A 56,471-nucleotide genomic window follows, 5' to 3' on the forward strand; every position below is an offset into this window, starting at 1 on the left:
CCCTCCCAAGGCCCTGATCCCATGTCCCCTCATCCCGCCTCCGAAAATAGCGGCATCTGGAAACTGATCTTCGGTCGGCTCGACTGGAGCGCGATCCCGTTCCACGAACCGATCCTGATCGGCACCTTCCTCGCGGTCGTCGTCGGCGGGGTCGCCGTGCTGGGCCTCATCACCAAATATCGCCTTTGGGGCATGTTGTGGCGCGACTGGTTCACGACCGTGGACCACAAGCGTATCGGCATCATGTACATGATCCTGGGCCTCATCATGTTCCTGCGCGGCTTCGCCGACGCCGTCATGATGCGCATACAGCAGGCATGGGCGTTCAACGGGTCGGAAGGCTATCTGAACGCGCATCACTATGACCAGATCTTCACGGCGCACGGCGTCATCATGATCTTCTTCGTGGCGATGCCGATGATCACCGGCATCATGAACTACATGATCCCCTTGCAGATCGGCGCGCGCGACGTCAGCTTCCCTTTCCTCAATAATTTCAGCTTCTGGATGACGACGGCAGGCGCGGTCATCACCATGATGTCGCTGTTCGTGGGCGAATTCGCGCGGACGGGCTGGCTCGCCTATCCCCCGCTGTCGGGCATCGCCTACTCACCGGGCGTCGGGGTCGACTATTATATCTGGGGCCTGCAGGTGGCGGGCGTGGGGACCCTCTTGTCAGGCATCAACCTGATCGCGACCATCGTGAAAATGCGCGCGCCCGGCATGACGATGATGAAACTGCCCATCTTCGTATGGACATCGCTCCTCTCAAACGTCCTCATCGTGGCCGCCTTCCCGGTCCTGACCGCCGTCCTGGCCCTTCTGAGCCTCGACCGCTACGTCGGCACGGCGTTCTTCACGAACGACTTTGGCGGCAACCCGATGATGTACGTAAACCTCATCTGGATCTGGGGCCACCCGGAAGTCTACATCCTCATCCTGCCCCTGTTCGGCGTCTTCAGCGAAGTCACCTCGACTTTCTCGTCGAAACGGCTCTTCGGCTATTCGTCGATGGTCTATGCGACGGTCGTCATCGCGATCCTGAGCTACCTCGTCTGGCTGCACCATTTCTTCACCATGGGATCGGGCGCCAGCGTCAACAGCTTCTTCGGCATAACGACGATGGTCATTTCCATTCCGACAGGCGCAAAACTCTTCAACTGGCTCTTCACAATGTATCGCGGCCGCATCCGCTTCGAATTGCCGATGATGTGGACTGTCGCCTTCATGCTGACGTTCGTACTTGGCGGAATGACCGGCGTGCTGCTCGCCGTGCCACCCGCCGACTTCGTGCTGCATAACTCGCTGTTCCTGATTGCCCACTTCCACAATGTGATCATCGGCGGCGTGCTGTTCGGCCTGTTCGCGGCGATCAACTATTGGTGGCCAAAGGCGTTCGGGTTCAAACTGGACAAGACCTGGGGTGTACGCAGTTTCTGGCTGTGGGTCGTCGGCTTCTGGGTTGCCTTCATGCCGCTCTATATATTGGGTCTCATGGGCGTCACGCGCCGCATGCGAGTATTCGACGACCCTTCCCTGCAGATCTGGTTCCAGATCGCGGCACTGGGCGCACTCATGATCGCCGGTGGCATCGCGTGCATGTTCATCCAGTTCGCGGTGAGCATCATCAACCGCGACAAACTGCGCGATACGACCGGAGACCCCTGGGATGGCCGTACGCTCGAATGGTCGACCAGTTCACCGCCGCCCGACTACAATTTCGCCTTCACGCCGGTAATTCATGATGGCGACGCATGGGCCGACATGAAAAAGCGCGGCTATCAGCGCCCTGCCAGTGGCTACCGCCCGATCCATATGCCCAGCAATACCGGCACTGGCGTGATCCTTGGAGGGCTTTCGGTAGCCTTCGCCGTCGGGATGATCTGGTATATATGGTGGCTCGCAGGCCTCAGCTTCATAGGTATCCTGTCGGTCACGATCGGTCATACTTTCAACTATAAGCGCGACTTCCATATCCCGGAGGATGTGGTTGAGCGCACCGAGAACGAGCGCACCCGCCAACTCGCGATGCAGGGCTGAACAAATATGGCAAGCGCAGCTACCGTCGACGCCGCATTCCTGGACAATGATGGCCGCCCCCTCTTCCATCTGGCCGAAGAACCTCATCATCCAGAAGGCTCCAGCACCATGCTGGGCTTCTGGATGTACCTGATGAGCGATTGCCTCATCTTCGCCTGCCTGTTCGCAACCTACGCAGTGCTGGGCGGCAATTATGCTGCGGGGCCTGGTCCCCAGGACCTGTTCGATCTGCCGCTGGTGGCACTGAACACCGCAATGCTGCTATTTTCATCGATCACTTATGGCTTTGCCATGCTGGCGATGGAAAAGAACCGGGTGGCAGCAACGCAGGGCTGGTTGGCCATCACCGGCCTGTTCGGCCTCGCCTTCCTCAGCATCGAAATGTACGAGTTCGCACACCTCATCCATGAAGGCGCAACCCCGATGCGATCGGGCTTCCTGTCGGCATTCTTCGCGCTGGTGGGCACCCATGGGCTGCACGTCACTTTTGGTATCATCTGGCTGGTGACGCTGATGACTCAGGTAGCGAAAAAGGGTCTTATCCCCGCAAATCAGCGCCGATTAATGTGCCTCAGCATGTTTTGGCACTTCCTCGACGTTGTCTGGATTGGTGTTTTCACCTTTGTTTATCTTATGGGAATGCTGCGATGAACGCGCACGATCACGACGTCCACGGCAATCACGACGCGGGGCATGGTCATGGCAGCTTTGGCAGCTACATGATCGGCTTTGGCCTGTCGGTGATCCTGACGGCCATCCCCTTCTGGCTGGTAATGACCGGCTATTTCGCTAATCCGCAGACCACCGCGTTCGTCATCATGGCGTTCGCAGTGGTGCAAATCATCGTTCACATGATCTACTTCCTGCACATGAATACCCGCTCGGAAAGCGGCTGGACGATGATGGCCTTGATCTTCACGATCGTTCTGGTCGTCATCACCCTGTCAGGATCCATGTGGGTCATGTACCATCTGAACACCAATATGATGCCCCAGATGCAGGGCATGTCACCGCATGACATGAGCCAGATGCCGTGAATACAAAGCGGCGGTCGGTGGCGGCTCTGATCAGCCTGTCAGTCGCCGCCGCACTCCTGTTCACCGGCCTGGTGAGCCTGGGCCTCTGGCAAGTCCATCGGCTGCAGTGGAAACGCGCGCTGATCCATCAGGTCGAAATGCGCATCCACGACCGCCTTGGCCCGGCCCCACCTCAGGCCCGACCAGACGATATGTACCGACGGATCACGGCGCGCGGACGCTTTCTGCATGATCGGACTACGCTGGTGCAGGCATCTACCGTCCATGGCCTGGGATATTGGGTGCTGACACCGCTGCTCACCGATCGTGGCTTCATCATAATCGTCAATCGCGGCTTCGTACCGCCAGACCGTCGCTCCGGCTATGGTAAGCCTACCGGAACGGTGCGGATTGTCGGCCTGCTGCGTAAAACGGAGCCGGACGGCGGATTTTTACGCAGCAACGATCCCAAGGCTGATCGATGGTATTCACGCGATGTGTCGGCAATCAGCCGTGCCCGCAATCTGCGCGCGCCCGTCGCGAACTATTTCCTGGACCAAGAATATAGCGGCGCTTCCACCACGCTGCCTATCGGCGGGCTAACCATCGTCAATTTTCCGAACAATCATTTGACCTACGCAATCACATGGTTCGCGCTGGCGGCGATGGTCGCGGGCGCCTACATAGTGGTTATGCGTCACGAATGGAAAGCATGCCGGGCGTGAGGCTTATTCGGCCTCTCAGTGGCCGCTGGCTGCCCGGCCAGTGGCCGGCCGATGCGGCTGGACGCAAAAATATGGCGCTGCTGGTGCAGTTGCGCTGGATAGCTATCGCTGGACAGGTTGCGACGATTTTGTTCGTACACCATGTTATGGGCATTAGCCTGCCCGTCGACGCCATGCTGCTGGTTGCCAGTATCGCTGCCGTCGTGAACGTGGGCTCCTATGCTGCGCTCCGCCGCCGCACCGACGTAGCCAGCGCGGAGTTGTTCGTGGCGCTGCTGTTCGACGTATTGATGCTTACCGCACAGCTATATCTGAGCGGCGGGGCCACCAACCCTTTCATCTCCCTGTATCTCTTGCAGGTAGCTTTGGGCGCGGTTCTACTCGACCGTTGGAGCATATGGGGGATAGTCCTCATGTCGGCAGTCTGCGCGGCAATGCTTTCCATCGTGCATCAACCGCTTGGCCTTTCGGATGCAATGGAAGGGCGCCTGTTCGACCTGCACATCATCGGGACCTGGATCTGCCTTACCATGATCGCGGTATTGCTGGTGCTGTTCGTGATGCCCGTCGCCCGCAACCTGCAGTTACGCGACACCTATCTGGCGCGTTTGCGGCAACAGGCGGTGGAAGAGGAACATATCGTACGCATGGGCTTGCTTGCATCGGGCGCGGCGCATGAATTGGGGACCCCCCTATCGCAGCTCGCCGTTGTGCTGGGCGATTGGCAGCACATGCCAGAGATCAGCCAGAACCGTCCGCTGATGGAAGAAGTAGAAGAAATGCAGATGGCAGTGCAGCGCTGCAAGGCGATCCTGACCGGTATTCTTCTGTCGGCCGGAGAAGCGCGGGGGGAAGCTCCCGAAATCACAAACGTGCGGGACTTCATCGAAGGTATTGCGAGGGATTGGCGCGCAGCAAACGCTGGCATGCCGCTGCGCTGCGATTATGGCCCGCACGACTATCCACGCATCGTCGCTGACCCAGTGATCCGGCAGGCGATCGGAAATCTTCTGGACAATGCACGGGAAGCCGGGGCAAGCCATATCGATCTGCTCGTGGGCCGCGACAATCTTTCCCTTAACATCGCTGTGCGGGATGACGGCTCCGGTTTTACCGATGCGATGCTAACAGACTTTGGTAAGCCTTATCGCTCCAGCAAGGGCAAACAAGGCAGTGGGCTGGGCCTGTTTCTTGTGGTCAATGTCGTGCGGAAGCTAGGTGGTAACGTCAGCGCCACCAACGGGGCTGACGGCGGCGCACTCGTGCTGATGCGAGTGCCCCTGGGGACCGTGGCGCTGGAGGAACAGGCAAATGGATGACACAGCGCCAAGACTGCTCGTGCTGGTGGAAGATGACGCGGCCTTTGCCCGCACTCTCAAACGATCTTTCGAGCGGCGGGGATACAGCGTGCTGACGGCGGATAGCCAGACAGCGCTGCAATCTATCCTGGAAGTTCATGATCCCAGCTATGCGGTCGTCGATCTTAAGTTGGGAACCGAATCTGGCCTGGTTTGCGTCCAGACACTTCATGCTCATGACCCCCAAATGCTCATCGTAGTTCTGACCGGTTTCGCCAGCATCGCGACCGCGGTGGAAGCGATCAAGCTCGGCGCATCCCATTACTTGGCCAAGCCGTCTAATACCGACGACATCGAAGCCGCGTTCGCGCGGCGGTCGGCGGGTGATACAACAACTCCGCTGGCGCCCCGTCCGACATCGATCAAAACGCTGGAGTGGGAACATATCCATGAGGTGTTGAAAGACAGCGACTTCAACATTTCGGAAACCGCCCGACGCTTGGGCATGCATCGCCGAACATTGGCTCGCAAGCTCGCAAAACGTCAGGTCGGATAGTCGAGCGGCAGAAGAGAAATGAGGTCTCGACTGATCTCGATCAGCAAGTCGCCGGGAACGCGATCTTTCCATCAGCGGTTCTATCTCAGCGTCACCCCGGCGCTCGAGAGGATCTCAGAAAATGGCTAATCAGAACCAAGATAATCAGCAGGGCGGACAGGCCCAAAATCCCGGACAGCAAAATCAGGAGGATGGTGGCCGCACCCAGCAAGGCGGACAGCCCGGACAGGGCGGCGGGCAGCAAAATCAGCAGAGCGATGAACAGCGTCGTCAGCAAGGTGGCGGTCAAGGGGAGCGCCGGGACGATCAGGGTGGCCAGCAGCGCTGACGCTTTGAACTGTAGCAAAAATGAAGGGCCGCCCATTGGAGCGGCCCTTTTCAATAGAACTGTTACAGTGGAGCGGGTGAAGGGAATCGAACCCTCGTCGTAAGCTTGGGAAGCTTCTGCTCTGCCATTGAGCTACACCCGCAAAGCGACATCCGCCTAGCCGCTGTGCCGAAGCACGTCAACGCCGGTCAAGGTGCAAGGCAATACATGGAACCCAAAGAAAACAAATAGGGATTTTTTTCCAACAGGCTAGGGCTGGATGGGAACGAAGCCGATTCTCCAAAGGAACGAACATCCGCCCGGCAGGTTTGGATGTCTCAATAAGATATATGATTTTTACGGGGGCATTATGAGCACGGCGGCGCCGGACATCTCTGGAAACCGCTTTGAATTGCTCGTCCAGAGCGTGACCGATTATGCGATCTATATGCTCGACCCCTCCGGGGCTATCGTCAGCTGGAATGCGGGTGCGCGCAGATTCAAGAGGTATGAAGCTGACGAGATTATCGGGCAGCATTTTTCCGCATTCTATACAGCCGAAGACCGGGCGGCAGGCGTTCCAGCCCGAGCGCTCGCAACTGCGGAGCGGGAAGGCCGGTTTGAGGCTGAAGGGTGGCGCGTGCGCAAGGATGGCACCCACTTCTGGGCCAACGTCGTCATCGACCCCATCCGTAACCCAACCGGTACGATCATTGGGTTTGCCAAGGTTACTCGTGACCTCACCGAACGGCGCACCACGGAAGCGGCACTGAAGGAAAGCGAGGAACGGTTCCGGCTGCTGGTGCAGAGCGTTACCGACTATGCAATTTATATGCTGGACCCGGTCGGCACGATCACCAGCTGGAACGCCGGGGCTCAGCGGTTCAAAGGATATACAGCCGACGAAATTCTGGGCCAGAATTTTTCGCGCTTTTACTCGGACGAGGACCGGTTGGCGGGTGTGCCGACACGCGCGCTGGAGACTTCGGCGCGCGAAGGCCGGTTCGAGGCAGAAGGCTGGCGCATCCGCAAGGATGGCTCCCGATTTTGGGCCAATGTCGTCATTGATCCGGTCCGCAACCCCATGGGGAAATTGATCGGCTTTGCGAAGGTGACCCGCGATCTTACCGAACGGCGCGAAACACAGATGGCACTGGAACAGGCGCGTGAGGCCATTTTCCAGTCTCAGAAAATGGATGCCATCGGCAAATTGACCGGAGGCGTGGCTCACGACTTCAATAATCTGCTTGCTGTAATCGTGGGTAGTCTGGACCTGGCAAGGCAGCGGCTAGCGATCGGCGCGGACATTTCGCGTTATATCGAGAATGCGATCATCGCTGCTGAACGTGGCGCTACTTTGACCCAGCGTATGCTGGCCTTCGCTCGCAAACAGGAATTGCGACTGGAGAGCGTGGATTGTGTGAACCTCGTACGGAATATGGCTGGTCTTCTGGACTCGACGCTTGGGTCGACCGTATCCATTGAGACACGTTTTCCGATTTCGCTTAGCTGCGCTCATGCCGATCCGGGCCAACTGGAATTGGCGCTGCTCAACTTGGCGGTAAACGCACGCGATGCCATGCCGGACGGCGGCCGACTAATCATAGAAGGCGTGGAACTGGATCTGCATGCCGACCAGCACCCCGATCTGGCATCGGGCAGATATGTCCGATTGTCGGTGATTGACGAAGGCGAGGGCATGGATGAAGCGACCCTCAACCAAGCGCGCGAACCTTTTTTCACGACCAAGGGGATTGGAAAAGGCACAGGCCTCGGTTTGTCGATGGTTCACGGCTTCGCAGAACAGTGCGGGGGTTCGTTGACGATCTCCAGCGGTCTTGGACAGGGAACAAACGTATCCCTGTGGTTGCCCGTCGCTTCGTCCGAAAACTCATTGACGGAAGCTGCCCCCGAAACGCTTGACGCTGTCGTCGGCCAGGATGACCAGCCGCTCGTCATCCTGGCGGTGGATGATGACGAACTGGTCCTTACCAACACCGCTGGCATGCTGGGGGAACTGGGCCACACCGTATTTCAAGCAATGTCAGGAGCTGACGCGCTGCGTATACTGGAGCAGGGCCATATCGACATGGTCATCACCGACCACGCCATGCCGAACATGACAGGGGCCCAATTGGCCGATGTCCTGGAGGAAATCCGTCCGGGTTTGCCGATTGTCATCATCACCGGTTTTGCAGAATTGCCACCCCAGGCAACGAGGCGGCTGAGGCTGGACAAGCCATTCAAGCAAGCCGAACTGGCACGAATGGTGGCGGTCGCACGGCAAGGATATGCCGCCGCTCGCTTTTCTGAAATGCCCGGCGTGCAGAACTAGGTCCGATCACAAAAACCCGCCTCATTTCCCGATTTGGCACGATCGACCGAAGCTAGTCCCCGCGTCAGCGATCCACCCTGCAAAAAACCTGCTACATTTCATCTGTTGGGTCAGTACATCGCTTGCCAGCCTCGTGGAGTTGGTTGAAGGAAGATGAGTATAAAGCCGCTCTCCGACTTCGGCATATGGAACCACATGACTGCATCCCCTCTGCCCTGCCCTAGTTCACATTTCTACACGTCCCTTAGGACCAGGCTACATTATGTCGATTGGGGCAATCGGTCCGCACCGACGATCATCCTCCTGCATGGGGCACTGGATCACGCGCGTAGCTGGGACTGGACCGCAAGCGTTTTGGCGCGGGACTATCATGTCATCGCTCCCGATCTGCGAGGGCACGGCGACAGCGCTTGGTCGAGGCAGGGTTCTTATTTGACCGCAGACTTCGTCTATGACCTGGCCCAATTGGTGGACCAGATCGGTCGCGACAAGGTGACGCTGGTCGGTCATTCGTTGGGCGGAGCGGTCGTCCTGCGCTATGCCGGGTTGTTTCCTGGCCGCGTTGAGCGGGTGGTGGCCATCGAAGGCCTGGGACTGTCGCCCGACCGGCTGAAAGAAAAAGCCGCCCTTTCCGCGCCGGATCAGTGGGGCGAGTGGATCGCGAAGCGGCAGATCAGCGCTCGACGCCTACCCCGACACTATGCCACGATCGAGGCGGCGGTAGGGCGGATGCGGGAGCGGAATGATCATTTGTCTGCTGAGCGGGCGCTGCATTTGACTTCACATGGCGTGAACCGAAACGAAGATGGCAGCTACGGCTGGAAGTTCGATCCTGATTTGCGGATTCAGCCGCCGGAAAATGCGTCGGAAGTAGAGCTTCCGCAATTCTGGGCGCGGATTACCTGCCCTGTCCTTTTATGCCTGGGACTCGACAGTTGGGCGTCGAACCCGGTGGAGGATGGGAGGATCGATCATTTCAAGGATGCCAGGCTGGTGGAGTTCGCGGATGCCGGGCATTGGTTGCATCATGATCAGTTTGACAGGTTTATTTCGGAGCTGGGAAACTTCCTAAACTATGAAGGTTCCACCCAAATTGCGCAGCCTTTGCGATAGACGCGGGTAATCGCGATCGATGTAACGCTGTTACTCGGCTGGTGAACAACTGCCGCTATTTACCTTCCACGCTCTGATACTCAGAAAATCGACGATCTTCCCTATGGGTATCAAGGGGGTTCCGGGCTCCCGAAGCCGATGGGTAGCCCGAGCGCATCGACCAGTGCATAAATCCTGGTTGTCAGGCCGCCGCGCCGCGCGAGCGACCCAAGCAACGGGATCGACCATCTTTTTTGGGCGTTGGCAGCCTGCTGGTGGACGCGGATCGACGAAGAGTCGATCATCTGGACGTCACCTTGGCAAGCTGCTGACACAGATCATGCAACCTCGAATTCTTCGGCAAGGCCGGCAGCTTCGGCGGAAGGCGCGACCCACAGCTTGAACTTTCCGGTTTCGACGACGGGCTTCAGATCTACACCAAGGAAGGCGAGATCAGCCGCGGCCAGGTCAAATGTGACCTGCTGTGATCGTTTCGGCGGCAGATCGACATGCTTATATGCCTTCAACTGGCGGACAGGTTGGGTGACGCTCGCAACGACGTCCTGGACATATAGCTGCACCAGTTCCTTCGCAGCGTATTTCCCCTCATTCTTGATCGTCACCGTCACGCGCAAGCTGCCGTCCTTCGGCATCTGCTTGGAGGACATGACAAGATCGGCATAGCTGATTTCCCCGTAGGTCAGGCCATGACCAAACGGGAAGCGAGCGTCATATTTAGATGTGATATATCGCGCGCTGGCCGGGCGCCCTGGCCGACGATGCGCGTAATAATAAGGCACCTGTCCTGCTGAAATCGGGAAGCTGACTGGAAGGCGCCCCGAAGGCCCTTTCGCGCCGAACAGGATGTCGGCGACGGCATTGCCCATTTCCGAACCCAGGAACCAGGTGACGAGGATCGCCGGTGCATCAAGGATCGCGCCTTCCAGCGCGAGTGCGCGGCCGTTTCGCAAAGCGACGATCATCGGCTTTCCGACAGCGGCTACCGCCTCTGCCAGGGCCTGTTGCGGGGCGGGGACCACGACCAGGTCCCGCGAGGCCGCCTCGCCCGACATCGCTTCGCGTTCGCCCACGGCAAGGATAACGATATCCGCTGCTCGCGCGGCTGCCACGGCTGCATCGATGCCGCCGTCGATCGGCGCTGTAATCTCGCTACCTTTGACCACGCTGATCAGCGAAGCGTCGCTAACCGCCGATCGCATGCCGCTGGCAAGATCGACCGCTTCCTTGTTGTCGGCGAACAGCGTCCAAGGTCCGTGCAGATTGCTGGGACCTTCCGCAAAGGGGCCGATGATGGCGATGCGTTTACCCTCGCGCGGCAAAGGCAAAAGATTGCCGTCATTCTTCAGCATGACGATAGAACGTTGGGCCGCCTCGCGTGCGAGTGAGAGCGCGGGCTTGGTGCGCATGCGCGCCTTTTGCCGCTTCAGGTCCATGCGGCGGAAAGGATCCTCAAACAGACCGAGCCTTTCCTTGAGCGCGAGGACGCGGCCGACCGCCTCATCCACCCGTTCCATCGGTACTTCGCCCGCCTGCACCAGCGAAGGCAGATGGTCGCGGTAGATGCCGCTGGCCATGCTCATGTCGAGCCCTGCCATGATGGCGATCCGCGCAGCGTCGCGGGCGTCGGCCGCAAGGCCGCGCGCGACGATTTCAACATCGCCATTATAGTCGCCGACGACCAGCCCGTCGAAGCCCATCTCGCCGCGCAATATGTCGGTCAGAAATTCACGCCCGCCATGGACGGGACGGCCTGCAATATCCTCGAACGCGGCCATGACGGTGGCGCAACCTGCATCCACTGCGGCCTGGAACGGCGGAAGATAAACTTCGCGCAGAGTGCGTTCGGAAATGTCCGCCGTGTTATAGTCCAGCCCGCTTTCCGCGGCCCCATAGGCCACGAAATGCTTCATGCAGGCGGCAACGGAAGCGTCATCGGCAAGAGACCGGCCCTGGAATCCGCGTGTCCGCGCACGAGCCATGTCGCTTGACAGCAGCACATCCTCGCCCGCGCCCTCGACCGTTCGACCCCAGCGCGCGTCCCGGCCTATGTCCACCATCGGCGCGAAGACCCAGTCGAAACCGGTTGCCGCCATTTCCGCCGCCGCCGCACGGGCGGTGCGTTCGGCGAGGTCGGGGTCAAAGCTTGCCGCTTCCCCCAGCGGCACCGGGAAAACCGTGCGATAACCGTGGATCACATCGCCCGCGAAGATCATGGGAATGCCAAGGCGCCCCTTCACGGCGGCTGTCTGAAGCTTGCGATGCGCCTCGACCCCAAAACCGTTGAACACGCCGCCCAGCCGCCCGGCCTGTGCATCGCCTGTCAAATTCTCGATGTTGCGCAGGACCGCTTCCGGATTGATCTTGGCTGCTGCCGCCGAAGTCCATGGCGTGGGCATCAGCGTCAGCTGCCCCGCTTTTTCTTCGATTGTCATCTGAGCGATCAGCGACTGGACCCGGCTGGAAAGCGGACGGCGGACAGCGGCCATCGCAGCGGGGATGCCCGAAGCCTGCCAAGCGAAAAGGCAGGCGGAGCTGATCAGGACAGACCGGCGGCTGACATTGGGATGGCGCAACATTTTCAGGCAACTCCAGTAAAAAGAGAGGAGGTCTTCGGACCGCTGATTATGAGGTTATTTCTTTGCCGTTGGCGCAACCCGGCCCTTGCAGCCCGGCGGCCCAGCTGATCGCTCCAGCGATCATTTCACGATGCTGCGGTTCCTGATAGGTGGAGGCCGCGTGTCCCAGCGCGGAATAGAATGCGCGTCCATCCTTCACGCAATGCGTCCAAACCATCGGATGATCGGCACCCATGCGGATGTTCTTCGGCTTGGTGAATGGTAGCAGTTTTTCTTCGGGACGGTAAGTCCCCTCATCGATCGTCACGAGAATGCGGTAGCCCTTGTCGCGAGGGTTCGTCGCGAAGGAATACCATTCGTCCGTCCGGCGCCATGTCGGGCCCAGATGACGGGTAGCGGGATGGCTCCGATCCTCGACATTGAGCGTAGCCATTTGGAACTGCGGGTCCATGATATGACCAATGAACTGGGACCCGATCAGGTCATCGACATACCAGCGCCAGGCATATTGCGGATCGCCGCCGGCACCGTGCAGCCCGACAAAGCCACCGCCCTTCTCCATCCAATTGCGGAACGCATCACGTTGCCCCGACGTCAGAACGTCGCCGCTCACGCTGTTCCATATTACAGCCTTGAAGCGGGCAAGCTGGTCCGGGTTGAATATGGCGGCATTCTCGGTCGTGTAGCTGCCCCAGCCACGCTGACGGGCAATCTCCTCCAGCGCACGGTTCGCCGCAACGATCTGCGCGTCGTCGCGAAAGCCATTGGTCTTGGAAAAAATGAGAATAGCAGGGTCAGCAAGCTTAGCGGAGATTTGCGGCGGCGTCTTGTCATAGCTGGTGCCAATGCCCAGGACCAACCGACCAAAATTACCCGGCCCTACGGCGGTCATGAACATCAATGACAGGCCCACCAGAACGAGGACCAAAATCGCGGCGAGCACGCCAAGGACCCGGAACACCTTCCGCTTCGCGATCGCCTTCATCACCTCACCTCTATTCAACATTGTTCAGCAACGGGCAAGGCATAGCGCTATATCACGGGAGAAGTAAACAGGCTCGTTGCATTAAACCAACATCCTGCTAGATAGTTTGCCACTCATTGATGGAGAGAGAAAAATGAAGAAATTGATCTTGGCCGCCGCGGTGTTCGCGATGGCGCCCCTGCCCGCTTTTGCTCAGGCAGCTTATTCAAGCTCGACGACGGAAATTGGCGCCCTGCTTGACGATCCGGCTGCAAAGGCTGTCTTGGAAAAGCACGTCCCCGGCATGACCACCAATGATCAGGTGGATATGGCTCGTTCGATGACGCTGAAGGATATTCAGCAATATTCGCCGGATCAGATCACGGACAAGGTACTTGCCGATGTCGACGCAGACCTCGCCAAACTGAAGGCTAAGTAAGCCTCACGCGGCTGGCCGGCTGTCATATGCTCCGGCCAGTCGTGTCAGGCAGGCGAATATTTTACCAACTGTCCCTACCACGCAACAGCACGTCCACCGCCTGAGACGCAAATTCCGCCGCTTCTTCAGTGCTAATCTCGCGCACTGTTTCCTCGGTCCTGCGCCACCCCTGGATCATACTCAACAACTGCAACGCTACGCGCCTGGGCTCCTTAGGAGGCACAGCATCATCCTGAGTCCCTCTGATGATTTCGTTCGTCAGGAAGCCGAGTTCGTAATTGTAGCCGAGATTGTAAAAAGTTTCAGCAATCTCAGGGAAGCGATGGGCCGTCGTCAAGATCAGCCGATCAAATTGCCGAACTTCAGGGTTGGCAAGCATGTGGACAAAGGTCTGGGCGTGCCGCTTCAGGCTTTCGGGAAATGTTTCCGGCACCTCACTGTTCCGGGCGCTTGCTTCGTTGGACCAGGTGCGGACGCGATCTTCCACTACAGACTTTATCAACGCTTCCTTGGTCGAATGACGGATGTACAATGTTCGTTTGGAGACACCGGCCGCCTGCGCCACCGCTTCCATCGAGGTTGCTTCATAGCCGAGCGACAGGAACAATTCCTTCGCCGCTGACAGAATAGCTTCCTCTATCTCGCCCGCTTTCTTGGTTGGCGGCCGCCCCATGCGCCTAACCCGCGTGGCTTGAGGTTTAAGCTTTGCGTCAACCGGCGAACCGCGCTTCTTGGATTCCTTCACCCAAATGTCCCGTCTTCGTTAGGCAGTCTCACTTATGAAGTTATCGCCTGCACCACAAGACGCCCACAAAAGCGAATTTAGGCGCCAATTCATTCAGACATTTCAACCAATGCGACGCCTTCAGGCGGCAGGTCCAGCGTCAAGACGCCCTCCTTATCCAGGCGGCGCGTTTCCGGTGGCGCGAGTTCGGCAGCCCGGCGGATCTGATCGATCTGATCCTTTCTGGGATATTGCGGCGACCCCAATTCCCGCCATTTCGGGAGAGGCGAACCCCGCTCCTGATCGACATAGCTGACGCGCACGCTCTTTCCTGGAGCAGCGCCCTTCAGCTTGACCTTAATCTTCTTGCGTTCGCCCGTGACGATACGCTCGTTGCTCATGCCCGGTATCCCGGAAGGCTGCTTCACTTCGGCCAGATTCCATATCAGTGCAGCTGCGCCGTTCCTGGTCTTGCTCGCAAGAGCCGGTCCGGTGGTCGCCAGCCTGCGCTGACCCAGCCGGTGCAACAGCTTATAGGTGTTGAAGGCCGGGCGCGGGATGCCGCGCTGGGCGATCATGCCCCAGCCGCCGTCGCCTTCCTTCAGGATGAAATTCGGGAAGTTGATCTCTTCGAACACATTGCTGATGCACCATTGCGACATGGCGTGGCAGTAGGGCAGGCAATTGCTGATGACATGGGCGATCATCGCGGGACTGTCGGACGACCATTCCGATAGCCACAGTTCCGCGCCTTTGTATCGCGTCGCGTCGATCTGGCTCCGTACCTTGGCCATGGCTGCGGGGATCACATCCTTGTGAGGAATTTTATTCGCCTCGCCAAACAGTTCCTTCTGGTCATCGCCCGCATAGATATGCGTCGAAACGAAATCGACGGGCAGATTTTCCTGAGCGCAAAAGCCGAGAAACTCCGGCATCCATTGTGCGGCCGCGGTGGAGGGTCCGCCCACCCGCAACTTGGGGTCTACCGCCTTGATCGCGCGCGCCGCGGCCTTGTACATAGCGAAATAGTCGGCCTGCGTACCGCTGAAGAACCAGCTTAAGTTGGGCTCGTTCCAAACCTCGAAATACCACTGGCGTACTGTGCTGAGACCATAGCGATCGATCAGGTGGCGCACGAAAACGCCGATAAAATCGCCCCATGCCTGCGGCGACGCTGGCGGAGTGATATTGGCGTTGTAGGTGAAGTTCAGCTTTGTGTTCCCGCTGGCGAGCTTCTTGGGCATGAAGCTCAATTCAACGAAAGGCTGCACTCCCCTCGCCAGCACGCCGTCATAGACTTCATCGACATTCTGGAAATTTGGATCCTTGCCGTTCATCCCACCGGGCCAGACGCCGAGATCATCGTTGAATATGCCGTGAAACCGCACACGTTCCAGGCCCGTCTCGACCCTGAACCGCTCCAGATCATGCCGCCAACTTTCCCGCATCGTGGCGGAGGCCCGATCCGATCCTGCGCAACGCGACCAGATATGATCCAGCGCGCCCATCTCGCGGCGCAGATCGATCTCCACGTGCTCGGTGCCTGTCTGGCCAAAAGACGGCTTCGTAAGAGCAGAAGAAGCCAATACTGCTGCTCCGGCACCAATTATTTCGCGGCGATCCCACATCATCTTCACTCCTGTGCGCGGTCGGCGCGCGCCACCTTTGCTAATGTCGCTGGTCAGGCAACCGTAAGCTTCACCGACTTCAGATCGACCGAGTTCGGACCGGCATGAATCGTGAAAGTGCCTGGTTCCACGACATAGTTCATGTCGATGTTCCAGAATGCCAGGCTGTCGGGATCAAGGCGAAACTGCACAGTGCGCTTCTCACCTGGCTTCAAGGTCACCCGTTCAAATCCGCGCAACTCCAGTACGGGTCGCGGCACGGAACTTACATCGTCGCGGACATAGAGCTGGACCACTTCATCGCCTGGCCTTTGTCCGGTATTTGTGACGTCCACCTCCACGATTGCTGTCTCGCCAACCGCGATGGTGGCCTTCGCGAGGCGCGGCGCGGTCATTTCGAACGTCGTGTAACTCAGGCCATAGCCGAACGGAAAAAGCGGCGTCGGCTTCGCCTCTACATAGCGCTGGCCAATCCTGGCTGAAGAATGCTTGTTGTAGAACACTGGCAGGTCGCCAACCGACCGGGGGAAAGTGATCGGCAGTTTGCCACCCGGATTGACCTTGCCGAAAAGCATATCGGCAAAGGCGTTCCCGCCCTCCTGGCCGAGATACCAGCCCTCCACCAGAGCATTGGCCTTTTCGGCCAGGCGACTGACCGTGAGCGGACGCCCGTTGATCAGCAAGGCAACAATCGGCTTGCCTGTCGCGATCATCGCATCCACCAGCGCGTCCTGATCGCCGAACAGGTTCAGGCTGTTACGATCGCCCGGCGCCCCAGCATGGATCGCCTCGCGGGTGATTTCCGGCACGTCGCCGACGACCAACAGGATGACATCTGACCGTTTCGCGACCTCCACAGCCTGGGCTATGCGCGTCGCATTCTCCGCCGGATCGGCGTAGCGCGCGGCGCGGGCGGGCAGATGCTGACCCGTGGGGTCGGGTTTGACGATCTGGACGCCTTCGGCATGCTCGATGGAGATCGCTCGCCCGGCAGCCGCTTTCACGCCCGCCAATATCCCCACGGCCTGCGCGTTCACGGATGAATAGCCGCCAAACAATGGCTCAACCGCGTTCGGTCCAATGACTGCGATCTTGCGCGGCTTGGCCGGATCGATCGGCAGCAAACCGTCATTTTTTAGCAGCACCAGAGACTTCTGCGCGACCTTGCGTGCAATCGCCTTGCTGGCGGGCGCATTGACCTGACGCAGGGCGAGGGACTTGTTCAGATAGGGATTCTCGAACAAACCAGCCTCGAACTTGAGCGCCAAAATGCGGGATACCGCGGCGTCGATGCTGGCTTCGGGAATGCGGCCAGCGCGCACCAGCTCGGGCAACCGGGCATAGGCCTGACCGTCCGGCATTTCGGCATCGATGCCTGCATGAACCGCCAGCACGGCGGCATCATCGTCATGCGCCGCCATGTGATGATGCGTGATCAAATTGGTGACGCCGCCATAATCGCTGAAATACGCCCCGCGAAAGCCAAGCCGCTCGCGTCCGGTACGTTGGAGAAGCTCATAATTGGCGTGGGAGGGAACGCCCCCAACCTCGTTGTATGAAGGCATGATCACGGCGGGGTCGGCGTTTTTGATGACCTGCGCGAAGGGTACGAGGAAATTCTCGCGCAGCGTCCGCTCGCTCATGTCGGCTGGACCGATATTGAGTCCGCTCTCGGGCGCGCCGTGAATGAAGTGTTTGAGCGTTACGAACACCTTGTCCGCCGCCAAGGGGCGCGGCCCCTGCTGCCCACGCACTGAGGCGATGCCCATCTGGCTGACCAGATAGGGATCTTCGCTGAAGAACTCCTCGACCCGGCCGAAGCGCGGATCGCGGGCAAGGTCCAGAACCGGACTGAGCGCGACGGTAGCGCCCCGCAAGCGGGCTTCACGCCCCGCCACCTCGTAAGCCTTCTGAACCAGCGCGGGGTCCCAGGTGCTGCCGAGACCGAGCGGGATCGGAAAGATCGTTCCGTCCCGCGCCTTAAGGCCGTGGGCCGTTTCCTCGTGAAACAATGCGGGAATACCCAGGCGGGTATTTTCAACCAGATGCCGCTGTATGGCGTTCACAAGGTCTATTGTCTCCCCGACGCCACGATAGGCGTCTTTGGCAGAACGGGCCGTACCATTGGTGTCGCTCGGATTGCCGATTTGCCCAATCCCGTTGACAAAAACCTGCTTTGCCTTTTCTGGCGAAAAATTATCGCCATCCAGGAAGGTCGATTTGGTGTACGCCATCGACCGCATCTGTGCGGCCTTTTCCTCAAGCGTCATCCGGCCCAGCAGATCGCGGACGCGATCTTCAATCCGCGCCTTGGGATCGCGATATACCGCCTTGCCTGTTACGTCAGCCATTGCGGCTACCGGCATCGCCAGAGCAGTTGAAGCGATGAACATGCGCCGCGTAACGGCTATCCGATCAGCCAAGAAGTCCTCCGTCAAATATGTCGCCGATCCATCGCCATATAGCTGCGGATCGCTATCCTTACGTCTTTACCACATCACAAAACAATAAGTAAACGGGTTCGTTACATTATAACCTGCCAGTCCTTCGCCAGCTGATCAAAAAATAAACTGCCAAGGGTCTTTTTTCTGACGCGGGCCTGGGGCTTAAGCTTCGCGATTACGGCGAAGGAGCAGGTCTCTCGTTAAAGGTATCGGTCCGCGCGGCGTTGAATGAAATGGCCACTGCAAAGCTTTGACCGGGGGCCAGCCATTTCATGCTGGATGGTACGGAATTGAGCGCGTTGGTAGGATGACTGACCGGCTCGACACAGAAAAAATTCTGGTCGCCGGGCGTATATATGACCGTGTGCGGAAGCGCCTCTACGGGACTGATCTCAAGTGACAAATTGCGCGACGGCCAGAAGATCGAGAGCGGCCCTTCACGATCGGTATAGACGGTATCGACCTCACGCATTGATACATCGCCGCCCTGCCACCAATCGACCGCACAATCCCTGACATCATGTATGCGTGGAAGGCAGTCGTCATCATTCTGCCACTCCCCCCGATGCAAGCCATGGTAGACAGCGTCAGCGCTCGGCAAATAGGGATGAAGTCCCAGCCCGGTCGGCATCAAACCGTCGCTCAGGTTGGTCACCGACAGGGTAACGGTAAGCCCATCCTCAGCCAGCTCGAACTTCTGTTCGGCATGATAGCTCCATGGCCAGTCTTCGGCGGAACGGAGATGTTCGATGATCGCGACGTTGGCGTCATATGACTGGATTGTCCAAGGTGACAGCCAGCCAAACCCATGCAGCGTATGAGGATGATCGGACCCTGGAAAATTGGGAGCGAGCTGCACGTCCTGCCCATTCGCTCGAAAGCGGCCAAAGGCTATCCTATTCGAAAAGGGCACGAGCGGAAAGCAAGCGACATCCAATATGGACGGGCCGCAGACAGGGCGAAACAACGCTTCGCCCTGCCAATCAAACGCCATGATCGAACCACCTCGCTCCGGCGCCAGCAGCAGCCGATATTCGCCTGCAGCCAGTTCCATCAGAAGCGATTCACCATATTCTCCAGCCACTCCTGGCGGCCGGAGCGCGGCTGAGGCACAAGGTCGCGCTCAATCGCGATGTCCGCGATTGAATTCAGGGTTCCCTCGCTCGACCGGATATGCTGGCCGAGTTCGCCCTGCCATCCCGCATAGCGCTCAGTACGGAATGCATCGACGCGTCCATCCTCGATGATTGCCGCTGCCTTTACGAGAGCATGCGCAACCGTGTCGATCCCGCCGATATGACCATGGAACAGATCGATCGCATCTACGCTCTGCCGCCGGACCTTCGCGTCGAAATTAAAGCCGCCGTCACTGAAGCCGCCTGCCCGGATGATTTCCAGCATGGCCAGCGTCAACTCCTCGACCGAGTTGGGGAACTGGTCGGTATCCCAACCATTCTGATGATCGCCGCGGTTAGCATCGATCGATCCAAATATGCCCAGCGCCCTCGCCATGGCGATCTCATGCTCGAACGTGTGGCCCGACAGAGTGGCGTGGTTCGCCTCGATGTTTACGCGCACCTCGTTTTCCAGGCCGAAACGCTTCAGGAAGCCGTAAACAGTCTGGGTATCGAAGTCATATTGGTGCTTGGTTGGCTCATGCGGCTTCGGCTCGATCAGGATCGTTCCGGTAAACCCGATACGATGCTTGTGATCGACGACGAGGTTGAGGAAGCGGCCGAAATTCTCCTGCTCGATTCCAATTTCAGTGTTGAGGATCGTGTCATAGCCTTCGCGACCGCCCCACAGCACATAATTTGCCCCGCCCAGCCGGTGCGTCGCGTCAAGGGCATCACGAACCTGACTCGCAGCCCACGCATAGACTTCCGGATCGGGATTGGTTGCAGCGCCCGCCATGTAGCGCGGATGGCTGAACAGGTTGGCCGTCCCCCACAGCAGCTTGCGGCCATGCCTGTCCTGCAACTCCTCCAGATGATCAACCGCCTCGGCAAAGCTCTTGCGGAACGCACCGATGGTGTCGGCATCGGCCATGACGTCGACGTCGTGGAAGCAGTAGAAGGGCACGTCCAGCTTCTCGACGAAGGACAGCGCAGCCTCCCGCTTGGCACGCGCCGCCGCCGCATCGTTTGCGCCTGCATGCCAGGGGCGACGGAAGGTGCCGGCGCCGAACACATCGCTGCCCGGCCAGCAGAAGCTATGCCAGAAGCAGACCGCAAAGCGCAGATGCTCTTCCATGCGCTTGCCCAAGATGACCTTGTCCTTGTCGTACCAGCGATAGGCGAGGTCGTTATTACTTTCCGGCCCTTCGTAGGCGATGGTCGGGAATTCAGCGAAATAGCTGGCGGTCACGGATTTCTCCTTAAAGTGATTGAACGGCGGAATAGGCGGCCCGAAAACGGGCGAGCCGCGGCGCAAGGCGATCGGCTAGCGCGGCGTCGGGCTCTATGATGTGAGAAATGGGGGGCCGGACACAGGCTTCAGCCGCGCTGGCTCCAGTCACAGCCATGAGGGCGAGCTTCGCAGCGCCGAGTGCGGGGCCCACCTCCCCACCCTCCAGGTAAGCAAGGCGCACATTCAGTGCAGCGGCGATGATCGTGCCCCAATATCGGGATCGCGCGCCCCCGCCGATCACCGAAAGCTGTTGGATTTCAGTACCGGCGTCGCGCAGCACGGCGATGCCATCCGCATGAGCGAATGCGACGCCTTCCAGGACAGCCGCTGCGATACGTCCTCTGTCCGTTTCGTTGTCGATACCCAGCACAGCGGCACGCACATGCGGATCATTATGTGGCGTGCGCTCGCCGGAAAGGTAGGGAAGGAATATCTCAGGTCCCACTCCCGCGCCTGCCGCTTCGGCAAGGGCAAAGAATCCGGCCGGGTCATCCGCTCCGGTTGCCTTGACCCCCCAGTCGATGCAGGAGGCCGCAGACAGATGCACGCTCATCTGGTGCCACATATCGGGAAGGCAGTGGCAAAAGGCGTGCACCGCACGTTCAGGGTTAGGGCGAAAAGCCCGCGTCGCCACAAAAATCACGCCAGACGTGCCGAGCGACAGCAGCGCATCGCCTTCGTTGACGACACCGATGCCGACAGCGCCCGCAGCATTATCACCGCCGCCAGCAGCCACCGGCACCCTCGCCATGCCCCACTGCGCCGCGACCTCGTGCCGCAACACGCCCGTAACGGCATTGCCCTCGAACAGCGGAGGCATGTGATTTCTCGAAAGACCGGTGGCTCCAAGCATGACCTCGCTCCAGTCTCGCGCCGCCACATCCAGCCACAATGTTCCGGCGCTATCGGACAGGTCAGACGCCATGTCGCCGGTCATGCAAAGGCGCACATAATCCTTGGGCAACAAAATTTTATCGACGCGTTCGAAGATCTCAGGTTCATGCTCCGTCACCCACAGCAATTTGGGTGCGGTGAACCCAGGCATGGCAAGGTTGCCTGTGATGGAGCGCGATTCAGGAACCCGTTGCTCAAGTTGGCGGCATGCGTCTGAACTACGACCATCATTCCAGAGAATGGCTGGCCTCAGCGGACGATGATCTGCGCCTAGCAGGGTGGCGCCGTGCATCTGCCCAGCAAGGCCCACCCCTTGCACCCGCGCCCGGAGATCTTCGGGAAGCGCGAGAACAGCGTCCTCGGTCGCCTGCCACCAATGATCGGGATCCTGCTCTGACCAACCCGGAAAGGGGCGGGAAACGCCTAACGGGGCGGTTCCGGCAGCCATGACTGCTCCGCTCTCCGCAACGATGACCGCCTTAACCCCTGACGTTCCGATATCTATGCCGAGAAACATCCAGCTCCATCCTCCCGCCTTTAGGTAGCGCTACCATGACGCGTTGCGCAAGAGGCTTGCTCAACCTTCTCTGGCCGAATAGTCGGTAAGACCAAGGGGAACAGACCATGGCCGCTAGAAAAAATTTGCGCAGGAGAACCGAAGGGCCGACCGTTGCCGATGTGGCGCGGGTTGCTGAAGTGTCCCCGATGACGGTTTCCCGCGTTATCAACCGCGATCAGCGCGTGAGGGAAACGACCCGCAAAAAGGTCGAAGAAACGATATCAGCCATCGGCTATGTGCCAAACGCAGCAGCCCGCTCCCTTGCTGGTGGGAAGCAATGCCGCATCGTCCTGCTCTACCGCAATCCCAGCGCGGCCTATTTAAGCGAATTTCTCCTCGGTAGCCTCCATTCAGCACGGGAGAATGAAGCAGAACTGATCGTCGATGAGCATGATCCAGAGGAACCGCCCACGAATCTTGCTGCCCGGCTGGCTGCCCAGCGCGTCGACGCGGTCCTGTTGCCGCCACCTCTTTGCAATGACAGCGAATTGCTGAGCGCCCTCAAGAAAAGCGGCCTCGCCGTGGCCCAAGTGGCCTCAGGACAACCCGCGCCTTCCTCTCACGCCGTCCTGATAGATGATGAGGAAGCTGCTTTCGCTATGACACAGCATATTCTTGCCCGCGGTCACCGCCGGATAGGCTTTGCTGCAGGCGACCCCAACCAGACCGCCAGCCACCTGCGACGGAAGGGCTATGAACGCGCCTTGCTTCTGGCGGGTATCGCGCCGGAAGAGGAACTGATCGCACAAGGCAATTTTACCTATCGCGGCGGCCTGATAGCCGCGTCATCCCTGCTCGACCAGCCATCACCGCCCAGCGCGATTTTCGCTGCGAATGACGATATGGCGGCTGGTCTCATCAGCGCCGCGCATCAACGCGGATTGGACGTACCGCGCGACCTCACGGTTTGCGGGTTTGACGATACAGCAATCGCCACGACCATTTGGCCCGAATTAACCACGGTGCGGCAACCCATTTCGGCGATGGCGAGCCTCGCCATCGACCTGCTTGCTCGCGCTGTCCGGTCCAAGCAGCCTCTCGCAAGCGCTCAGCCAGAGCATGTCAGACTGGATTTCGAGCTTGTCATACGAGGATCGGACGCAGCGCTACAGGGAGAGACTTGACGGCACCGCCAAGTTCGCCATGGTAGCGCTCACAATTAGGAGGGGTTCAGCTATGCATGGGGCTGCGCAAGAGCGCGTCAATCTGGCGTTGATCGGTCGAATAGTCGCCGTAGCGACGATCGGCGGATTCATGTTCGGATATGATTCGGGGGCCATCAACGGCACGCAGGAAGGGCTTCGGCACACATTCGGTCTCAACGAGGCCCAACTGGGGCTGACCGTCAGCGCCCTGCTTCCAGGGTGCGCTTTGGGCGCTTTCCTCGCCGGTCGTTTCGCCGATATTTGGGGGCGCCGCTCCGTCATGATCGTGGCGGCGATCCTTTTCATCATCAGCGCGGCTGCGTCCGGGGGCGCATTCAGCGCAACGGTCCTGGGAATTGCCCGGTTTTTCGCCGGAATGGCGGTCGGCGCGGCGAGTGTCCTTTCACCCGCCTATATCAGTGAGGTGACTCCCGCACATATTCGTGGAAGGCTTTCGAGCATCCAGCAAGTGATGATCATATCGGGGCTGACGGGCGCATTTCTCGCCAACTACTATCTCGCAGACATAGCTGGATCGTCACTAGGCACCGCATGGGCCGGACAGCCAGCATGGCGATGGATGTTCTGGGTTCAGGCGCTCCCCGCCCTTTTGTTCCTGGTCGCCTTGTTCGGCATCCCGGAAAGTCCGCGCTTCCTGATTGCCAAGGGACGGCTGCAACAAGCAAGGCTGGTGCTTGATCGCCTTATCGGCCCCCAAGCGGCGGCTGCCAAGATGGATGAGATCGGCGCATCGCTTTCCCATGACCACCAACCGAGTCTTGCAGATATCCGTAAGCCCGGCGGCGGTTGGCGGAAAATTGTCTGGGTTGGCATTGGCCTTGCCGTGTTCCAGCAACTCGTCGGCATCAACGTCGTCTTCTACTATGGCGCGGTGCTGTGGCAGGCGGTGGGCTTTACAGAGAGCGACGCGCTGAAGATCAACATCCTTTCAGGCGCCGTATCGATCTTGGCCTGCCTGATCTCGATCCTGCTCATCGACCGGATCGGGCGTCGGCCGCTGCTTCTGATCGGCTCTGCGGGCATGACGGTGACGCTTGGAACATTGGCATGGTGCTTCAGTAATGCGACGATTATCGACGGGGTGCTCCGGCTGCCTGAGGGGCTGGGCCTTGTCGCCCTCCTCGCCGCCAACATCTATGTCATATTCTTCAACCTCAGCTGGGGCCCCGTAATGTGGGTCATGCTCGGGGAAATGTTCCCGAACCAGATGCGAGGTTCTGCGCTTGCGGTGGCAGGTGCGGCACAGTGGCTCGCAAACTTCCTCGTAAGTTCAAGCTTCCCCTGGCTGGCGAAGAATATCGGCTTGCCCGTCACCTATGGCGCCTACACTGCCTTTGCCCTGCTGTCGCTGCTGTTCGTTGTGATGACGGTTCGGGAAACGAAGGGGCTGGAACTCGAAGCTATGCAGGGTTAGCGGTTTTTCCAAGGCCTGCGGGTGGCGCCCCTATTGATGACGGGCGCCACCACCACAACTCATCACACGATCTGCTGACAAATATGCTCGACTGTAGATTTACACTTCGGTCGCGGGCCTGGCGCGACGACCGTTGGCAATACGCCCTGGGCCGCCGTGCAGCTCGACCCAGGGCGCAGCACCGACGCAGCGAGAGAGTCTCGTTCTGTCTTTGATCTGTATGACCTACCGGCTGCTCAGTTGGGCGTTGCCAGGGACCGCGCAGCGCGCCGTCCAGAGAAGATACAATCGGCAACGGACAAGCCGCTCACATAGATGTTGGAGCATATGCCGACTGCATTCCGGCCGGCTGCGTAAAGTCCGCGAATGGGCTCACCCTCTTGGTCCAGGACCGCACCGCTTTCCTCCTGCACTTGCAGGCCTCCGAGCGTCAGGACAGGCAGGAATCCCAATTTCGCGTCGATAGACATGTTGATGGCGTGGAAAGGCGCTTTCACGATCGGGGCGATGTCCTCCGATGCCTTGCCGAATGGATCGCCGGCGCCATTGTCCGCAAGCTGATTATAATCCGCCACCGCCGCCTCAAGTCCGTCCGGCGCGATCCCGCACTTTTCGGCGAGGCTTTTGACCGAGCCCGCCTTTTTCGATCCCAAAAGCATGGCGGCCAGCGCAGGGTAACGTTGAAAGGGTAAGATTGCCTTGCTTTTCGACTGGAGCTTCGCCCGCCGATAGCCTTCATCGTCAAGGATGATCCAGCACACGCCCTGATGATCCTCGACCATCGGCATGCCGATCGATGCGCCATAGAGCATCTCATTGACATATCGTCGGCCTTGTCGGTTGACGATCATGCCTTGCGCCCACGCCATGGGCGGATTGATGAAACGCCAAGCACTGACATGGTTCAGGCGGGAGACAACGCCCCCCGCGCTTTGACCCAAGCGAATACCGCTGCCATCATCCCCTGGCGTACCAAGCGGCATGCCTTTCAAATATTTGGGCGCATAATGCGCGACCATCTGCCGGTTGAAAATGAAGCCGCCCGCCGCGAGGCATACGCCCCGCCGTGCGCGGATCATGCGCGTCGCGCCCGCCTGCCGCTCCACTTCCTGGGCCTTGCTGAACAGGCGTGAAGCCAGGCGAGCGATGATCGCAGCCCCAGGCATGGACGGCGGCAAGCGAAGCACCATCGCGGTTGCGCGGCGCATCAAGGCGTCATAACGCTTGCCTTCTGCCGTATCGCGCTCCACCTGAACCGCGACCACGCCCACCACGCGTCCATCGCCATCCATGACGAGCTGTTTGACCCTTGTCGAAGACAGGGATTTGACGCCGGCGCGCTGCGCCGATTCCCTCAACGGGTCATAAAGGCCCTTACCGTAGCCCATAGGCGCATCCAGTTTATCGACCAGCGCGCGATGGCCTCTCGCGGCAGGTTTCGCCACGGCCTTGTAGTTGGGCGCAAGGCTGTTGTCGGAATGATAGAGGGAATAGTCGGTGTGGGGATAGCTGGTCTTCTTTTCGTAGACCCGCCCTTCAAAGCGGACACCGTGCCCGGCGAGCCAGCCTGCCGTTTCCGCGCTTTCCTGGCAGAAACGCCGCAGCGTGTCGTCGCTGACAACCCCTTGGGTTTCCAAGCGAAGATAGTTGAACATATCCTCTACGCTGTCCTCGATGCCAGCTTCGAGCTGCGCAGGGGTGCCGCCGCCTCCGTAAAAGATGCCTCCGTTGATGCGCGTCGCCCCTCCCCCGTCGGCACGGTCGATGGCGATCACGGAAAGCCCTTCCTCCCGCGCCTGGAGCGCTGCCGCAACGCCAGCGCCGCCATAGCCAACGATGACCACGTCTTCTGCGCCATCCCAAGCGAATGCGTCAGCATCCTCGATGATGAGCGGCGCTTGCACCTCGCTATACCAATGAGGGTCGCCAGGACGAGGTTCGCTGTGCGGGCTGGTCATAAATTGTCTCCTGAGTCTGCGGCACGCTATAAATGGACATCAATGTACATTTCAATTGGCGTGCGCAGTTAAATGACCTAAGCGGCCCCTATCCAGAAGAACGGCAAAAGGAACGAAGGTGGCAGGAACCGGAAAGCTTGTCCTGGTGACGGGCGCGACAGGCAATATGGGCAGAGCCGTTGTTGACGAACTATTGCAGACGCCCGGCATGACGGTCCGGGTCCTCGTGCGCCCGGAAGAAAAATCTCATCCCGTCATTCGCCGCCTGCAAAAGCAGCACAATATCGATTACGCATGGGGCGACCTCACCGACCCCGTATCGGTAGATCGTGCCGTCGCGGGCGTAGACGTCGTCCTGCACATGGGCGCGCTGGTTTCTCCGCTTGCCGATGAACTTCCCCCTGCTCTCGTTGAAAAGGTAAATGTCGGCGGCACGCAGAATGTCGTGGATGCCATCCGACGCCAGCCCCACGCCGATCAGATCCGCCTTGTCTATATCGGCACGGTGGCGGAGACCGGCAGCCGCAATCCTCCCAACCATTGGGGCCGAACGGGCGACCCCATCTGCATCGGCTATAATGGACATTATGCCGGGACTAAGGCGCGGGCGGAGGCAATCGTCGCGGAATCAGGCCTGACGCACTGGGTTTCGATCCGCCAGACCGGCATGGCCCATTACGACATGTGGAAGACGCAAGGGCCGATCATGTTCCACAATCCTCCAAATGGCGTAATGGAATGGTCGACCGTCGAGGATTCCGCACATCTGATGGCTATGCTGTGCGGCGACCGCATCCCAGATCATTTCTGGCGCCATTTCTACAATATAGGCGGTGGTGAAACCGGGCGGCTCGTCAATCATCAATTGATGGTCAGGATGATGGCCGCGATGGGCGTCAGCGACTTCCGCCGAATCCTCGACCCCAAATGGCTCGCGACGCGCAACTTCCACGGGCAATGGTATCTCGATTCCGACCGTTTGCAGGAACTCGTCCCCTATCGTCGCTTTTCAATCGACGATTTTTTCGCCGAGTTGTCGCGCCGCATACCCTGGGCTTTGCGCACTATCATGCGCTTCTTCCCAGGACTCGCCCGCAAACAGATCCTTAAGGTCGCGGAAGGTCCCGGTGGTCCCCTTACCTGGCTGCGGACCAATGATGTGGAGCATATCGACGCCTATTTTGGATCACGGGAGGAGTGGGATCGCATCCCAAGCAGCTGGGACGACTTCCCCCTGGCGCAGCCTTCGCGCGAACCGGTCGCACTCGCCCATGGCTATGATGACGCCAAGCCGAAGGGTGAGTGGACTGCAGATGACCTGCGCACCGCCGCCGGTTTCCGTGGCGGAAAATGCCATGCGGATGCGGTCGATGACCCCTTCACACCCGTGGAATGGGAATGCAGCCTCGGTCATCGTTTCTCTATGTCGCCCAACCTTTATCTGGCGGGCGGCCATTGGTGCCCCACCTGCCAGACCGATATCGAAAGCTATCCGCAGGTCGCCGCGTCAAATCCCTTCTTTGCGCAGGTTTGGCCAGGGCCATCCGCCCAGACATCGACCAGCGGCGCACCGAACCCTGTGAACTGAAGAATTTCTTGAAGAACCTGGTCTTTATGCGCGCGGCAGCGGCTGCGCGCACCCCCGAACTCGCCAGCGCCGCGCCCGCGACCTCATGTTGAAGGGCATAAAGGGCTTCTCGTAAGGCAGGATCACTGACCATCAACTGGCCGCTGTGGATTCCGTCCTGGCCAACTTGAAATATAAGTCCGCTTGGCACCGGCAATGGCGTTGCCATCGCAGGGGTCGCAAGTTCAATCCTTGCCACGCCCACCATCGAAAACCCCGTCAAATCAACGGTTTGACGGGGTTTTTGTTTGCCTGACGGAGGCGTCAAGCCCTGTCATGCCCACGACTTTTCTGGGCAAATTCTGGGCAAATTGCACCCTGTTTGGGCAAATTTTGGGCACGGAAATGCCGGGCGAACCCAGCCAAATCCCGATTCGTTCGTGCATCGCAGACCCGCTTGCGCAGAGCCTCATGATGCCTCTTCGACAATCGACGGAAAGCTCGTTTCGATAGTTGCGCATGACAGGCACATTGCGACGACGAAACGGTTCTGTGTTGCCGCAAAGCAGGCAATCTCACCTGCAGGCAAAAGACGAAACGCTGTCTTCGGTGCCCATAGAGCCCGCGCTCCCCCAAAACACGCACAAGCCCCTTCAAGGTCTCCTAGCACTCTTTCTCAGCGCAACATGGCGACGCCAAGCGTGCACCGGAATGTGCCGGACCTTCACAAAACATGGCGTGCCCCACCTTCAGGAATGAAGATAAATCCGCGGGTCGGAGGCGCAAAATCACATGCGACTGGAAAAGATCACATGCTTTCAATCCGTACCCGTGGGAAGAAAGGCATCTACTATATTCGAGGTTCGGTCTCGCTTGGCGACAAGCATATCGAGGTCCAAGAGTTCAGCCTGAGAACGACCGATCGTGATGCGGCGGCCCATCTAATGGCGGAACATGAAACGAAGCTGCGCCACCAGCTCATGTTCGGTCCCGCTGCGCTCGTCGCTCAAGGAACCATCGCCGACGCCTTCGATAGCTATCTTTCAAAGGCCAAGCCTCCTTGCGCGTCTGACATCCTGCGCATCGGCAAGCTCAACGGCCTCATCGGCGACTTCAGCCTGCGTGAACCCAAACAGGCATGGGAGCATTTCCGCCGCGCTTACCTGACCGGCCATGATCCGGGCGGTCAGGATCGCTATCGCTCGGTGTTTCAGGCGGCGATCAATGTCCATTACGAACTGCACGACCTTCCGCCGCTGCGGATCAAGGCAATCCCGTTCAACAATGAGCGGGTGCGCTTCCTCAGCAAGGAAGACCGCGATCGGCTCATCGCAGCCTATTCACCTCATATCCAACCAATTATCATCATGCTGGCGTTCCAGGGTCCGCGGATTCAGACGGCCTTGCAGATACCCTGGGGCGTCGATGGGATCGACATGAAGGAAAGATCGATCCGGCTCAATCACAGCAAGAACGCCGTCATCAAGTCCGTGCCGATGCATCCTCGCCTGTTCGATGTGCTTCGGCCGATCTGGGAAAAACGAGGACAGCCGACAAAGGGCCACGTCTTCCTTAATCGGTTTGGCAAACCTTATTCGGACACGCGCAAGTCGAACATTCCCGGCGGCAATCCGATCAAGAACCAGCATGCGACCGCCTGCAAACGCGCGGGGATCGAGGATTTCACGGTCCATGACTGGCGGCACCACTGGGCATCCCACTGCGTGATGGCGGGCATTGACCTCATCACGATCATGAACATGGGCGGTTGGAAGTCACTGCGGATGGTTCAGCGCTATTCCAGCGTCAGCGTGGACCACATGCGTGAGTCCATCAACAAACTGAGCTGAGGCAGATCTTCTGGACTTGGGGCAGACCAAACGGTCTGCTCCGTTCCTGCATGCGCGTGTATGCGGCCGACCTCGATGCGCTGCTGCATGATATCCGTCATCTACGGGAGGAGCGTTCTTCTCTGTATGCCACCGACAGCTATGACGCCAGTCGGGCCCTTGTCATCGAACTGCGCAGCCGAGGTTCGGACGGCATGGCATATGAAAGCGTACGACGCGCTGATGGTGAATGCACGGCGATTTTCCGCCCCCGTCTACTCACCAACTACCGTCAAGAGCGGCACTTGTGCTATGTGGGGGATGGGCAGTCGCAGTTTACGAGAAGAGGGCATTTTGCTGACCGCTTATCGCTAAGCACAACGCCGGATAGCCGCAGCCAAGATATAGATACAGCAATCCTCAACGCTGCGGGCCGGACCAGGTATCCGCCAAGACGTGGACGCCCTGTCAAGTTCCGTCCGGACCTAGTAACCTGGATTGGGTAACAATCGGGCATTCCGAACTAGTGCGCACAGGGGCTGCCGGAGTAATTCGGCGATAGATATAGAGGGACTGCGTAGGGACAAGCTCCCGATAATTGGTTGCTAAATATGTCCGCAGAACTGCATCGCGAAGGAAAAAGCCGCGAACGTCGAAGGTGGTCGGCTGATAGACATAGTTGGTACGCCGCTCGAACATAACAAGCTCCGGCGCAGAGCAGCGGACTTCCAAAACTGCCTCTTTCTGAATTTGCTTCGCCAGCGCGCGTAGCGGCGCAGGATTGGGGCCAATGACCTCCCCATGTGCGATCGCCGGTATCATCCAAAAGGCAGCAAGGCGCGATGACCATGCCAAGCCATGATCCTGGACCGTTGGCCAGCCCCACATCGGATCGGCTGAAGCGATGAAGACAGGTTGCCCCCTCGGCACAGCGGCGAGCACCGGGTCAATTTCCGCCCGGAAGAAGTTGGAATAAGCGCCGGTCTTGAAAGGCAGTAATACGGGCAAAGACAGCATTACCAACCCGATAACGACCGGGATCGGCCGGCGCATATCTGCCATTCCCAATCGCACAGCCGCGGCAGTGGCGGCGGCTCCCGTTACCGGGACACTATGATAAAGCCAACCCTTCCGTTGCAGAAAATAGGCGATAGCAAACCCAATAGCGACAATCAGCAGCGTCGACACCTGTGCGTTCGCTTTTCTCCCGAATGCTCTTCCATAGACGAGGAAAAATGCAACGATATAAGCCCAAATGACGATCCAGGGGCGAGAAAACATCATCTCCCACGACGACTGATAACCGTGATAGGCGGTTTGCACCATCGGCACAGCATGAGTGAAAAAAGCAGGCGTGAAGAAAACTACCGCGAACGCATAGAGAAGCGCGGTGGAAAAGAGCATCAACGTTTCGGGACGCACTACACGCCACTGCGGACGGTTCTGAATGATCAGCCAAACTTCCAGCATGATCGGAATGACGATAAAATAGTGCTTGAGCGCAAACGCATAGGCGGCCGCCATACCGACCATTAATGCCAGCCCAGTGGGCACCGCCTTGCCGACTGATCGACGCGCGACTAACGTGGCATAGGAGAGAGCGCCGATTAGCGCCAGATGTTCCCGCTGACCGAAATCGTAAAGAGGTGTAATGACGGCCAACCAGAAGGTCAGCATCATCGTTGCAAATCGTACCGTGGGCGAGGTAAAGTTCCCCAAATGCCCAACTAACAAGGCAGAGATCCCACCCCCCGCCACCACTATAATCACCAGCAGACGCAGCGGTGGTAAGTGAAATAAGGCGGCTAGATTATGAATCGGCACAGCCGACCAGAACCACAGCGGCGGATTGATCTCCCAAATATCGCGATAGAGCGATGCCCCATTCAGCAGCTGTCGGGCCACCCAGAACTGCCAGACTACATCATGCGTGATAGGAATATCGTAGATAAGGAAAATGGTAAGTGTAGCAGCTGCCCATAGAGCAATCTCAGGCAGGAAGCGCGTTACGGTGCCACTAGCCCGGCTCCAAAAACGATCCAGACGCCAATGATCTGCCGACCCAATCATTCCACCTCCCTGTCATGAAGCATTGCCATTAGATCCTGTAAAGATGCACTGGCCGTTAACATGCTGATGAAGCTTCCATGCCGTTCATTGCTAGATCGATCAATCGCAACTCATTTCTTTTTCAGATGTTGCGACGCTGTGCCGCCCCGTTGAGCGGACGATAGCAGGCGAGTAACCGCGACAGGCGATCAAGCAGTGAATGAAGTGTTTGCCGTGGCTAGCGCCAGCCTTCCAACCTTTGTGATAAATCGGTGAGGCTGAGTTACACTCAACCGCATATCACTCACGCTGCCTCCCAGGGATAGACGATCTTGCGACCAGAATACGGTTCTCGCCGTGAGAACATCAGAAGGAACGGCAGCAATCTCTCACGCAAGGCTGCGCTTCTTCTATGCCCTAACATCATCTGATATAGTTAAGGTTCGCTCAACTAAGACGCGCTAGGCAGACTGCATGAACCTTGAGCCCATCGCCGCCGCTGCGCGAGCCTGCCCCCTTTGCGGAGCGGGCTCCGATCAGGCCGAACCCTTTCTGCCCGAAACACGCGACGAAAGCCGAGTGAGCGCCTCGAGCTTTGCATCACGCAAAGTGCCCGAATATATGAGCCATGCCATGGTCCTTTGCCGGGCATGCGATCTCGCCTATGTTGACCGCCCTCCAACGGCCGCCTCGCTGGCGGCGAGCTATCACGAAGCTGATTATGACAGCGCTGAGGAGGCCGAAGACGCCGCTGACGCCTACGCGCGTGCACTGCAGCCGATGCTCGACCGACTGAAGGAGCGAGACGCTGCGCTCGAAATTGGAACCGGGACCGCAGCTTTTCTAGAACGGCTGGCCGATTCCGGCTTCGCGAAGCTAGTCGGAGTCGAGCCTTCAAAAGCTGCCATCGCGGCGGCGCCAGCACACCGAAAAGCATGGATATATGAAGGAATTTTCGAGGAAGAGGTTTTCGTTCCCGAAAGCTTCGATCTCATCTGCTGCTTCATGACGCTGGAACATGTTCAAGATCCAGGAGCTCTGGTGGCATCGGCGTATCGTTTGTTGAAACCAGGCGGGGCGTTTGTCGGCGTGACGCATGACCGACGCGGACTGCTCAACCGGCTGCTCGGACGCCGTTCTCCCATCGTCGATATCGAACACATGCAACTATTTTCGGCGGAGAGCGCGCGACGGCTCCTCCAAATCCATGGCTATGGCGATGTTGGTGGCGCGAGTTTCTGCAATAGCTATCGGATGAGCTATTGGCTGCGGCTCATGCCGCTGCCGGATGGACTAAAGCGGATCCTCACTAGATCGGTACGAGGCTCGTGGCTGGACCGTCGGCGGCTCCCCGTGAATGTCGGTAATTTCATGAGCTGGGGCTTTCGTCCCAAAGGCGAATTCTCAGACGCCGCCTGATAGCGGAGTGGTGAAAGCCGACAGCTGGCACTCTTAGAGAAGGGCCGGTGCCAACATGAATCGACGGCCCCACTCGGTGCGCGTCGGGTGAGTCGCGAGCAGTCGGATTCCAGTCCACACACGATTTCGCGCAGCATAGCAGCGCGGGAGCATGGAAGACGCTTGGCAAAAAGACATCGTTGCCACGCTGCTCACGGTATAAAACGCTGGCAAAGCGCGCACATTGTTTCCCTCGCCGCACGCCCTAAGCCATCGCAGATGTCACTTGCCGACCATCGGCCGTTGGGTAGCCTATGAGGCGGGTAAAAATAAAAAGAGGCGGGAAGGCTCCAGCGCCTTCCAAATCTGTATGAAGGCGCCGCTTCAGCCAATCAGGAGTGTCGTCACCCCAATTTTCCGCGCGATAGCAATGACTGCAGCTGCCATAAAGTCCGGCGAATGGATTATCACAATGTAGGCGAAGTCGCTGGCGCTTGGCAGAATGCAAAGACGGCCTGTGAGACGACGCGGTGGCGCGAATGAACTATTGCACGACTCTACAACACAGAGCGCAACTTCGTTTTGCGACACATCCTGTGTTCAACGGCCATTTAATCATGCGATAAGTGGCCGGGCACCGATCGGGTCAAGCTCGAGGCACGACTGAACTGATCGCCCAGTTAAACCAGCAATGGTCCTCAGGTGCGCTTGGATGCGAGGATGACGCTTTGCCCACATGCGATAGCCCGAACAAATGGTAAGCGCTCAATCGCAAGCTCCATCCATTGTAGTGGACCGACCGCCCAGTCGGGGCAAAAGAACGGAACTAAATTGACCACCCTACTCTGCTCAATATGGAATTGAGCATCCCGCAACCATCGGCGAATGAGGGAAGGTGAGAACGACCGCTCTTCATGATCAATATGATAGCGCGAATACCTTTCTAATAGCTTGAGCACTGGGTTATTACCGTTTGGTTCGACGATGAGGACCGTACCGGTGAATCCGGATAGTCCAGCAATGGCGCGAGCCGGATCGGGCAAATGATGCAGTACTCCACGCAGAACTATACAGTCAAAATGCTGGCCTTTCAGATAGGGTTCGAGTTCGTAGACATTTCCGACCTCGAAGTGCGCGATCTCGCTCACACCATTCGCCAAAGCCCTGGCTCTGGCCGCCGTGATTGCCCCGGCTGCCGGATCGACGCCCACTACCTTGCTTACGCCCAAGGCCGCGAATTCCACTGTATAGGCGCCGTCACCGCAACCAATATCAAGCACCGCTTTATTCTTGAAGTTATAGGCTTCGAAGATGCTGCGGGAAAGACGCTCATTCGCGGCGCGGGCTGATCGCCTTTCAGTGGTGTATATGTACGAGCCGCCCTGCGCCACATCCTGGTCAAATTGATGGACATTGCCTTTGATCGATAGCTGGTCGGCATGGGTGTGAGACGGCGTGACGTCAAATTTCAGGTGAGGCATAGAATTGATCCCCTACAAAGTCGGTTCATTAGTACCACGTTCACCGCTTAAACATGCGAAGGGAAAGATTTCCCCGGTTGCGAGCTGGCCCGCGAAACGCGCCAAAGCGGCCAAGGTGGGTTCGTGATTCATGCAATCTGCCTAGTGCATGTTGGTTGAGCAAATGTTAACCATATCGGGGGACTTTAGGGGCATGAAACAAACACAGGTCATTGCAGCACGGCCCTATGAGACCAGGCCGCTGGCCGCGCGCATCCGCAGCCAGGCCCTACGCATGGTCACGCGCGCCAAGGCGTCCCACATCGGATCGGCGCTGTCGATCGCCGATATCATGGCGGTGCTGTATGGCAGAGCCCTGCGCGTCCATCCGGGCGCACCGCGCCATCCCGAACGCGATCGCTTCATCCTTTCAAAGGGTCATGCCTGTGTCGCTGTCTATGCCGCGCTGGCCGAAACCGGCTTTATCGATCCCGCGCTGCTCGAAACATATGGCGCGGACGGATCGATGCTCATGGCGCATATCAGCCACAAGGTGCCGGGCGCCGAGTTTTCCACCGGCGCGCTAGGCCATGGCCTCCCTTTCGGCACCGGCAAGGCGGTGGCGGCCAAACGCCGGGGAGAGGCGTGGCGGACGGTTGTCCTTACCAGCGACGGGGAATGGGGCGAAGGGAGCAACTGGGAAGCAGCGCTGTTCGCGGCGCATCATGGCCTCGACAACCTCATTTGCATCCTCGACTACAACAAGCTGCAGAGCCTGCGGACGGTGGACGAAACCCTGCGGCTCGAGCCCCTTCACTCAAAGTTCGAGGCGTTTGGCTGGGCTGTGCGCGAAGTCGACGGGCACGATCATGACGCGCTCACAACTGCGTTGGAAGGACCGCCATGGGTGGCCAACAAACCAATGATGCTGATCTGCCACACCACCAAGGGCAAGGGCGTCAGCTTCATGGAGAACAAAGTGGAATGGCATTATCGCAACCCCACCCCCGAACTGCTGGAGGCAGCGCTGGCGGAGATCGAAGGGGAGAATAGCCATGCGTGACGCTTTCATCGATGAGTTGACCACGCTGGCCGAAAGCCATGAGAATATCGCCCTTATCGTCGGCGATCTTGGCTACAACGTGATCGAACCCTTCGCCGACCGATGTCCAGACCGCTTCATCAATGCGGGCGTCGCGGAGCAGAATATGACGGGCCTTGCCGCCGGCATGGCAAGCGAAGGCTATCACGTCTTCACCTATTCGATCGCCAACTTCCCGACCTTCCGCTGCGCCGAGCAGATCCGCAACGACGTCGATCATCACCGTCTGCCGGTGACCGTGGTCGCTGTCGGTGGTGGCGTATCCTACGGCGCGCTCGGCTATTCTCACCATGCTGTGCAGGACTATGCCCTGATGCGCGCCATGCCCAACATGACTATCGCTGCGCCAGGCGACCCGCTGGAGACCCGGGCGTGCCTTCGCTGGCTGATCGATAATCCCGGGCCTTCCTATCTGCGCCTCGGCAAGGCTGGAGAGCCTTGCTTCCACGACAGTATTCCCGAAATTGCGCCTGGACGATGGGTCAAGGTGCGCGACGGCAACGACAGTTCAGTTCTGCTATCGACCGGTGCAGCGCTCGGCGCGGCGATCGGGCGAGCGGATGGGCGGGCCGTCTGGTCACTGCCGCTTTGGAGCATGGCCGCGAAGGCGGACCAGCCCCCCCAGATCGCGCGGCATAGCCGCATTACGACACTGGAAGATCATCTCGCGGACGGCGGCTTTGGCTCCTGGCTGACGGAATCGGTCGCAGGCACGCCTGCCGCCGCTTGCATCCAACCGATCGCCCTATCGTCGGAAATCTGTGACCTGGTGGCCAGCCAATCAACACTCAACCGGATCGGCGGGCTCGCAACATAACTGTTTCTTTACCACACCTGTTCATAGGGTTTGTCCCATGAAAGCGATCATCCTTGCAGGGGGCCTAGGCACCCGCCTCGCCGAAGAAACCTCGGTCCGGCCCAAGCCCATGGTGGAAATCGGCGGCAAGCCGATCCTTTGGCACATCATGAAAATCTATGCCCAACATGGCGTGGACGAGTTCATCGTGTGCCTTGGTTACAAGGGTTATATGATCAAGGAATATTTCTTCAATTACGCCCTCCACATGTCGGATGTGACAATCGACCTGCGGCGGGGCACGACCGACGTGCATCGCAATGCGTGCGAGGATTGGAAGATTTCCCTGATCGACACCGGCGCCGAGACGATGACCGGCGGCCGCCTGCGGCAGGCGATGCACTATCTGGGCGATGACGAGGATTTCTGCCTCACTTATGGCGATGGCGTCACCAACCTCAACGTCGGCGCGGCGATAGACTTCCACCGTTCGCACGGCCGCAAAGCGACCGTAACCGCGGTGCGCCCCGCAAGCCGCTACGGCCAGCTCGACCTCAACGGCGACCAAGTCGCGGCCTTTGCCGAAAAGCCGCTGGATGAAGGTGGCTGGATCAATGGCGGCTTCTTCGTCCTCAATCGGTCGATCGGCAATTATCTCAGCAATTCGGACGGCTGCGTCTGGGAGCGCGAGCCCCTGGAGCGCCTGGCGTCGGACGGCGAGCTGCGTTCCTTCTTCCACGATGGTTTCTGGCAGCCGATGGACACGCTGCGCGACCGACAGATGCTTGAAGGCATGTGGGAACGACAAGAGGCCCCATGGAAAACCTGGCACTAAAGCGCGTCGGCGCGGTGGCGCTTACGCCGGAAACCAGCTTCTGGGCTGGACGGCGGGTGCTCGTGACCGGCCATACCGGCTTTAAGGGCAGCTGGCTGCTGACCCTGCTGGAGTCGCTGAAAGCTCAAGTCACCGGGCTTTCACTTGCGCCCGATACCTCGCCATCCATGTTCGAGACTGTCGGCGGCGCATCGCTATGCGATCATCATATCGCGGACATTCGTGACGCTGCTGCGGTCGAAACGATCGTGACCCGTGCGGAGCCGGAAATCCTGCTGCATCTGGCCGCCCAGCCCCTGGTGCGCGCCTCCTATGCCGATCCGATCGGCACCTATCAGACCAACGTCATGGGCACCGCACATGTGCTGGAGGCATGCCGCAAGACGCCGTCCGTTCGCACAATCATCTCTGTCACCACCGACAAATGCTATGCCAATGACGGCCGCGCCGAAGGCTATCGGGAGGATGCGCCCTTGGGCGGCCATGACCCCTATTCCAACAGCAAAGCCTGCGCCGAGCTGGTGAGCGCCTGCTGGCGGGACAGTTTCCTGGGAGAGCGGGGCACCGGCCTTGCCACCGCGCGCGCCGGAAACGTCATTGGCGGCGGCGACTGGTCGGCAGACCGGCTAGTGCCCGATGCGATCCGTGCTTTCTCTACGGGGCGGACGCTGGAGATTCGCAATCCCGACGCGGTACGGCCCTGGCAGCATGTGCTTGAACCGCTGACCGGCTACCTCCTGTTGGCACAAGCGCTGACAACTGACCCTGCCCGCTTCGCGCGTGGCTGGAATTTCGGCCCTGCCCCTGCCGATATGGCGAGTGTCCGCGATGTCATCGGTCTGCTTGGCCGTCATTGGGGCGTGACCCAGCCTTGGGCAGCACAGCCTGGCGACCACCCGCACGAAGCCGCGATGTTGACGCTCGATTCCTCCGCCGCTGCCGACCTGCTTGGCTGGCGGCCGCGCCTGACGCTTGATCAAGCACTCGCGTTGACAGCAGACTGGTATCGCGCCGAGGACAAGCGCGCCGTCTCGCGCGCACAGGCTGAAGCTTTCCTCGACATGGTGCCCGCATGAGCCGCATCCTTGTTACCGGCGCGAGTGGCTTCGTTGGCGCCGCCGTTGCCGATCTTGCGGCCCGCAATGGCCACAACGTCACTGCGTTGGTGCGCAATCCGTCTTCACCGCGCGCTGTAGCTCTGGCGGGATGCTGCGCCATCGCCGTCGCCGACCTGTCTGATCGTGACGCCGTTCGCGCCGTGCTGGCGCAGGCGCGCCCTGATTGCGTCGTCCATTCCGCCTGGGAAGGCGTGGGCGGCCCGGATCGCGCGGGCGACATTCAGCTCGATAATATCCGCACGTCCGTCGAACTGCTCGACAGCGCCATTGCGGTAGGGTCCCGCCGCTTCATCGGCATCGGCAGCCAGGCCGAATATGGTCGGCATGATCGCCGGATCGACGAAAGCGCCACGACCGAACCCTTCCTTCTCTACGGCGCGGCCAAGCTTTCCACCTGTCATCTGACGCGCCAACGCGCGAGCGAAGCAGGCATCGGCTTTGCGTGGCTGCGCCTTTTCTCGCCCTACGGCCCCGGCGACAATCCCAATTGGCTGATCCCTTCGGTGGCGGCCCAAATCCTCGCCGGACAGACGCCGCGTACCAGCGCGGGTACCCAGAAATGGGATTATCTGCACATCGCCGATTGTGCAGAGGGCATATTGGCCGCCGCCGTGACAAAGAGCGCACAAGGCGTGTTCAACCTGTCGAGCGGCCGTGCGGTCACTGTTCGGTCAATCGTCGAGCGTATCCGCGACCTTGCCTGCCCCGGTCTTCACCTGACCTTCGGCGACATTCCCTTCGGCCCCAACCAGATCATGCATCTGGAAGGTGACAGCAGCCGCCTCAGCGCCGCGACGGGCTGGACCCCGAGCATCATGATCGAGGACGGGCTCGTCACCGTCGTGGATTCCTTGAGGCAGGCCGCATGATGATGCCCGCCCTCGACCGCCGCTTCATCCGCTTCCTCATCGCGGGCGGGATCAACACGCTGTTCGGCTATAGCATCTATAGTGCCCAAGTGCTGATGGGTATCGCCCCACATGTCGCGGTGACGGTCAGCGCCATTGTGAGCGTCCTCTTCAACTTCCTGACGACGAGCGCCGTGTTCCGCTCGCGCGATCTGCACCGACTGCCGCGCTTCCTCATCGTCTATGGCTTCATGCTCAGCCTAAACCTCCTGTTGCTTGAGCTTGCGATGCGCGTGGGCCTTGGGCCGCTGCTCGCGCAGGCGCTCATCCTGCCGATCTTCACCCTCACCTTCCTCGCCATGCGCCGCTTCGTGTTCGCGGCCTCCACGGAGCAGACCTCATGAAGACCATCTCCATCGTGACGCCCTGCTTCAACGAGGCGGACAATGTCGAAGCGTGCCGCGACGCCGTTGCCACCCTGTTTGCCCCCGGCGCGCCGCTGGCGGGCTACAAGCGCGAGCATATCTTCGCCGACAATGACAGCAGCGACGGCACGCAGGACATTTTGCGCACACTGGCAGCCAGCGACCCTTCGATAAAGGTTATCCTGAACGCGCGCAATTACGGCCCCTTCCGCTCCAACTTCAACGCGCTTCGTGCCGCGACGGGCGATGCGGTCGTCGTATTCCTGCCCGCCGACCTTCAGGACCCGGCGGAAATGATCCCGGAATTCGTGAAGCTCTGGGAAGGCGGCGTGGAAGTCGTGGCGGGTGCCCGGGTCAACCGCCAAGAAAGCCTTGCGCTCCGATCCTGCCGCGCGATCTTCTATCGCACTGTACGCAGTTTCAGCGATATCGACATTCCGGTAAATGTTGGCGAATTCCAGCTTCTGGACCGCAAGGTGTGGGAAGCGGTCGTCAGCCATGACGATCATTATCCTTACATCCGCGGCATCATCGCTTCAGTCGGCTTCCGTCGCGTAATCGTGCCCTATACCTGGGCCGCGCGGCGATCGGGCATCTCCAAGAATAATCTGCCGCGATTGATCGATCAGGCCCTGAACGGCATCTTCAGCTTCACCAATGTGCCGATGCGCCTGTGCACCTTTGCAGGCATCGCCATGGCTCTGCTCTGCATGCTGTACGCGACGGCGTCGGTTGGTCTTTACGTCATCTGGCCCAATCTTGCCCCGCGTGGGATGACGACGCTGATCGTCGCCCTCTTCTTCCTGTCCGGCGTCCAACTCGCCTTTATGGGCATATTGGGCGAATATGTATCGTCGATCCATGCGCAGGTTCGCAAACGCCCGCTTGTTGTCGAACGGGAGCGGATCAATATGGAAGCAACATCGACCGGGGATGTGGCTGGCAATCCCGTACATGCTCTCAAGCAGGAAATCGGCGTGGAGGCGGCGTAACGCCATTGCCGACTATGGCAATAGCGGCCAGCGATCGGAACTTTGCATCGGCAAGCGTCCCATTGGGAGTGCTGTCGGCGCTGCTCGTCGCGGCTTTGCCCTCAACAATGTGCTGCGGCTCAGTTTCCTGGGCCAACCGCCCCTGCTGGTCGCGGCGCTTGCCGCCATCGTGCCACCGCTACTGGCATCCATCGCCTAGACTCGCGAATATCACTCCGTAAGCGGATCAAAGCTAAGTCATTTCATGCGATTGTAGGACCCGATCTGCTGCGGCCGAAACGCCAACTAAGGATGCCATCCGCTCGCATGATCCCGGACGCTGCCTTGCCGATGTTACGGTCAAGCGCATCGCACCAGGGCACCAGCGTGAAATCTCGCGAGCGCTCGACCAGTGCATGAGGGCCGCTTCCCAGGTCCACGCGCCGCGCAATGACGTCCTCGACGCGCTCGCCCATCCTGGCCGGCTCGAACGCCTTCCCCAGCTCCCGGCCAAGCCGCTCGCCCACGCTCTCCAGCTCGCGCAGACGAAGGCTCTCCAAAGCACCCCGCCGCAAGCGGAAAGCTGGACCGTCGCCATCGGCCAATTGCCGTTCGACCAGCCACTGGCGTCGCGCCGCCAATGCTGCCCGTACTTCGCGCCCGAAGCCCACATCGCGCACTGGACTGCGCGAGCCCTCTATCAGTTCGCTATCGAGCCATGTCGGGGCATTTTTCATGGCCAGTTCGACCACGGGCGTTCGAGACAAGACCGATATTATGACAGGCTGGGCAGCCGACCTCGCCGCCCACTTTCCCGTACCCAAAGCTTCCCAAGGAGAAATCTGATGCGTGTTCCGTCCCGGAAATATTGGATCGCCGCCATTCTGGGCCTGGATGCCGGCGGTTCACTCGCCATGCGCGTGATGATGCCAGCCGCGCCCGCCAAGGCTATCACCGTGTTCGATCCGAGCAATTATGCGCAGAATATCCTGACCGCAGCGCGCGCGCTTCAGCAGGTGAACCAGCAGATCCAGCAACTCCAGAACGAGGCGCAGATGCTCACCAACATGGGCAGGAACCTCAAGACCATCGATTTCCCGCAACTCGATGCGCTACGCCAAAAGCTCGCCGAAATCGACCGGCTGATGGGCCGCGCGCAGGCCATAGATTTCCGGGTCGATCAACTGGACGAGAAGTTCGGGTCCCTCTACCGCCAAGACTTCTCGTCGGCGCTGCGCGGGGACGCGCGCATCCGGGATGCCCGTGCGCGCCTCGATGCCAGCATAGGCGCCTTCCGCCAAACAATGGCCGTTCAGGCGCAGGTGGTCGAGAATATCCAGGCCGACAGCCAGGCGCTTGGCCAGATCGTCGCGCGCAGCCAGGGCGCAGAAGGCTCGCTCCAGGCCACCCAGGCGACCAACCAGCTCCTGGCGCTCGCCGCCAAGCAGCAGTTCCAGCTCCAGCACATGATGGCAGCGCAGTTCCGCAGCGAAGCGGTCGAGCAAGCCCGGCGGGCGACGCAGGCCAGCGAGGCCCGCGCTGCGACCAAAAAGTTCCTCGGTCCCGGATCGGCTTACACGCCCGATTAACCCCTTGAAGGGCCGCAAGGCCCGATACGGTCAGCGATCGGCGGCTCGCCCTCTCGCCGCCGGTCGCCGTCGCGGGACGCGGCTTTTGCTCCCCCGCCGCGTCCCGCGACATCCTCCAAAACAGCCAAGAAGGCAGTCCTTTGAACGACCTCAACGTCATCGACCGCTTTCTGCAAGCGTTTATTACCTATATCGATAGCGGGTTCGGGCTGCTCGGCCCCGATGTCGGCTTCCTTACCGCGACGCTGATCGGCATCGACATCACGCTTGCCGGACTCTTCTGGGCAATGGGCGGCGAGGACAATGTCATCGGCCGGTTCCTCAGGAAGATCCTCTATGTCGGCGCATTCGCCTTCATCCTGAACAGCTTCTCCACTCTTGCCGACATCATCTTCCGCTCGTTCGCGCAAGCAGGCCTGACCGCAGGCGGGGGCGTGCTCTCCGCCGATGACCTGCTCAAACCCGGACGCCTAGCAGGCACCGGCTTCGCCGCAGCCTGGCCGCTGCTCGACCAGGCAAGCGAGATGGTCGGGTTCACGACATTCTTCGACAATTTCATGACCGTCATCGTGCTGCTGTTCGCCTGGGCGCTGGTCATCATCGCCTTCTTCATCCTCGCCGTACAGTTGTTCGTCTGCATCCTCGAATTCAAGCTCACCAGCCTAGCCGGGTTCATCCTCGTGCCCTTCGCGCTGTGGAACCGGACCAGCTTCCTCGCCGAGCGCGTGCTCGGCAATGTGGTGAGCTCGGGCATCAAGGTGATGGTGCTTGCCGTCATCGTCTGCATCGGCTCCAATTTCTTCGCCGAATTTACAGGCGCTCTGCAGGGGCAGGAGCCCGACATCGGCCAGGCCATGAGCTTGGTGCTCGCGAGCCTGTCGCTGCTGGGCCTCGGCATCTTCGGGCCATCTATCGCCTCGGGCCTCGTGTCCGGCGCGCCGCAGCTTGGCGCCGGGGCGGCCGTCGGAACGGCGATTGGCGCGGGCGGAATGGCGATGATGGCTGGGGGCGCTGCGGTGGGTGGAGGGCGCCTCGCCGGCAGCGGGGTGCTCGGCGCCGTCCGCTCGGGCACGGCGATGGGCTCCGCCGCGTCCGCCGCCTACCAGCTGGGCCAGGAAAAGGCCGGCAAGTCCACGGTCGGATCGGGTCTTGCTGGCGTGGCGCAGGCCGCGGGCAATGCCGCGCGCGCTCACGCGGGCAGCCCGCTCGGTCTCGGCGAAGCTGCGTCGAGCGGCAAGAAGGCGGCATGGGACGCACTCAACAGCGAAAACCCTCCGTCGCCGACCTCCAATAGCGGGCCTCATGGGCATCGCATGGATGGCGCTGAAGCCGCAGCTTTTCGTGAGGCAGGCGGAGAGCGACTTGTCGCAGCCAATGGCAAAGGCAGCCCCCGATGCGCTGGCGGGACTGCCCGCGAGCTATGGCGACACACCCAGGCTTGGCCCGCCTCTACCCGGCGACCTTGGCCGTCCGATCCTACGGGCGCAGGAGCGAGAGGCGGCCGGGACGGATCACTCCAGCGTAAATGATACCGAGGCGAAGCGCCAGCAGCGCCTCGCCGAACTCAAAGCCGCTCGGGAGTCGGCGTTGCTCGCACAGGTAACGACGGACGGGGGCGCCGCCGCCGCTGCATCAGCCGCGGACGAACCGCAAACGGTTCAGGATATGGCCCCTCCACCAGATAACGCGGCTACGCGCAAGGAGCGGTTAGCCAGCACACAGGACCAGGCCTCCAGCTTGAATGCGCGGGGCCTCGTCGCTCCTCCATCGTCCAACAGCCTGCTCGCTGGCAGCGTGATCGCGGCAAGCCTCATCACCGGACTGAACTCGGACCTTCCCGGCATGGTGATCGCCCAGGTGACGCAGAATGTCTATGACACGGTGACGGGGCGCATCCTGCTCGTGCCGCAGGGCGCCCGCATCATCGGCAAATATGATAGCGTCGTCGCCTTCGGACAAAAGCGGGCGCTGGTCATCTGGCAGAGGCTCATCCTGCCGGACGGCAGTTCGGTGCGGCTCGACAACATGCCCGCAACCGATCCGTCAGGCTCTGCCGGGCTTATGGGGAAGGTTGATTTCCACAGTTGGACACTGCTGAAGGGTGTCGCAATCGCAACACTGCTGGGCGTCGGCTCGGAGCTGACGATCAGCGGCGAGAGCGACCTTGTGGAGGCGATCCGCCAATCCGCTCAGTCCAACACGGCGCATGCCGGGGACCAGATCACCCAGCGCAACCTCAACGTCCAACCGACGATCACCGTCCCGCCGGGCCCTCCCGTGCGCCTGCTGGTCACGCGTGACCTCATCCTGGCCCCTGTTCTAAAGTGAAGAATCTATAATGGCCAACCTGAAGCTTGCAAAACTACCAGACAGAACCCCGGTCAAGCTGTCGATCACGATAACGCCGGAATTGCAAAATGCATTACGGGAATATGCTGCCCTCTACGCCCAAGCCTACGAGACAGAAGAGCCCATCGTCGAGCTGATTCCCGCGATGCTGGCGGCTTTTCTCGAAAGCGACCGCAACTTTGTTCGGGCGCGGGAGGCGGCACAGCGGGGACGCACATGATCGATTTGCAAACGAAACCGGCACTTCGACCGCTCGCCAGTGGGGTGGCACTTCTTACGCCCGTCATCCGCCTCAGCGGTTTCCGATGCTGTCATGTGATACGGTCCCGCGAACCTGAGACAACGCCATGGCGGCGGTGCGGATGGAGGCGCTGCCACAGTTCACCGAACGGAAGCGCGTGCCGCAAGCCCTCGCTGAAGCTGCGCTCGCCCGCCCCCCTCACCGCGACTGCACCGTACGGGTAAAGGAGACAAAGGGCAGGAAACCGAATGTCGATAGGTCCTCCCAAAGCGGCCGCCGGTCAACCGTGTGCAGCAGCGCTAAATGAGGATCAACAGAGGGTGCACGATGCCGATGGCCTCATCTGAAGATCAGGCGCCAATCCCACAGCCATCATTCGGGTCTACGCCTGGCAATCGCGACACTGTCTGCCCTTCCGGCAGAGCTCACTCGCTGCTCCGCGGCTCCTCTACCACTCCGCAAGAAAAGCTCCTCACTCCCTGCGACATTCTCGCACGACTCAGCATGACCAGTGCTGATCCCGCGAAATGGATGCGCCGGACTTTCAAGAAACATGGTGTGCCCTACGCCCATGTATGCGGGAAGGTACGAGCGACGGAGGGGCAATACCAGATGCTGTTGGAAAGAATTACATCCTCTCAATCCATCGCCTTGTCAGGGAAGATATCTGCCATATCCGAGGCTCGGTCTCTCTCGACGACCAGCGCATCCGTGTCAAAAAGTTCAGTTCAGGAACGAGTGACCTCGATGCTGCGTCGCACCTGGTGACCTAACATGAGACGAAGCTGCGCCCCGGCTCACATTCGGTTCCGCAGGGACCGTTGCACATAGCACCAACGCCGACGCTTTCGGCCGTTATCTGCCCCTGCCCCGCGCATCATCATTTACATGAAGAGCTGGACACCACTGAGGATAGTGTAGCGCTATTGATCGTTGGCATCGATCCTATGCGTGCACCCTTCAATAACCTGGATTGAAGCTGGAGCCGCTGACTGCGCTGCTGCACCTCAGTCAAACCGGCGGCGACAAGTGGAATGGAATATGGCAGGCACCTATAAGTGGATTGGGCTGATGATGCGTGCCGGACCGGCCGCTTCGTGGATGCTGCGTTTTAATGTTGACGGATGCCTTGGAATAATGGCAGGGCGCTGACCCTACGGGCGGGTATAGCTCAATGGTAGAGCACTAGCCTTCCAAGCTTGTGATGCGGGTTCGATCCCCGCTACCCGCTCCACCATCGGCAAAAGAGTTCGGCATCCCACCGCGCGACCGCGACACTGCAGCCCATCTGGTGATTGAATATGAAACGAAGCTGCTGCACCAGCTGGCACTCCCCGCAGCCTGCATCGCTCAAGGAGCCATCGCTCAGGCCTGGCGCAAGTGGCCGATCATGACATCCTTCGTCAGCGGCACGCCGAAATTCTGGGGCATGAGATCAGCCTAGGCGTCTACCTCCTCGACAGGGCGTCGCCCTATCCTACCCGGATCTTGGGTTTAATTCTGTTCAAGTGCGCCATCTCGATTTTCATTGGGAAAATGAGCGAGTCGATTCGGTTCGCGATGCTGGAACGGGCGCCGTGGTCGGCGTGGTCGATCTGTCATGATTGTGGGGCGCTGCAGGCCTCTGGGGGACAAAAATCAGTAGACATCGTTAGAAGGCAGCTTTACGTGCACGGATCGTCATGCATGGCTACAAGCAAGTAGAAAATTATGCCTAACATATTTCGCAAGAAAAACGCATTATTTCTTGCTGTAGTTATTATTCCGACGATACTGTCGATACTATATTTCGGAATATTTGCATCGGACGTTTATATATCGGAGTCTCGCTTTGTGGTAAAGGCCACCAAGCAGTCGGCTAGCGATGGCGTGGGTTTGCTGCTGCAATCGGCGGGCTTCAATAATGCCAATGAAGAAGTCTATGCCACGAACGACTATATAATTTCCCGTTCAGCCTTGCAGCAGTTGAACAAAGATGGCGCGGTCGCCGCTGCTTATACCGCCCCCGGCATATCCGTCTTCGATCGCTTCAATCCACTGGGATGGGACGCGTCATTCGAAAAGCTGTTCAAATATTATACCAACCGTGTCCAGGTGACATCGGATTCTCGCTCGGCGATCAGTACGCTGGTGGTTCGCGCCTACAGTAGCCAGGACGCATTCAAGCTCAACAGCCGCCTGCTGCAACTGGCCGAAGATATGGTGAACCGCCTCAATACGCGAGGGCGGGAAGATCTTATCAAATATGCGCAAACGGAAGTGGATGCAGCCAAACAGCAGGCGCGTACGGCTTCTCTCGCCCTTGCCGCTTATCGCAACCAGCAAGGCGTAGTCGATCCGCAACAGCAGGCGGCGATCCAGCTGCAGATGGTCTCGAAACTGCAGGATGAACTGATCACAGTCAAAAGCCAGCTGATCCAGCTGCGCGCCTTCACTCCAGAAAACCCGCAGATCCCGGTCCTGGAAAAGCGGTCGCGCATCCTGAGCGAAGAAATTTATGAACAGACCGGGCGCGTGGCGGGGGGCAACAAATCGCTGGCCGCCGCCGCCGTGGAATATCAGCGTCTGCAGCTGGAGAACGGCTTTGCCGAAAGGCAATTGGCCGGTGCCATGGCGTCCCTGCAGGAAGCGCGAAATGAAGCGCGCCGCAAGCAGGTCTATGTCGAGCGCATCGTCAATCCCAACCGCCCGGACAGCGCGCTTGAACCCCGACGGCTGCGGGGCATTTTCGCCACGTTCGTCGTCGGCCTGATTGCCTGGGGCATTCTCTCGCTCCTCCTTGCCGGCGTCAGGGAACATCAAAGCTGATGACTGCCCCCGCTCCGCCGGGCCTGGGCCATACTTTTTTCGAACAGTTGATGGTCCAGCGCCGCGTTATCGGCGCCCTGCTCATGCGGGAAATGCTCACCCGCTACGGCCGCCGGAATATCGGGTTCCTCTGGCTCTTTGCCGAACCGATGATGGTGACGGTCATCGTCGCTGCTTTATGGACCGCGCGCGGCCTGCATCAACTCTCGGACATTCCGATCGTCGCCTTTGTGATTATCGGCTATTCGGGCATCCAGCTATGGCGCAACATGTCGCGGCGATGCATCGATGCGATCGAACCAAACAGGGCGCTGCTGCGACACCGTCCGGTCAAGATGCTGGACATCTATCTGGCGCGAATGCTGCTTGAAGTGGCCGGCACTACAACATCCTTTGCCCTGCTGTGTGTGATCTTCCTGATATTTTCAAACCAGATTTCACCACCCGAAAATATACTGGAAGTGGTGTTCGCATGGGGTCTGTTCGTCTGGTTCGCCATGGGCCTGTCCCTCACACTGGGCGCGCTTTCAGAACTGACCACGCTTGTGAACAAATTCTGGCCACCCCTGATTTACATTCTTTATCCTCTTTCAGGCGCGATGTTCCTGGTCGATGCCCTACCTCATGGTTTCAGAGAGATTGTCCTCTACATTCCCTTGGTCCACGCCAATGAAATGCTGCGGGACGGCTTTTTTGGATCACATTTCGTGGCGCATTATGACCTGTCGTATCTGGTCAGCTGGTGCTTGGGACTGTCCATCGTGGGCTTGGGCCTGAGTTATCTGACGGTTGAACACAGGCTGAGCTGATGATCGTTCTCGACCAGGTAACCAAAAGATATCCATCGATCCGAGGCCCCATCCAGGTCCTCAAGGGCGTCGATATGACTGTCGATATGGGGGAAAAGGTCGGCATCATCGGACGCAACGGCGCGGGCAAGTCAACGCTCATCCGTCTGATCGGTGGGGGTGAGAAGCCGACCACGGGCTCCATTACCCGCACCATGAGCATTTCCTGGCCTATCGCCTTTTCGGGCGGCTTCCAGTCGGGACTTACGGGCCGCGACAATCTGCGTTTCATCTGCCGCATCTATGGGCAGGATCCCGCCGAGAAACTGCCCTTCGTGAAGGAATTTTCCGAACTGGGCGATTTTCTGGACCAGCCCATCAGAATTTACTCATCGGGCATGAAGGCGCGGCTCGCCTTTGCGATTTCCATGGCGATCGATTTCGATTGCCTACTGATCGATGAGATCATGGCGGTGGGCGACGCGAAGTTCAACGCCAAGAGCCGCGAGGAACTGTTCGTCAAACGTGCGCACAAGGCGATGATCATCGTCTCGCACAATATGAAATATATCCAGCAGAATTGCAGCCGCGCCTATCTGATGAATGATGGTCGGCTTGAACGCTTCGACGATGTGGACGAAGCCATTGCCGCACATAAGGCAATGATGGCCTGAACCGAACGGAGAACTGAATTTGTCCAGAGTGTGCATCGTTGGCGCGGGCTTTACCGGCGCTGTCATCGGCCGTGAACTGGCGGAGGCTGGCATCGCCTCGCTCGTGATCGATGAGCGATCACATGTTGCGGGCAATTGCCATACCGAGCGCGACGCCGAATCCGGCGTGATGATCCACCGTTTTGGTCCGCATATCTTCCACACCGACAGCGAACGGGTATGGGACTATGTGCGCCGCTTCGGCGAGTTCAAGCCCTATGTGAACCGCGTGAAGACGACGGTGAAGGGCAAGGTCTATTCGATGCCGGTCAACCTGCACACCATCAACCAGTTCTTCGACACCGCCCTGTCACCAGACGAGGCCCGCGCGTTCATCACCGCGAAGGCGCGCACGGACATAGAGGATCCCCAGACCTTCGAGGAACAGGGGATGAAATTCGTCGGCGAAGAACTGTATGAGGCGTTTTTCGCAGGCTATACGCGCAAGCAATGGGGGATAGAGCCATCGGCACTGCCCGCCTCCATCCTCAAGCGCCTGCCCTTGCGCTTCAACTATGACGATAATTATTTCAATCACCGGTTCCAGGGCATGCCACAGGATGGCTACACCCAGATCGTGCAAGGGATCCTCGACCATCCGCTGATCGAGCTGCATACCGAATGCCGATTTGAGGATCTGACCGAGGAATTCGAGCATATCTTCTATTCCGGCCCGATCGACCGCTATTTCAACTTCGACCTCGGCCGCCTGGCCTATCGCACGCTGGATTTCGAGATGATCCGTGCGGACGGCGATTATCAGGGCACCGCGGTCATGAACTATCCCGACAGCGACGTTCCCTATACCCGGATTGCCGAACACAAGCATTTCGCGCCGTGGGAAGCGGGCCAGATGGAAAAGACCGTTGCTTTCCGGGAATATAGCCGCGCCTGTGGGCCGGACGACATCCCCTATTATCCCGTCAATCTAGTGGGCGGGGTCGATCTGCTCAAGGCCTATCAGGAACGCGCGGCCCAGTTAAAGAATGTCACCTTCGCCGGACGCCTGGGCACCTATCAGTATCTCGACATGGACGTGACCATCGACCGGGCGCTGGACGCGGCAGCGGCTTATCTTCAACAACGCGCTGCAGCCTGAAACCACTTCGATGAGTTGAGGCAAGATGACCGGATCGCCAAATTCGACTGGCCGCTTTGCCTTTCCTCTTTTTGCCCTTCTGGACGGGCTGGAGCAGCTTTCCTACGAGACGACATCCGACGTCACCATAGCCAGCGGCGCAGTCCGGGCCGGAAGCGCTAAAGCCTTCCGGCTTGATCGGCTGTTCGACATCTTTCCCGAAAGCTATTGGTGCCGTTACACCAGCCTTACTGAAATTGCCTTCACGGCCACGCTGACGGGTACGGCGCGGATCAAGATCCGGCGTCGGAATGCACTGACCGGCGGGGAGCAGGTCCTCACCGAGGTGGATTGCGAAGGCCAAGCGCAGCCGATCGCCATTCCGATCGCCTTGCAACAACCGGGCGGTAATGGGGATGCGAATTATCTCATAGCCATTCTTCATCTGGCGGCAGGCGCGCAACTGCATGACCTGCGCTGGAGCGCCACCACGGCACCCGCTCGCGAAGTACGGATCGCCGGGGTCATCTGCACCTTCAACCAGGAAGCGATGCTCGCCAATAATCTGGCGCAGATGTCCGCAGCGCCGGCTTTCCTGCACCGATTGTTCGTGGTCAACCAAGGGGCGCCGGGCCTAGCAGACAGGATAGCGCCGGGGGACGGCTCACCAACGCCGATCACCTTTATCGATCAGCCCAATTTCGGCGGCGCCGGTGGCTTTACCCGCGGCATCATCGAAAGCCTGGACGATCCGCACGTCACGCACATCCTGTTGATGGACGACGACATTAAGGCGCAGCCATCGCTGCTGGCCCGGATCGCCACCATCCTTGCCTATGTCGGGGAGCGGCATTGCGTCGGCGGCGCGATGCTGGACATTCATGCGCCGACCAGGCTGTTCACCTGCGGAGACCGGATCAATCCTGACCGGCCTGCCATTATCAACATTGCCCCGCCTGATGGCTGTGACGATGTGACCACGGACGCCGGGCGCGACTTCGTGGCTCTCGACCACAAGCCGGACTTCAACGGATGGTGGTGTTTCGCCTTCCCGATCGAAGCGGCCAGACAATGCGGATTGCCCCTGCCGCTGTTCATCCGGGGAGATGATGTGGAATTCGGCTTTCGCCTGTCACGCGCTGGCTTTCCGACGATCAGTTGGCCCGGCGTTGCGGTTTGGCACCTGCCCTTCCGGCTCAAGGTTCAGCCGTGGCAGGCCTTTTACGATCGCCGCAACATGCTGTTCCTGAATGAAGCGCACGGCCTGTTTTCCCGGCGTCGATTGGCGCGTTCGGCCTGGGGCAGCTTCACCAAAGCAATCAAGGCTCGCGATCATGCGCGGGCGCGCGCTATCGTGGAGGGCATCGAGGCGTTCAACAAGGGCGCGCCGCATCTGGAAAACTGGTCCGGCAGGGATCACTCGGCACTGCTGCAGCGCATGCTTCGAAGCCATGGCTGGCGCAACGTCATTGCCCTTTGTGTCCGCGCCCTGTCGGCTATCGCCACGTTGCGCTGGCGCCGCCGGTTCGATCCCGATGCGATTGATCGTCTTTCCGGCGCGGGTTTCTGGCGTGACTATCTGTCGATATCTTCCCCCAGGAATGCGCCTTCGCACGACAAGGGCTTTGCAAGTCATCCAGATGACGGCATTGCTCCTTCCCAACAGATCCAAGCGACGAGTGTAAAATCATGCGATCCTACCTAGCCAATGCCCTGATCTCCGTCGCATCGCTCGCGTTGCTGTCCGGCTGCGCGGGTTTCGATACCTCGGTCGGCCCCGGCAAGGGCCGTATTACAAAGATCGAAGGTGACGGAACGATCCAGGGGGTCCGCGTCATTGAGGTCACGGATCAGGTGGCCCGACAGATCCATGCGCAGGAGATCCACACCAGCTTTGCCGACGACCTGCCCCAGGCACAGCCGACGGGGCAGCGGATTGGCAAGGGCGACATATTGTCGGTGCTTATCTGGGAAGCGCCGCCTGCCGCGCTGTTCGGCACAAGCCTTGGCAGCACGACGTCGCTTGGCGTGGCGAACACAACCGCGCTCCCCGAGATGCAGGTCGGGCCGACCGGCGACATCACCGTACCCTATGCGGGCCGCATCCATGTCGAGGACCGCACATTGCCGGAAATCGAGCGTGAGATCGTCAGACGGCTGTCAGGCAAGGCGCATTTGCCGCAGGTTACCGTCCGCCTTGCCCAGAACACATCGACCCAGGTGACGGTCGTGGGCGAAGTCGCCACAAACTCGCTCATGCCCTTGACGCCCAGGGGGGAAAGGCTTCTGGACGCGATCGCGCGCGCAGGCGGCACCAAGCAGCCGGTCGACAAGATGATGATCCAGCTGACGCGCGGGAACCAGGTCGAAAGCATGCCCCTGTCCGACATCATCGCCAATCCGCGGGAGAATGTCGTTCTGCAGGCTGGCGACGTCGTGACGGCTGTGTTTCAGCCCTTCAGCTTCACCGCGTTGGGTGCAGCCGGACGTAATCAGGAAGTCAATTTCGAGGCGCGCGGCATCACCCTGTCGCAGGCATTGGGACGCGTAGCCGGACTTGAGGACCGCCGCGCCGATCCGAAGGGCGTGTTCCTGTTCCGCTGGGCCGACCCCCGCTCCGTCCCCGGCGGCGCGATGAATGCGGCGCAGGACGAGCAGGGCCGCATTCCGGTCATCTACCGCATCAATATGAAGGACCCAGCGACCTATTTCGCGATGCAGCGCTTCGCGATGAAGGACCGGGACGTGCTGTACGTCTCCAATTCGCCTGTGGCGGAATTCCAGCGATTCTTTGGCATCATCGCATCGACTGTATTGCCGGTGATGGCGGTCAGTCGAGCGTTTTAATGCGTGATGAGCGCTGACTGCAAATGCAGTTTCGCGATTCTGTCCAACAGGCCAAGTGGAATGAATGAAAAATCATCATAAATTTGTAAAATAACGATACTATATATTATGTTATGACGATAAGACAATTTATTTCATCTCTATTTCGTGTTGATTGTGTAAATCCTGTCGTTATTCCGGACACCGTCCGGATAGAAAGGGAGATTCCCGATCAGGTATACAAAGCATATTCAGATCGATTTGAACGATTTGACTATAAAACAATTTTTTATGATGTGTTTTTTTCGAAGGTGTCAGGGCACATCCGGCTAAGTGGACCGCCCCTCGCGAATTTGACCGAATATGTAAAAGCGTCATATTTTTTGGTGGATGGGCAGGATGTCAGCAATCATGTCACTCTAACGGACCGCATCCGCAAGCAGGAAAGCTCAATCAATCACGCTGAAGGTCAATCGCTAACCCTGCATTGCCCACATTTTACGGTGACTACGAAGATATCAGAAATAGATACAAAGACCTTTCTCGATCGAAACGTATTACTGGTCATTAACAAGGATAATTCCCTTGCTTGGCTTTCTGATTGGTTGACCTTTTACGCTGCAGCTCATCGCGTCGATTCCATTCTGCTCTACGATACTGGCTCTACGGCCTATACAAGCCGGGCTCTGCTAGATGTGCTGCAGTCTGTCACAGGGATAGAGGCCGCCGTCGTGGTACGCTGGCCCTTCCGCCACGGCCCGTTCCGTGAAAGGCCTGGAGTTGATGCGAGCGCTAATTACAGCCAAGTTGCCATGCTGGCCCATGCGAAAGAAAAATATCTTTCCGGCGCGAGAAGCGTGATCCACTGTGACGTGGACGAAATAATCTATTCCTATTCTGGCCGGACCCTCTGCGATGCCGTCGTGGAGGCTGATCGCGGCGTGATAATGGTACCGGGTACATGGATCGAATCCGTGACGACCGCCAGCGCGCCGTACCGCCATCTTGATTTCCGCCATGTAGACCCCCGGCGCGATCCATCATTTCCCAAATGGTGTGTGGCACCCGCGAAGTTGCCCGCTGAGGGTGACTGGCAGGTGCATGGCATCTGGGGGCTTGAGGTCGAGGCGACATCGCAATTCCATTTTGCGCATTTCCGCGGAATCAGCACCAATTGGCGGGAAAAGCGCGCCATTTATCGCGCGCCGATGGCTGAGCATGAAATCTTCACTGAAATCGAGGAATATATCGCTCCCCATCTGGTCGGCAAGCCTCGTTATCAACCCGCAGAAGAATCCGCGAAAGGCATAGAGATGGCGGTCTCTTCCAACGTTGAGCCTCTCGAGAGGGTCGCTGTCGAGATCAAACCAAGTCTGGAACCGGCGGGGCTGGCAGCGCTCAAGGAGCATCTTTCGGGATGTGAGTCCTATCTTGAATATGGCTGCGGCGGCAGCACTGTCCTGGCGGCACAGTCAGGGGTGAAGTGGATCATGTCGGTGGATACTGCTCGCCCTTGGCTGGACAAGGTCGAGCAAGAAACCCAGAATTTCGGTGCCAACATCACGTTAACCCATTGCGATCTCGGGCCGGTCAAGGCGTGGGGATATCCGGAGGACAAGCAGCATATCGGCCAGTTCCACCGCTATGCGATCCTGCCTTGGGAAGCGGCAAAGGCGGTGGGAACTAGGCCGCAGTTGGTCTTCATTGACGGACGTTTTCGCGCTGCCTGTTTTCTTTACAGCCTGATGGCGGCCGATCCGGGTACGATGATCCTTTTCGACGACTATATGAATCGCCCTTCCTATCACGAGGTCGAAAAGCTTTGTCGTAGAATGGGTAATCGCGGTAGAATGGGCATCTTCATGGTAGAAGAAAATATAGATCGACTTGCCATATCTGAATCATTCGCCAAGTACTCAATATGTGAATTTTAATAAAATTTATTTACTAAGAGCCTGTCTTGAGTGTCGGATTCGGAAGTTTCTCCAGCCATGCGGACGCTCTGATTTACCTTTGGCTGTGGGGTTGTGGTTATGATTCCATCGCATTGGGGCGATGGACAGGCATGTGTCTGTGCAGCGTGGATTTTCGACCTGTCACGTGCCCCCCTGGTTTCCACCAGCACGGATTAAAGTCGGCAGCTTTGTTGATCCGACACCATTCTCTGGACCACCCGGGGTTAGCGTTTCCCGGCTAAGGTCACGGTGACGGGCTGGGTGCGTCACTGGGATTCATCAGCGTGATCGGGGGCTTGTTGCCGATGGCACCGTGCGGCCGATCCTCGTTGTAGTATCTGCGCCATTCCTCCAACTTTTCGCGGGCATCTGCAAGCGTCAGAAACCAGTGGGTGTTCAGGCACTCCGCCCGGAAGCGCCCGTTGAAGGCTTCGATGTAGGCTTTATCCGTAGGCGGGGAAATCCAGCGCCACCCCTCTGGCGTAGGCCCACAGATCCAGGCCCCGGCTGATGAACTCGGAGCCTTGGTCGACTCACATTGTCTTCGGATAGCCGACTACGGCGCAGGTCGCCTTTAGGATCTGGACGACGTCCTCACCGCGCTAGCTGAAGCGCGAATCCAGTACAGGCGAGAACCGTGAGAACGTGTCTACAACCGTCAGCACGCGGATCTTGCGACCTGTTGCCAGCTGGTCATGGACGAAGTCCATGGTCCAAACATCGTTCACGCGGAAGGCCGTGCAGCGGCCTTCCCTCAACTTCGCCTTCACCCTGCGCTTGGGCGTCTTGTTGCGGAGCTGGAGCCCCGGTCGGCGGCTTGCTCATGCATTCCAGCCTTGCGGTGACACCCGAGGGATTGCCGCTTGGCCTGACGGGGGCGAAATTCTGGACCCGCACCAGGTTCAAGGGGACCAACGCGCTAAAGCGCCGGATCAATCCCACCCGCGTGCCGATCGAGAAGGAAAGTTACCGCTGGCTCAAGAATATGCGTCAGTCGACTGTCCTGCTGGGCGAGCCCGAGCGACTGGTCCACGGTAAGCGCAAAAACCTCCCCACATTTTCGTAAGCGCTGATTTGTCTATGTTTCGCCCCTCGTCTGAGGGGTATCGTAGTGGCCGATGATGTAAGAACATTCGAAACAGGTTTCGAAAGGCAGGAGGG

The 56,471-nt window shown here is 59.3% G+C and carries 49 protein-coding genes, 2 tRNA genes and 1 pseudogene; 37 read left to right on the forward strand and 15 right to left on the reverse strand.

Annotated features, from left to right (window positions below; all coding sequences use genetic code 11):
* The first annotated feature begins 21 nt into the window (after positions 1-21).
* The 6 genes from cyoB to ACI3KQ_RS14580 are packed head-to-tail and all read left to right on the forward strand — an operon-like array spanning position 22 to position 5,635.
* Entirely contained in the window at positions 22-2,040 is a 2,019-nt protein-coding gene (cyoB, locus tag ACI3KQ_RS14555) for a cytochrome o ubiquinol oxidase subunit I (protein WP_404958925.1), read from the forward strand.
* Between the two features lie 6 nt (positions 2,041-2,046).
* Complete coding sequence (cyoC, locus tag ACI3KQ_RS14560; protein WP_404958835.1) at positions 2,047-2,691, forward strand: cytochrome o ubiquinol oxidase subunit III; 645 nt, start codon at positions 2,047-2,049, stop codon at positions 2,689-2,691.
* Positions 2,688-3,077, forward strand: coding sequence for a cytochrome o ubiquinol oxidase subunit IV (cyoD, locus tag ACI3KQ_RS14565; protein ID WP_404958837.1), 390 nt, complete (start codon positions 2,688-2,690; stop codon positions 3,075-3,077). Before cyoC ends, cyoD begins: the two co-directional genes overlap by 4 nt.
* Positions 3,078-3,094: 17 nt before the next feature.
* Positions 3,095-3,781 carry an SURF1 family protein gene (locus ACI3KQ_RS14570; protein ID WP_404958839.1) on the forward strand — a complete coding sequence of 229 codons (687 nt, stop codon included), beginning with the start codon at positions 3,095-3,097 and terminating at the stop codon, positions 3,779-3,781.
* A complete protein-coding gene (locus ACI3KQ_RS14575) occupies positions 3,760-5,100 on the forward strand; it encodes an ATP-binding protein (RefSeq protein WP_404958841.1) in 1,341 nt (446 codons plus the stop codon). The genes ACI3KQ_RS14570 and ACI3KQ_RS14575 overlap by 22 nt, the downstream gene beginning before the upstream one ends.
* Positions 5,093-5,635: a response regulator transcription factor gene (locus ACI3KQ_RS14580; RefSeq protein ID WP_404958843.1), complete on the forward strand. Its 543-nt coding sequence runs from the start codon at positions 5,093-5,095 to the stop codon at positions 5,633-5,635. The genes ACI3KQ_RS14575 and ACI3KQ_RS14580 overlap by 8 nt, the downstream gene beginning before the upstream one ends.
* Before the next feature lie 91 nt (positions 5,636-5,726).
* Here ACI3KQ_RS14580 and ACI3KQ_RS14585 read toward each other — a convergent pair whose 3' ends face one another.
* Together ACI3KQ_RS14585 and ACI3KQ_RS14590 are read right to left on the reverse strand one after the other, a co-directional pair.
* Positions 5,727-5,924, reverse strand: coding sequence for a hypothetical protein (locus ACI3KQ_RS14585; RefSeq protein ID WP_404958845.1), 198 nt, complete (start codon positions 5,922-5,924; stop codon positions 5,727-5,729).
* A 107-nt stretch (positions 5,925-6,031) separates the two neighbouring features.
* Positions 6,032-6,105, reverse strand: a tRNA-Gly gene (locus ACI3KQ_RS14590).
* Positions 6,106-6,312: 207 nt separating this feature from the next.
* On the opposite strand from ACI3KQ_RS14590, the gene ACI3KQ_RS14595 reads away from it, so the two are divergent.
* Entirely contained in the window at positions 6,313-8,277 is a 1,965-nt protein-coding gene (locus ACI3KQ_RS14595) for a PAS domain S-box protein (RefSeq protein WP_404958847.1), read from the forward strand.
* Between the two features lie 195 nt (positions 8,278-8,472).
* Positions 8,473-9,390 carry an alpha/beta fold hydrolase gene (locus ACI3KQ_RS14600; RefSeq protein WP_404958849.1) on the forward strand — a complete coding sequence of 306 codons (918 nt, stop codon included), beginning with the start codon at positions 8,473-8,475 and terminating at the stop codon, positions 9,388-9,390.
* Between the two features lie 317 nt (positions 9,391-9,707).
* Here ACI3KQ_RS14600 and ACI3KQ_RS14605 read toward each other — a convergent pair whose 3' ends face one another.
* Together ACI3KQ_RS14605 and ACI3KQ_RS14610 are read right to left on the reverse strand one after the other, a co-directional pair.
* Positions 9,708-11,966 carry a glycoside hydrolase family 3 N-terminal domain-containing protein gene (locus tag ACI3KQ_RS14605; RefSeq protein WP_404958851.1) on the reverse strand — a complete coding sequence of 753 codons (2,259 nt, stop codon included), beginning with the start codon at positions 11,964-11,966 and terminating at the stop codon, positions 9,708-9,710.
* Between the two features lie 46 nt (positions 11,967-12,012).
* Positions 12,013-12,951, reverse strand: coding sequence for a ThuA domain-containing protein (locus ACI3KQ_RS14610; RefSeq protein WP_404958853.1), 939 nt, complete (start codon positions 12,949-12,951; stop codon positions 12,013-12,015).
* 148 nt (positions 12,952-13,099) lie between these two features.
* Between ACI3KQ_RS14610 and ACI3KQ_RS14615 the strand changes: the two genes are divergently transcribed.
* On the forward strand, positions 13,100-13,369 hold the full coding sequence (locus ACI3KQ_RS14615; protein WP_404958854.1) for a hypothetical protein: 270 nt from the start codon (positions 13,100-13,102) through the stop codon (positions 13,367-13,369).
* A gap of 61 nt (positions 13,370-13,430) precedes the next feature.
* Here ACI3KQ_RS14615 and ACI3KQ_RS14620 read toward each other — a convergent pair whose 3' ends face one another.
* The 6 genes from ACI3KQ_RS14620 to xylB form a co-directional block, all read right to left on the reverse strand.
* Positions 13,431-14,114, reverse strand: a complete 684-nt coding sequence (locus ACI3KQ_RS14620) for a TetR/AcrR family transcriptional regulator (RefSeq protein WP_404958856.1) — start codon at positions 14,112-14,114, stop codon at positions 13,431-13,433.
* An 89-nt stretch (positions 14,115-14,203) separates the two neighbouring features.
* Positions 14,204-15,625: a GH39 family glycosyl hydrolase gene (locus ACI3KQ_RS14625; RefSeq protein WP_404958858.1), complete on the reverse strand. Its 1,422-nt coding sequence runs from the start codon at positions 15,623-15,625 to the stop codon at positions 14,204-14,206.
* Between the two features lie 149 nt (positions 15,626-15,774).
* Positions 15,775-18,144 (reverse strand): glycoside hydrolase family 3 N-terminal domain-containing protein, encoded by a 2,370-nt coding sequence (locus tag ACI3KQ_RS14630; protein WP_404958860.1) that lies wholly within the window; start codon positions 18,142-18,144, stop codon positions 15,775-15,777.
* A 196-nt stretch (positions 18,145-18,340) separates the two neighbouring features.
* Complete coding sequence (locus ACI3KQ_RS14635; RefSeq protein WP_404958862.1) at positions 18,341-19,219, reverse strand: aldose 1-epimerase; 879 nt, start codon at positions 19,217-19,219, stop codon at positions 18,341-18,343.
* Complete coding sequence (gene xylA, locus ACI3KQ_RS14640) at positions 19,219-20,532, reverse strand: xylose isomerase (protein ID WP_404958864.1); 1,314 nt, start codon at positions 20,530-20,532, stop codon at positions 19,219-19,221. Before xylA ends, ACI3KQ_RS14635 begins: the two co-directional genes overlap by 1 nt.
* A 10-nt stretch (positions 20,533-20,542) precedes the next feature.
* On the reverse strand, positions 20,543-21,985 hold the full coding sequence (xylB, locus tag ACI3KQ_RS14645) for a xylulokinase (protein ID WP_404958866.1): 1,443 nt from the start codon (positions 21,983-21,985) through the stop codon (positions 20,543-20,545).
* A gap of 107 nt (positions 21,986-22,092) precedes the next feature.
* Between xylB and ACI3KQ_RS14650 the strand changes: the two genes are divergently transcribed.
* Both ACI3KQ_RS14650 and ACI3KQ_RS14655 read left to right on the forward strand, forming a co-directional pair.
* Entirely contained in the window at positions 22,093-23,151 is a 1,059-nt protein-coding gene (locus ACI3KQ_RS14650; RefSeq protein WP_404958868.1) for a LacI family DNA-binding transcriptional regulator, read from the forward strand.
* Positions 23,087-24,607 carry a sugar porter family MFS transporter gene (locus tag ACI3KQ_RS14655; protein WP_404958870.1) on the forward strand — a complete coding sequence of 507 codons (1,521 nt, stop codon included), beginning with the start codon at positions 23,087-23,089 and terminating at the stop codon, positions 24,605-24,607. Before ACI3KQ_RS14650 ends, ACI3KQ_RS14655 begins: the two co-directional genes overlap by 65 nt.
* 236 nt (positions 24,608-24,843) lie before the next feature.
* Here ACI3KQ_RS14655 and ACI3KQ_RS14660 read toward each other — a convergent pair whose 3' ends face one another.
* Positions 24,844-26,565: an FAD-binding protein gene (locus ACI3KQ_RS14660; RefSeq protein WP_404958872.1), complete on the reverse strand. Its 1,722-nt coding sequence runs from the start codon at positions 26,563-26,565 to the stop codon at positions 24,844-24,846.
* A 118-nt stretch (positions 26,566-26,683) separates the two neighbouring features.
* Here ACI3KQ_RS14660 and ACI3KQ_RS14665 point away from each other — a divergent pair, with 118 nt between their 5' ends.
* The 3 genes from ACI3KQ_RS14665 to ACI3KQ_RS14675 all read left to right on the forward strand — a co-directional run bounded on the left by ACI3KQ_RS14665 (position 26,684) and on the right by ACI3KQ_RS14675 (position 30,467).
* Positions 26,684-28,153, forward strand: a complete 1,470-nt coding sequence (locus ACI3KQ_RS14665) for an NAD-dependent epimerase/dehydratase family protein (protein WP_404958874.1) — start codon at positions 26,684-26,686, stop codon at positions 28,151-28,153.
* A 287-nt stretch (positions 28,154-28,440) separates the two neighbouring features.
* Positions 28,441-29,982 (forward strand): tyrosine-type recombinase/integrase, encoded by a 1,542-nt coding sequence (locus ACI3KQ_RS14670; RefSeq protein WP_404958876.1) that lies wholly within the window; start codon positions 28,441-28,443, stop codon positions 29,980-29,982.
* 50 nt (positions 29,983-30,032) lie between these two features.
* Positions 30,033-30,467 carry an RES family NAD+ phosphorylase gene (locus tag ACI3KQ_RS14675; RefSeq protein ID WP_404958878.1) on the forward strand — a complete coding sequence of 145 codons (435 nt, stop codon included), beginning with the start codon at positions 30,033-30,035 and terminating at the stop codon, positions 30,465-30,467.
* Here ACI3KQ_RS14675 and ACI3KQ_RS14680 read toward each other — a convergent pair.
* Positions 30,430-32,031, reverse strand: a complete 1,602-nt coding sequence (locus ACI3KQ_RS14680; RefSeq protein ID WP_404958879.1) for a GtrA family protein — start codon at positions 32,029-32,031, stop codon at positions 30,430-30,432. The genes ACI3KQ_RS14675 and ACI3KQ_RS14680 overlap by 38 nt on opposite strands.
* Positions 32,032-32,631: 600 nt before the next feature.
* On the opposite strand from ACI3KQ_RS14680, the gene ACI3KQ_RS14685 reads away from it, so the two are divergent.
* Positions 32,632-33,429: a class I SAM-dependent methyltransferase gene (locus tag ACI3KQ_RS14685; protein ID WP_404958881.1), complete on the forward strand. Its 798-nt coding sequence runs from the start codon at positions 32,632-32,634 to the stop codon at positions 33,427-33,429.
* A gap of 677 nt (positions 33,430-34,106) precedes the next feature.
* Here the strand turns inward: ACI3KQ_RS14685 and ACI3KQ_RS14690 are convergent.
* Positions 34,107-34,889: a class I SAM-dependent methyltransferase gene (locus ACI3KQ_RS14690; protein ID WP_404958883.1), complete on the reverse strand. Its 783-nt coding sequence runs from the start codon at positions 34,887-34,889 to the stop codon at positions 34,107-34,109.
* Between the two features lie 193 nt (positions 34,890-35,082).
* Here ACI3KQ_RS14690 and ACI3KQ_RS14695 point away from each other — a divergent pair, with 193 nt between their 5' ends.
* Genes ACI3KQ_RS14695 through ACI3KQ_RS14730 form a run of 8 tightly spaced genes read left to right on the forward strand, consistent with a single transcriptional unit; the run spans position 35,083 to position 41,183 of the window.
* Positions 35,083-35,931, forward strand: coding sequence for a transketolase (locus tag ACI3KQ_RS14695; RefSeq protein WP_404958885.1), 849 nt, complete (start codon positions 35,083-35,085; stop codon positions 35,929-35,931).
* Complete coding sequence (locus ACI3KQ_RS14700; RefSeq protein ID WP_404958887.1) at positions 35,924-36,787, forward strand: transketolase family protein; 864 nt, start codon at positions 35,924-35,926, stop codon at positions 36,785-36,787. The genes ACI3KQ_RS14695 and ACI3KQ_RS14700 overlap by 8 nt, the downstream gene beginning before the upstream one ends.
* Before the next feature lie 37 nt (positions 36,788-36,824).
* Positions 36,825-37,601 (forward strand): glucose-1-phosphate cytidylyltransferase, encoded by a 777-nt coding sequence (gene rfbF, locus ACI3KQ_RS14705; protein ID WP_404958889.1) that lies wholly within the window; start codon positions 36,825-36,827, stop codon positions 37,599-37,601.
* Complete coding sequence (gene rfbG / locus ACI3KQ_RS14710; RefSeq protein ID WP_404958891.1) at positions 37,583-38,677, forward strand: CDP-glucose 4,6-dehydratase; 1,095 nt, start codon at positions 37,583-37,585, stop codon at positions 38,675-38,677. Before rfbF ends, rfbG begins: the two co-directional genes overlap by 19 nt.
* A complete protein-coding gene (locus ACI3KQ_RS14715; RefSeq protein WP_404958893.1) occupies positions 38,674-39,588 on the forward strand; it encodes an NAD-dependent epimerase/dehydratase family protein in 915 nt (304 codons plus the stop codon). Before rfbG ends, ACI3KQ_RS14715 begins: the two co-directional genes overlap by 4 nt.
* Complete coding sequence (locus ACI3KQ_RS14720) at positions 39,585-39,971, forward strand: GtrA family protein (RefSeq protein WP_404958895.1); 387 nt, start codon at positions 39,585-39,587, stop codon at positions 39,969-39,971. Before ACI3KQ_RS14715 ends, ACI3KQ_RS14720 begins: the two co-directional genes overlap by 4 nt.
* The gene (locus ACI3KQ_RS14725) at positions 39,968-40,984 is read left to right on the forward strand and encodes a glycosyltransferase family 2 protein (protein ID WP_404958897.1); all 1,017 of its coding nucleotides are present in this window, start codon (positions 39,968-39,970) and stop codon (positions 40,982-40,984) included. The genes ACI3KQ_RS14720 and ACI3KQ_RS14725 overlap by 4 nt, the downstream gene beginning before the upstream one ends.
* A complete protein-coding gene (locus tag ACI3KQ_RS14730) occupies positions 40,947-41,183 on the forward strand; it encodes a hypothetical protein (RefSeq protein WP_404958899.1) in 237 nt (78 codons plus the stop codon). The genes ACI3KQ_RS14725 and ACI3KQ_RS14730 overlap by 38 nt, the downstream gene beginning before the upstream one ends.
* 43 nt (positions 41,184-41,226) lie before the next feature.
* On the opposite strand, the gene ACI3KQ_RS14735 is transcribed toward ACI3KQ_RS14730, so the two are convergent.
* On the reverse strand, positions 41,227-41,787 hold the full coding sequence (locus ACI3KQ_RS14735; protein ID WP_404958901.1) for a DUF3363 domain-containing protein: 561 nt from the start codon (positions 41,785-41,787) through the stop codon (positions 41,227-41,229).
* Positions 41,788-41,808: 21 nt separating this feature from the next.
* On the opposite strand from ACI3KQ_RS14735, the gene trbJ reads away from it, so the two are divergent.
* The 13 genes from trbJ (at position 41,809) to ACI3KQ_RS14800 (ending at position 55,289) form a co-directional block, all read left to right on the forward strand.
* On the forward strand, positions 41,809-42,552 hold the full coding sequence (trbJ, locus tag ACI3KQ_RS14740) for a P-type conjugative transfer protein TrbJ (protein WP_404958902.1): 744 nt from the start codon (positions 41,809-41,811) through the stop codon (positions 42,550-42,552).
* Positions 42,553-42,692: 140 nt separating this feature from the next.
* Positions 42,693-44,081, forward strand: coding sequence for a P-type conjugative transfer protein TrbL (gene trbL / locus ACI3KQ_RS14745; protein WP_404958904.1), 1,389 nt, complete (start codon positions 42,693-42,695; stop codon positions 44,079-44,081).
* A gap of 208 nt (positions 44,082-44,289) precedes the next feature.
* Positions 44,290-44,880 (forward strand): TrbI/VirB10 family protein, encoded by a 591-nt coding sequence (locus ACI3KQ_RS14750; protein ID WP_404958906.1) that lies wholly within the window; start codon positions 44,290-44,292, stop codon positions 44,878-44,880.
* A 10-nt stretch (positions 44,881-44,890) separates the two neighbouring features.
* A complete protein-coding gene (locus tag ACI3KQ_RS14755) occupies positions 44,891-45,121 on the forward strand; it encodes a DUF2274 domain-containing protein (protein WP_404958908.1) in 231 nt (76 codons plus the stop codon).
* 1,181 nt (positions 45,122-46,302) lie between these two features.
* A tRNA-Gly gene (locus ACI3KQ_RS14760) sits at positions 46,303-46,376 on the forward strand.
* Complete coding sequence (locus ACI3KQ_RS14765) at positions 46,347-46,586, forward strand: hypothetical protein (RefSeq protein WP_404958910.1); 240 nt, start codon at positions 46,347-46,349, stop codon at positions 46,584-46,586. The genes ACI3KQ_RS14760 and ACI3KQ_RS14765 overlap by 30 nt, the downstream gene beginning before the upstream one ends.
* 389 nt (positions 46,587-46,975) lie before the next feature.
* On the forward strand, positions 46,976-47,950 hold the full coding sequence (locus tag ACI3KQ_RS14770) for a hypothetical protein (protein WP_404958912.1): 975 nt from the start codon (positions 46,976-46,978) through the stop codon (positions 47,948-47,950).
* Complete coding sequence (locus ACI3KQ_RS14775; RefSeq protein ID WP_404958914.1) at positions 47,950-48,759, forward strand: ABC transporter permease; 810 nt, start codon at positions 47,950-47,952, stop codon at positions 48,757-48,759. Before ACI3KQ_RS14770 ends, ACI3KQ_RS14775 begins: the two co-directional genes overlap by 1 nt.
* Positions 48,759-49,412: an ABC transporter ATP-binding protein gene (locus ACI3KQ_RS14780; RefSeq protein WP_404958916.1), complete on the forward strand. Its 654-nt coding sequence runs from the start codon at positions 48,759-48,761 to the stop codon at positions 49,410-49,412. The genes ACI3KQ_RS14775 and ACI3KQ_RS14780 overlap by 1 nt, the downstream gene beginning before the upstream one ends.
* Positions 49,413-49,440: 28 nt before the next feature.
* Positions 49,441-50,550, forward strand: coding sequence for a UDP-galactopyranose mutase (gene glf, locus ACI3KQ_RS14785; protein ID WP_404958927.1), 1,110 nt, complete (start codon positions 49,441-49,443; stop codon positions 50,548-50,550).
* A gap of 25 nt (positions 50,551-50,575) precedes the next feature.
* On the forward strand, positions 50,576-52,234 hold the full coding sequence (locus ACI3KQ_RS14790; RefSeq protein WP_404958917.1) for a glycosyltransferase: 1,659 nt from the start codon (positions 50,576-50,578) through the stop codon (positions 52,232-52,234).
* On the forward strand, positions 52,219-53,376 hold the full coding sequence (locus ACI3KQ_RS14795; protein ID WP_404958919.1) for a polysaccharide biosynthesis/export family protein: 1,158 nt from the start codon (positions 52,219-52,221) through the stop codon (positions 53,374-53,376). Before ACI3KQ_RS14790 ends, ACI3KQ_RS14795 begins: the two co-directional genes overlap by 16 nt.
* Positions 53,377-53,708: 332 nt before the next feature.
* Positions 53,709-55,289, forward strand: a complete 1,581-nt coding sequence (locus ACI3KQ_RS14800; RefSeq protein WP_404958921.1) for a hypothetical protein — start codon at positions 53,709-53,711, stop codon at positions 55,287-55,289.
* 265 nt (positions 55,290-55,554) lie between these two features.
* Here ACI3KQ_RS14800 and ACI3KQ_RS14805 read toward each other — a convergent pair.
* Positions 55,555-56,116, reverse strand: a pseudogene (locus ACI3KQ_RS14805) (integrase core domain-containing protein); the annotation flags it as partial.
* 17 nt (positions 56,117-56,133) lie between these two features.
* Between ACI3KQ_RS14805 and ACI3KQ_RS14810 the strand changes: the two are divergent.
* Positions 56,134-56,376: a hypothetical protein gene (locus ACI3KQ_RS14810; protein WP_404958923.1), complete on the forward strand. Its 243-nt coding sequence runs from the start codon at positions 56,134-56,136 to the stop codon at positions 56,374-56,376.
* Positions 56,377-56,471 lie beyond the last annotated feature (95 nt).

Origin of the sequence: Sphingobium sp. ZW T5_29 (assembly GCF_044987515.1) — a bacterium.
Lineage (GTDB): Bacteria > Pseudomonadota > Alphaproteobacteria > Sphingomonadales > Sphingomonadaceae > Sphingobium.

Bases quoted from the DNA above. Each gene is read 5' to 3' on its own strand.
- ACI3KQ_RS14690 (WP_404958883.1), bottom strand. From the start codon at position 34,889: ATGCCTCACCTGAAATTTGACGTCACGCCGTCTCACACCCATGCCGAC.
- ACI3KQ_RS14655 (WP_404958870.1), top strand. From the start codon at position 23,087: ATGTCAGACTGGATTTCGAGCTTGTCATACGAGGATCGGACGCAGCGC.
- ACI3KQ_RS14685 (WP_404958881.1), top strand. From the start codon at position 32,632: ATGAGCCATGCCATGGTCCTTTGCCGGGCATGCGATCTCGCCTATGTT.
- ACI3KQ_RS14695 (WP_404958885.1), top strand. From the start codon at position 35,083: ATGAAACAAACACAGGTCATTGCAGCACGGCCCTATGAGACCAGGCCG.
- ACI3KQ_RS14730 (WP_404958899.1), top strand. From the start codon at position 40,947: ATGCTCTCAAGCAGGAAATCGGCGTGGAGGCGGCGTAACGCCATTGCC.
- ACI3KQ_RS14810 (WP_404958923.1), top strand. From the start codon at position 56,134: ATGCATTCCAGCCTTGCGGTGACACCCGAGGGATTGCCGCTTGGCCTG.
- xylB (WP_404958866.1), bottom strand. From the start codon at position 21,985: ATGTTTCTCGGCATAGATATCGGAACGTCAGGGGTTAAGGCGGTCATC.
- ACI3KQ_RS14575 (WP_404958841.1), top strand. From the start codon at position 3,760: ATGGAAAGCATGCCGGGCGTGAGGCTTATTCGGCCTCTCAGTGGCCGC.
- ACI3KQ_RS14610 (WP_404958853.1), bottom strand. From the start codon at position 12,951: ATGAAGGCGATCGCGAAGCGGAAGGTGTTCCGGGTCCTTGGCGTGCTC.
- ACI3KQ_RS14675 (WP_404958878.1), top strand. From the start codon at position 30,033: ATGCGCGTGTATGCGGCCGACCTCGATGCGCTGCTGCATGATATCCGT.
- ACI3KQ_RS14580 (WP_404958843.1), top strand. From the start codon at position 5,093: ATGGATGACACAGCGCCAAGACTGCTCGTGCTGGTGGAAGATGACGCG.
- ACI3KQ_RS14700 (WP_404958887.1), top strand. From the start codon at position 35,924: ATGCGTGACGCTTTCATCGATGAGTTGACCACGCTGGCCGAAAGCCAT.
- ACI3KQ_RS14720 (WP_404958895.1), top strand. From the start codon at position 39,585: ATGATGATGCCCGCCCTCGACCGCCGCTTCATCCGCTTCCTCATCGCG.
- ACI3KQ_RS14650 (WP_404958868.1), top strand. From the start codon at position 22,093: ATGGCCGCTAGAAAAAATTTGCGCAGGAGAACCGAAGGGCCGACCGTT.
- rfbG (WP_404958891.1), top strand. From the start codon at position 37,583: ATGGAAAACCTGGCACTAAAGCGCGTCGGCGCGGTGGCGCTTACGCCG.
- ACI3KQ_RS14755 (WP_404958908.1), top strand. From the start codon at position 44,891: ATGGCCAACCTGAAGCTTGCAAAACTACCAGACAGAACCCCGGTCAAG.
- ACI3KQ_RS14765 (WP_404958910.1), top strand. From the start codon at position 46,347: ATGCGGGTTCGATCCCCGCTACCCGCTCCACCATCGGCAAAAGAGTTC.
- ACI3KQ_RS14725 (WP_404958897.1), top strand. From the start codon at position 39,968: ATGAAGACCATCTCCATCGTGACGCCCTGCTTCAACGAGGCGGACAAT.
- ACI3KQ_RS14635 (WP_404958862.1), bottom strand. From the start codon at position 19,219: ATGGAACTGGCTGCAGGCGAATATCGGCTGCTGCTGGCGCCGGAGCGA.
- ACI3KQ_RS14680 (WP_404958879.1), bottom strand. From the start codon at position 32,031: ATGATTGGGTCGGCAGATCATTGGCGTCTGGATCGTTTTTGGAGCCGG.
- ACI3KQ_RS14775 (WP_404958914.1), top strand. From the start codon at position 47,950: ATGACTGCCCCCGCTCCGCCGGGCCTGGGCCATACTTTTTTCGAACAG.
- ACI3KQ_RS14605 (WP_404958851.1), bottom strand. From the start codon at position 11,966: ATGTTGCGCCATCCCAATGTCAGCCGCCGGTCTGTCCTGATCAGCTCC.
- ACI3KQ_RS14795 (WP_404958919.1), top strand. From the start codon at position 52,219: ATGCGATCCTACCTAGCCAATGCCCTGATCTCCGTCGCATCGCTCGCG.
- ACI3KQ_RS14790 (WP_404958917.1), top strand. From the start codon at position 50,576: ATGACCGGATCGCCAAATTCGACTGGCCGCTTTGCCTTTCCTCTTTTT.
- ACI3KQ_RS14715 (WP_404958893.1), top strand. From the start codon at position 38,674: ATGAGCCGCATCCTTGTTACCGGCGCGAGTGGCTTCGTTGGCGCCGCC.
- ACI3KQ_RS14660 (WP_404958872.1), bottom strand. From the start codon at position 26,565: ATGACCAGCCCGCACAGCGAACCTCGTCCTGGCGACCCTCATTGGTAT.
- ACI3KQ_RS14780 (WP_404958916.1), top strand. From the start codon at position 48,759: ATGATCGTTCTCGACCAGGTAACCAAAAGATATCCATCGATCCGAGGC.
- cyoC (WP_404958835.1), top strand. From the start codon at position 2,047: ATGGCAAGCGCAGCTACCGTCGACGCCGCATTCCTGGACAATGATGGC.
- ACI3KQ_RS14595 (WP_404958847.1), top strand. From the start codon at position 6,313: ATGAGCACGGCGGCGCCGGACATCTCTGGAAACCGCTTTGAATTGCTC.
- ACI3KQ_RS14600 (WP_404958849.1), top strand. From the start codon at position 8,473: ATGACTGCATCCCCTCTGCCCTGCCCTAGTTCACATTTCTACACGTCC.
- cyoD (WP_404958837.1), top strand. From the start codon at position 2,688: ATGAACGCGCACGATCACGACGTCCACGGCAATCACGACGCGGGGCAT.
- trbJ (WP_404958902.1), top strand. From the start codon at position 41,809: ATGCGTGTTCCGTCCCGGAAATATTGGATCGCCGCCATTCTGGGCCTG.
- rfbF (WP_404958889.1), top strand. From the start codon at position 36,825: ATGAAAGCGATCATCCTTGCAGGGGGCCTAGGCACCCGCCTCGCCGAA.
- cyoB (WP_404958925.1), top strand. From the start codon at position 22: ATGTCCCCTCATCCCGCCTCCGAAAATAGCGGCATCTGGAAACTGATC.